The organism is Streptomyces sp. NPDC043952 (assembly GCF_056435325.1).
This window is the reverse complement of record NZ_JBWKES010000009.1, coordinates 191,138-246,575: the sequence shown is the minus strand read 5'-3', so window position 1 is coordinate 246,575 and position 55,438 is coordinate 191,138. Positions and strand designations below refer to the sequence as shown.

The 55,438-nt window shown below is 73.5% G+C and carries 53 protein-coding genes and 1 riboswitch (2 of these 54 cut by a window edge); of the genes, 21 read left to right on the top strand and 32 right to left on the bottom strand.

What is annotated here, in order from left to right:
- The 4 genes from AC069R_RS13990 to AC069R_RS13975 all read right to left on the bottom strand — a co-directional run.
- A protein-coding gene (locus tag AC069R_RS13990) for a hypothetical protein (RefSeq protein ID WP_478767056.1) crosses the window boundary here: on the bottom strand, positions 1–875 show its start. Its footprint begins 3,769 nt before the window's first position; 875 of the gene's 4,644 nt are visible here — the first part of the coding sequence; it begins with the start codon at positions 873–875; the stop codon falls past the left edge of the window.
- A 55-nt stretch (positions 876–930) separates the two neighbouring features.
- The gene (locus tag AC069R_RS13985) at positions 931–1,809 is read right to left on the bottom strand and encodes a hypothetical protein (protein WP_478767055.1); all 879 of its coding nucleotides are present in this window, start codon (positions 1,807–1,809) and stop codon (positions 931–933) included.
- A gap of 64 nt (positions 1,810–1,873) precedes the next feature.
- A complete protein-coding gene (locus tag AC069R_RS13980; protein ID WP_478767054.1) occupies positions 1,874–3,415 on the bottom strand; it encodes a hypothetical protein in 1,542 nt (513 codons plus the stop codon).
- Positions 3,416–3,480: 65 nt separating this feature from the next.
- Positions 3,481–4,182: a GntR family transcriptional regulator gene (locus AC069R_RS13975; protein WP_478767053.1), complete on the bottom strand. Its 702-nt coding sequence runs from the start codon at positions 4,180–4,182 to the stop codon at positions 3,481–3,483.
- 126 nt (positions 4,183–4,308) lie between these two features.
- Between AC069R_RS13975 and AC069R_RS13970 the strand changes: the two genes are divergently transcribed.
- The 5 genes from AC069R_RS13970 (at position 4,309) to AC069R_RS13950 (ending at position 8,771) form a co-directional block, all read left to right on the top strand.
- Positions 4,309–5,613 carry an MFS transporter gene (locus AC069R_RS13970; protein WP_478767052.1) on the top strand — a complete coding sequence of 435 codons (1,305 nt, stop codon included), beginning with the start codon at positions 4,309–4,311 and terminating at the stop codon, positions 5,611–5,613.
- Positions 5,610–6,449 carry a putative hydro-lyase gene (locus AC069R_RS13965; protein WP_478767051.1) on the top strand — a complete coding sequence of 280 codons (840 nt, stop codon included), beginning with the start codon at positions 5,610–5,612 and terminating at the stop codon, positions 6,447–6,449. Before AC069R_RS13970 ends, AC069R_RS13965 begins: the two co-directional genes overlap by 4 nt.
- 65 nt (positions 6,450–6,514) lie before the next feature.
- The gene (locus AC069R_RS13960; RefSeq protein ID WP_478767050.1) at positions 6,515–7,273 is read left to right on the top strand and encodes a LamB/YcsF family protein; all 759 of its coding nucleotides are present in this window, start codon (positions 6,515–6,517) and stop codon (positions 7,271–7,273) included.
- On the top strand, positions 7,270–7,905 hold the full coding sequence (gene pxpB, locus AC069R_RS13955; RefSeq protein ID WP_478767049.1) for a 5-oxoprolinase subunit PxpB: 636 nt from the start codon (positions 7,270–7,272) through the stop codon (positions 7,903–7,905). The genes AC069R_RS13960 and pxpB overlap by 4 nt, the downstream gene beginning before the upstream one ends.
- Complete coding sequence (locus AC069R_RS13950) at positions 7,902–8,771, top strand: 5-oxoprolinase subunit C family protein (RefSeq protein WP_478767048.1); 870 nt, start codon at positions 7,902–7,904, stop codon at positions 8,769–8,771. The genes pxpB and AC069R_RS13950 overlap by 4 nt, the downstream gene beginning before the upstream one ends.
- 131 nt (positions 8,772–8,902) lie before the next feature.
- Here the strand turns inward: AC069R_RS13950 and AC069R_RS13945 are convergent, their stop codons facing one another.
- The 5 genes from AC069R_RS13945 to AC069R_RS13925 form a co-directional block, all read right to left on the bottom strand.
- Positions 8,903–9,832 carry an SGNH/GDSL hydrolase family protein gene (locus tag AC069R_RS13945; protein ID WP_478767047.1) on the bottom strand — a complete coding sequence of 310 codons (930 nt, stop codon included), beginning with the start codon at positions 9,830–9,832 and terminating at the stop codon, positions 8,903–8,905.
- Positions 9,829–11,073: a glycosyltransferase gene (locus AC069R_RS13940; RefSeq protein WP_478767046.1), complete on the bottom strand. Its 1,245-nt coding sequence runs from the start codon at positions 11,071–11,073 to the stop codon at positions 9,829–9,831. Before AC069R_RS13940 ends, AC069R_RS13945 begins: the two co-directional genes overlap by 4 nt.
- A gap of 122 nt (positions 11,074–11,195) precedes the next feature.
- Positions 11,196–12,323: a glycosyltransferase family 4 protein gene (locus AC069R_RS13935; RefSeq protein ID WP_478767045.1), complete on the bottom strand. Its 1,128-nt coding sequence runs from the start codon at positions 12,321–12,323 to the stop codon at positions 11,196–11,198.
- Positions 12,324–12,651: 328 nt separating this feature from the next.
- Positions 12,652–14,070, bottom strand: coding sequence for a HEAT repeat domain-containing protein (locus AC069R_RS13930; RefSeq protein ID WP_478767044.1), 1,419 nt, complete (start codon positions 14,068–14,070; stop codon positions 12,652–12,654).
- 300 nt (positions 14,071–14,370) lie between these two features.
- The gene (locus AC069R_RS13925; protein WP_478767043.1) at positions 14,371–14,763 is read right to left on the bottom strand and encodes an ankyrin repeat domain-containing protein; all 393 of its coding nucleotides are present in this window, start codon (positions 14,761–14,763) and stop codon (positions 14,371–14,373) included.
- 264 nt (positions 14,764–15,027) lie between these two features.
- Here AC069R_RS13925 and AC069R_RS13920 point away from each other — a divergent pair, with 264 nt between their 5' ends.
- Both AC069R_RS13920 and AC069R_RS13915 read left to right on the top strand, forming a co-directional pair.
- Positions 15,028–15,222, top strand: a complete 195-nt coding sequence (locus AC069R_RS13920) for a hypothetical protein (protein WP_285560985.1) — start codon at positions 15,028–15,030, stop codon at positions 15,220–15,222.
- Between the two features lie 49 nt (positions 15,223–15,271).
- Positions 15,272–16,873 carry a hypothetical protein gene (locus tag AC069R_RS13915; RefSeq protein WP_478767042.1) on the top strand — a complete coding sequence of 534 codons (1,602 nt, stop codon included), beginning with the start codon at positions 15,272–15,274 and terminating at the stop codon, positions 16,871–16,873.
- A gap of 541 nt (positions 16,874–17,414) precedes the next feature.
- Here AC069R_RS13915 and AC069R_RS13910 read toward each other — a convergent pair.
- Positions 17,415–18,926 (bottom strand): SCO1417 family PLP biosynthesis transcription factor, encoded by a 1,512-nt coding sequence (locus AC069R_RS13910; protein WP_478767041.1) that lies wholly within the window; start codon positions 18,924–18,926, stop codon positions 17,415–17,417.
- Positions 18,927–19,027: 101 nt separating this feature from the next.
- Here AC069R_RS13910 and yczE point away from each other — a divergent pair, with 101 nt between their 5' ends.
- From yczE to AC069R_RS13890, 4 genes are all read left to right on the top strand, one after another.
- Positions 19,028–19,681, top strand: a complete 654-nt coding sequence (gene yczE / locus AC069R_RS13905) for a membrane protein YczE (protein WP_478767040.1) — start codon at positions 19,028–19,030, stop codon at positions 19,679–19,681.
- Positions 19,678–20,445: a glycerophosphodiester phosphodiesterase family protein gene (locus AC069R_RS13900; protein WP_478767039.1), complete on the top strand. Its 768-nt coding sequence runs from the start codon at positions 19,678–19,680 to the stop codon at positions 20,443–20,445. Before yczE ends, AC069R_RS13900 begins: the two co-directional genes overlap by 4 nt.
- Before the next feature lie 55 nt (positions 20,446–20,500).
- Positions 20,501–21,871, top strand: coding sequence for an MFS transporter (locus AC069R_RS13895; RefSeq protein WP_478767038.1), 1,371 nt, complete (start codon positions 20,501–20,503; stop codon positions 21,869–21,871).
- Between the two features lie 278 nt (positions 21,872–22,149).
- On the top strand, positions 22,150–22,524 hold the full coding sequence (locus tag AC069R_RS13890; protein WP_003977404.1) for an RNA polymerase-binding protein RbpA: 375 nt from the start codon (positions 22,150–22,152) through the stop codon (positions 22,522–22,524).
- Between the two features lie 110 nt (positions 22,525–22,634).
- On the opposite strand, the gene fxsA is transcribed toward AC069R_RS13890, so the two are convergent.
- From fxsA to AC069R_RS13870, 4 genes are all read right to left on the bottom strand, one after another.
- Complete coding sequence (fxsA, locus tag AC069R_RS13885) at positions 22,635–23,195, bottom strand: FxsA family membrane protein (protein WP_478767037.1); 561 nt, start codon at positions 23,193–23,195, stop codon at positions 22,635–22,637.
- Between the two features lie 42 nt (positions 23,196–23,237).
- On the bottom strand, positions 23,238–24,035 hold the full coding sequence (locus AC069R_RS13880) for a polyprenol monophosphomannose synthase (RefSeq protein ID WP_478767036.1): 798 nt from the start codon (positions 24,033–24,035) through the stop codon (positions 23,238–23,240).
- Positions 24,036–24,645: 610 nt separating this feature from the next.
- The gene (locus AC069R_RS13875) at positions 24,646–26,235 is read right to left on the bottom strand and encodes an amidohydrolase (RefSeq protein WP_478767035.1); all 1,590 of its coding nucleotides are present in this window, start codon (positions 26,233–26,235) and stop codon (positions 24,646–24,648) included.
- A gap of 104 nt (positions 26,236–26,339) precedes the next feature.
- Positions 26,340–26,780, bottom strand: coding sequence for an Lrp/AsnC family transcriptional regulator (locus tag AC069R_RS13870; protein ID WP_111586615.1), 441 nt, complete (start codon positions 26,778–26,780; stop codon positions 26,340–26,342).
- Between the two features lie 215 nt (positions 26,781–26,995).
- Here AC069R_RS13870 and AC069R_RS13865 point away from each other — a divergent pair, with 215 nt between their 5' ends.
- Both AC069R_RS13865 and AC069R_RS13860 read left to right on the top strand, forming a co-directional pair.
- Positions 26,996–27,430 carry a hypothetical protein gene (locus tag AC069R_RS13865; protein ID WP_478767034.1) on the top strand — a complete coding sequence of 145 codons (435 nt, stop codon included), beginning with the start codon at positions 26,996–26,998 and terminating at the stop codon, positions 27,428–27,430.
- Positions 27,431–27,530: 100 nt separating this feature from the next.
- A complete protein-coding gene (locus AC069R_RS13860) occupies positions 27,531–27,848 on the top strand; it encodes a hypothetical protein (protein WP_478767033.1) in 318 nt (105 codons plus the stop codon).
- Here AC069R_RS13860 and AC069R_RS13855 read toward each other — a convergent pair.
- Positions 27,811–28,983 (bottom strand): acyl-CoA dehydrogenase family protein, encoded by a 1,173-nt coding sequence (locus AC069R_RS13855; protein ID WP_478767032.1) that lies wholly within the window; start codon positions 28,981–28,983, stop codon positions 27,811–27,813. The genes AC069R_RS13860 and AC069R_RS13855 overlap by 38 nt on opposite strands.
- 654 nt (positions 28,984–29,637) lie before the next feature.
- Between AC069R_RS13855 and AC069R_RS13850 the strand changes: the two genes are divergently transcribed.
- Positions 29,638–29,799 carry a hypothetical protein gene (locus tag AC069R_RS13850; protein WP_397986969.1) on the top strand — a complete coding sequence of 54 codons (162 nt, stop codon included), beginning with the start codon at positions 29,638–29,640 and terminating at the stop codon, positions 29,797–29,799.
- A gap of 8 nt (positions 29,800–29,807) precedes the next feature.
- Here the strand turns inward: AC069R_RS13850 and AC069R_RS13845 are convergent, their stop codons facing one another.
- From AC069R_RS13845 to AC069R_RS13830, 4 genes are all read right to left on the bottom strand, one after another.
- Complete coding sequence (locus AC069R_RS13845) at positions 29,808–29,948, bottom strand: SCO1431 family membrane protein (protein ID WP_478767031.1); 141 nt, start codon at positions 29,946–29,948, stop codon at positions 29,808–29,810.
- Positions 29,949–30,049: 101 nt separating this feature from the next.
- Positions 30,050–31,438: a peptidase C39 family protein gene (locus AC069R_RS13840; protein WP_478767030.1), complete on the bottom strand. Its 1,389-nt coding sequence runs from the start codon at positions 31,436–31,438 to the stop codon at positions 30,050–30,052.
- 252 nt (positions 31,439–31,690) lie between these two features.
- Positions 31,691–33,232: an amino acid permease gene (locus AC069R_RS13835; RefSeq protein WP_478767029.1), complete on the bottom strand. Its 1,542-nt coding sequence runs from the start codon at positions 33,230–33,232 to the stop codon at positions 31,691–31,693.
- A 78-nt stretch (positions 33,233–33,310) separates the two neighbouring features.
- Complete coding sequence (locus AC069R_RS13830; protein ID WP_397986965.1) at positions 33,311–34,267, bottom strand: hypothetical protein; 957 nt, start codon at positions 34,265–34,267, stop codon at positions 33,311–33,313.
- Positions 34,268–34,548: 281 nt separating this feature from the next.
- On the opposite strand from AC069R_RS13830, the gene AC069R_RS13825 reads away from it, so the two are divergent.
- Entirely contained in the window at positions 34,549–35,169 is a 621-nt protein-coding gene (locus AC069R_RS13825; protein WP_478767078.1) for a uridine kinase family protein, read from the top strand.
- A 428-nt stretch (positions 35,170–35,597) separates the two neighbouring features.
- Complete coding sequence (locus AC069R_RS13820) at positions 35,598–37,460, top strand: AAA family ATPase (protein ID WP_478767028.1); 1,863 nt, start codon at positions 35,598–35,600, stop codon at positions 37,458–37,460.
- A gap of 95 nt (positions 37,461–37,555) precedes the next feature.
- Here the strand turns inward: AC069R_RS13820 and AC069R_RS13815 are convergent, their stop codons facing one another.
- The 9 genes from AC069R_RS13815 to AC069R_RS13775 all read right to left on the bottom strand — a co-directional run bounded on the left by AC069R_RS13815 (position 37,556) and on the right by AC069R_RS13775 (position 44,972).
- A complete protein-coding gene (locus AC069R_RS13815) occupies positions 37,556–38,644 on the bottom strand; it encodes a hemolysin family protein (RefSeq protein ID WP_478767027.1) in 1,089 nt (362 codons plus the stop codon).
- Positions 38,641–39,975, bottom strand: a complete 1,335-nt coding sequence (locus AC069R_RS13810) for a hemolysin family protein (RefSeq protein ID WP_478767026.1) — start codon at positions 39,973–39,975, stop codon at positions 38,641–38,643. Before AC069R_RS13810 ends, AC069R_RS13815 begins: the two co-directional genes overlap by 4 nt.
- A gap of 215 nt (positions 39,976–40,190) precedes the next feature.
- Positions 40,191–40,646, bottom strand: coding sequence for a PH domain-containing protein (locus tag AC069R_RS13805; protein WP_478767025.1), 456 nt, complete (start codon positions 40,644–40,646; stop codon positions 40,191–40,193).
- Between the two features lie 10 nt (positions 40,647–40,656).
- Positions 40,657–41,505 carry an ATP phosphoribosyltransferase gene (gene hisG / locus AC069R_RS13800; protein WP_397986960.1) on the bottom strand — a complete coding sequence of 283 codons (849 nt, stop codon included), beginning with the start codon at positions 41,503–41,505 and terminating at the stop codon, positions 40,657–40,659.
- 73 nt (positions 41,506–41,578) lie between these two features.
- A complete protein-coding gene (locus tag AC069R_RS13795) occupies positions 41,579–41,851 on the bottom strand; it encodes a phosphoribosyl-ATP diphosphatase (protein ID WP_007491392.1) in 273 nt (90 codons plus the stop codon).
- A 34-nt stretch (positions 41,852–41,885) separates the two neighbouring features.
- Positions 41,886–42,371 (bottom strand): 6,7-dimethyl-8-ribityllumazine synthase, encoded by a 486-nt coding sequence (ribH, locus tag AC069R_RS13790; RefSeq protein ID WP_478767024.1) that lies wholly within the window; start codon positions 42,369–42,371, stop codon positions 41,886–41,888.
- A gap of 56 nt (positions 42,372–42,427) precedes the next feature.
- The gene (locus tag AC069R_RS13785) at positions 42,428–43,732 is read right to left on the bottom strand and encodes a bifunctional 3,4-dihydroxy-2-butanone-4-phosphate synthase/GTP cyclohydrolase II (protein ID WP_478767023.1); all 1,305 of its coding nucleotides are present in this window, start codon (positions 43,730–43,732) and stop codon (positions 42,428–42,430) included.
- Complete coding sequence (locus tag AC069R_RS13780; RefSeq protein ID WP_478767022.1) at positions 43,729–44,370, bottom strand: nicotinamide mononucleotide transporter family protein; 642 nt, start codon at positions 44,368–44,370, stop codon at positions 43,729–43,731. Before AC069R_RS13780 ends, AC069R_RS13785 begins: the two co-directional genes overlap by 4 nt.
- Positions 44,367–44,972, bottom strand: a complete 606-nt coding sequence (locus AC069R_RS13775; RefSeq protein WP_478767021.1) for a riboflavin synthase — start codon at positions 44,970–44,972, stop codon at positions 44,367–44,369. Before AC069R_RS13775 ends, AC069R_RS13780 begins: the two co-directional genes overlap by 4 nt.
- 160 nt (positions 44,973–45,132) lie before the next feature.
- A riboswitch (FMN riboswitch) is annotated at positions 45,133–45,263 on the bottom strand.
- 340 nt (positions 45,264–45,603) lie between these two features.
- On the opposite strand from AC069R_RS13775, the gene AC069R_RS13770 reads away from it, so the two are divergent.
- Positions 45,604–46,344: an SDR family oxidoreductase gene (locus tag AC069R_RS13770; RefSeq protein ID WP_478767020.1), complete on the top strand. Its 741-nt coding sequence runs from the start codon at positions 45,604–45,606 to the stop codon at positions 46,342–46,344.
- A gap of 248 nt (positions 46,345–46,592) precedes the next feature.
- On the opposite strand, the gene AC069R_RS13765 is transcribed toward AC069R_RS13770, so the two are convergent.
- Positions 46,593–48,233, bottom strand: coding sequence for an ROK family transcriptional regulator (locus AC069R_RS13765; RefSeq protein WP_478767019.1), 1,641 nt, complete (start codon positions 48,231–48,233; stop codon positions 46,593–46,595).
- A 341-nt stretch (positions 48,234–48,574) separates the two neighbouring features.
- On the opposite strand from AC069R_RS13765, the gene AC069R_RS13760 reads away from it, so the two are divergent.
- The gene (locus tag AC069R_RS13760; RefSeq protein ID WP_478767018.1) at positions 48,575–49,777 is read left to right on the top strand and encodes an MFS transporter; all 1,203 of its coding nucleotides are present in this window, start codon (positions 48,575–48,577) and stop codon (positions 49,775–49,777) included.
- On the opposite strand, the gene AC069R_RS13755 is transcribed toward AC069R_RS13760, so the two are convergent.
- A complete protein-coding gene (locus AC069R_RS13755; protein ID WP_478767017.1) occupies positions 49,737–50,195 on the bottom strand; it encodes an acyl-CoA thioesterase in 459 nt (152 codons plus the stop codon). The genes AC069R_RS13760 and AC069R_RS13755 overlap by 41 nt on opposite strands.
- Before the next feature lie 205 nt (positions 50,196–50,400).
- On the opposite strand from AC069R_RS13755, the gene AC069R_RS13750 reads away from it, so the two are divergent.
- The 3 genes from AC069R_RS13750 (at position 50,401) to AC069R_RS13740 (ending at position 53,572) form a co-directional block, all read left to right on the top strand.
- Positions 50,401–51,792 (top strand): uracil-xanthine permease family protein, encoded by a 1,392-nt coding sequence (locus AC069R_RS13750; protein WP_478767016.1) that lies wholly within the window; start codon positions 50,401–50,403, stop codon positions 51,790–51,792.
- Positions 51,793–51,893: 101 nt separating this feature from the next.
- A complete protein-coding gene (locus tag AC069R_RS13745; protein WP_478767015.1) occupies positions 51,894–52,598 on the top strand; it encodes a DUF5995 family protein in 705 nt (234 codons plus the stop codon).
- A gap of 44 nt (positions 52,599–52,642) precedes the next feature.
- The gene (locus tag AC069R_RS13740) at positions 52,643–53,572 is read left to right on the top strand and encodes an LLM class F420-dependent oxidoreductase (protein ID WP_478767014.1); all 930 of its coding nucleotides are present in this window, start codon (positions 52,643–52,645) and stop codon (positions 53,570–53,572) included.
- A gap of 39 nt (positions 53,573–53,611) precedes the next feature.
- Here the strand turns inward: AC069R_RS13740 and AC069R_RS13735 are convergent, their stop codons facing one another.
- Together AC069R_RS13735 and AC069R_RS13730 are read right to left on the bottom strand one after the other, a co-directional pair.
- Entirely contained in the window at positions 53,612–55,309 is a 1,698-nt protein-coding gene (locus tag AC069R_RS13735; RefSeq protein WP_478767013.1) for a flavin monoamine oxidase family protein, read from the bottom strand.
- Positions 55,310–55,368: 59 nt separating this feature from the next.
- Positions 55,369–55,438, bottom strand: the 3' portion of a protein-coding gene (locus AC069R_RS13730) for a carbon-nitrogen hydrolase family protein (protein ID WP_478767012.1). Its footprint extends 719 nt past the window's final position; the window shows 70 of its 789 coding nt (coding positions 720–789); its start codon lies beyond the right edge, outside the window; it ends in the stop codon at positions 55,369–55,371.

The window sequence follows — 55,438 nt, the reverse complement described above, 5'->3', positions numbered from 1 at the left end:
GTGAAGTCGCGTTCGGCGATCAGCTCGGCGCGCCGGCCGAGCTTGTTGCCGAAGCCGCTGACCAGGTCGGCGAGGCCGTCGGTGTCGCGGGTGTCGGTGACCGCGCGCAGCAGCAGGTCGGTGAAGTCGGAGTCCTTCTTGACCGCGAACAGGCCGGCCGCCTCGCCCTCGTCGGCGTTCATCTCCCGCTGGTAGCGGAAGAGTTCGGGGTCGAGGCCGAGTTCGCCGAGGTGTTCGGTCCAGCGTTCGTGGATCTCCTCCCAGTGCACCTCCAGGTGCGGGTACGCCTTGCCGGCCTCCATGAGGGCGTCGCGGAAGCCCTTCATGGTGCGGCGGCGGCCCTGCGCGCCGGACACGCCCTCGGCGGCGGCCCGCACCGCGGTGGACTCGGCCACCGGGAGGTTGTCCAGGCTCAGTCCGGGGCCGGGCCGGAAGGAGTACCAGGCCTCGGCGAACTTGCGCGGGTCGTTGGAGACCTGGCGGCCGCGCCATTCGCTGACCTTGCCGACGACCACGCACTCGCCGGTCTGCACGTGCTGCCACTCCAGGGCGACGTGGCCGCAGTCGTCGGCGAGCAGGAACTTGCGCAGCACGCCGGAGCTGGCGCCGCCGAGGGTGTTGCGGTGGCCGGGGAGCATCACCGAGAAGATCAGCTTGAGCAGCACGGACTTGCCGCCGCCGTTCTCCAGGAACAGCACGCCCGCGGGCGCGGGGCGGCGCGGCGGACCGGACGGCTCCTCCGCGAAGAACTCCGCCTGGGTGGGCGCCGGATCGGGCACGGGCTCGCCGACGCCCCGCAGGTCGAGCACGGTGTCGGCGTAGCGCGCACCGGCGGGCCCGATGGAGTAGAGGCGGACGCGGGACAGCTCGTACATGGCGGACTCTCGTAAGTCTGGTGAAAGGTGCGGTCGTTCGGGGGCGCGGGGTGGGTCAGGAGTGGAAGGGGAGGCCCGCGTCGGCCACCAGGTCCAGGTCGTCGGTGTCCTCGGGAGGCAGCAGGCTGGCGGTGCCGTCGGTCACCGGGACCACGCCCAGCTCGATCAGTTCGGCCATGGCGGCGGTGCCGGCCAGGTCGCGGACCTGGAGCTGGTAGCGGGCGGTGGTGCGGTAGGTGCCGCCGCCCTCGTCGCCGGTGCGCTGGAGGAAGCCGGAGTCGGTGAGGAAGGCGAGGGCCTTGGCGACGATGCCGGTGGTGGAGGAGGCGGGCCGGCGGGCATCCTTGGTGGCGCCGGTGGCGCTGCGTCTGGCCCAGATCCGCCAGGCGGCCTCCAGGCCGGGCGCGTCGGTGGCCGGGTCGGTGTTCTCGCCCTGTTCCTCGGCGCGCTCCTCCAGGCGGCGGCAGGCCTGGCGGACGAACGCGTCGACGCCGTTGACCGTGACCCGGCCGATGTAGCCGTCGTCGGCGAGGTCCTCGGGGCGCGGGAAGGCGAGGGCGGCGACGGCGAGATGGGCCAGGCCGTGCAGGAAGCGGTCGCCGGAGTCGGCGGTGGTGCGGCGCGCGTAGTCGCCCATGCGGACGGCGAACACCGAGTCCTCGGCGGCGGTCACGGCCATGCCGGCGCGCGGGGACACCTCCAGGACGACGAGTCCCAGGCCGGTGGCGACGGCGTCGGCGAGCCGGGCGAACGCCGGGTCCTCGCGGTAGCGGCGCAGCAGTTCGGTGTAGTCCTGGTCGCGGGCGGGCTGGAGCTTGGGCTGGAGCCCGTAGGCGACGAGCCGCGCCGCGTCGGCGGCGTCGGCGGGGGTGACGGCGGCGGTGGCCGGCGGGGCCGGGGCCTCGGTGTCACTCCACTCGACGTGCTCGCTCACGGCTTTGACTCCTTGTCGCTCTCTGTCTTGCTCACGCTGCGTGCGGACGCTCACCGCGGCCCGCTCATGCCGCTCGGTCCGCCGCCATGCCGGCCGCGTCCAGCAGCGCCATGCCGACGACCAGATCGGCGCCGCCGAACTCCGGGTCGTCCAGCTCGGTGCCGTCGTCCACGGCGAACAGCAGCTTCTCCTCGCCCTGCCGGTAGGCGGTGCCGACGGCGGGGCTGGCCGCGTGCACCGCGAGCAGGGCGACCAGGTACGCCAGATCGGGGTCGCCGGTGCGCCGGGCCTCGGCGAGCAGCCCGGAGAGCCTGCGCGGGGCGTCGGCGGGCAGGTCGAGCAGCTCCATGGCGGCGGCCAGCTGCTCCTCGCTGAACCGGCTGTCGTCCGGCGTCGCGATCAGGTCCGGCTCGGGCATCTCCGCGCCCAGGTGCTCGCGCTCCACGGGCGGGGTCAGCAGGATGTCCACGAGGTCGGCGACCCGCACCGAGACGGGGGTGCGGGGGCCGGTGCCGCGGGCGAAGAAGGCGTCGGTGACCCGGCTCGCCCGCTCGACGGGGAGGGTCAGCACCGGGGCGACCAGCTGGCCGTACAGGTCTATCCCCGCGGTGCTCGCGGGCGCGGCGAAGGCCTGCCGGTCCTGTTCGGCGCGGAACAGCGGGCCCGCCTCCAGCAGCCGGGACTGGAGCTGGGTGTGCCGGCGGATGCAGTCCTTGACGATGTCGACCAGCTCGGCGGCGCGCCGCTTGTGCTCGGGTTCCTCGGTCTCGTCGCGGGCCTTGCGGATGTTGGTGAGGATGGCGTTCTCGTGGCGGTACCGGTCGGCCACGTGGTCCAGGGCCTCGGCGATCATGTCGGGTACGGCGTTGAGCCAGTCGACCGCGCGGACGTTGCGCCGGGTGGCCTCCAGGGCGCGGCGCAGGGTCTCGGAGTACTGCACCGTGCGGTAGCGGGCCTGCTCGGCGGCGAGCTGGGCGTCGGCGAGCCGGCCCCGGTTGATCAGCACCTCCAGCTTGACCTCGGCGGCGATCTGGGCGCTGGTGACGTCGGTGTCGAGGGCGCCGACCAGGACGTTGACCGCCTCGTCGGTGGTGCGCAGGTACACCGTGCCGCCGGGGCCCGGAACCTCTTCGATCAGCTTGAAGTCGTAGTCGCGGCGGACATACGTGCCGTCCGCCGTGAAGGTGCCGTAGACGGCGCGGAAGCCGCGGTCCACGCTGCCGACGTTGATCAGGTTCTCCAGGACCCAGCGGGCCACCCGTTCGTGCTCGGCGGTGGGGCGGTGCGGGGCCTGGGCGGCGATGCGGGGGATCAGGCGGGCGACGATCTGCTCGTGGTCGGCGCCGGTGTCGAAGTCCATGTTCAGTGTGACCAGGTCGATGGCGGCGAGGGCCACCTCGGCCATGCCGTAGACCGAGTACTCGCCCGCGAGGCTGCCCTTGCGGGCGTCCAGGTCATGCAGCGGCGCGGTGCACGCGAGCGCGCGCAGCCGGCGGGCGAGGCCCTCGTCGGCCGCGGGTCCCTGCGCGGGACGCTGCGCGGTGCTGAGCTGCGGCTTGGCGGGGTCGGAAGTCACGGTGCACAGAGTAGGTCCTTGGTCTGACATCTACCCAAACGGGAAGCCGCGGGGGTGCGGATCATCGCTTTTCGACTGCCGGTGCGTCGCGTCCCTTACAGGGCGCTGTCCTCGCCCACCCGGCGCCGGTACGCCTCCACCACCCGCTCCAGCGAATCCGCCAGGTAGGTCTCCAGCAACCCCTCCGCCGTGCCCCGCTCCCCCGCCTCCAGCGCGCCCAGGATCTCCCTGTTGCGCGTCAGGTACGGCTCGTGCAGCCGGCGCGGGTCGTCCACCAGGTGGAAGGCCAGGCGGAGTTCGGCGAAGACGCTGCGCATCAGCTCGTCCGTGCGGGCGCTGCGGGCGAGGGCGACCAGTTCCCGGTGGAAGTGGATGTTGGCCGTACCCACCGTTTTCCAGTCATCCTCGGCGGCCGCCGCCTCGCCCGCGGCGACCGCGCCGGACAGCCCGCGCAGGGGGTACGGCGGCTCGCCGAGGCCGCGGACGACGGCGCACTCGACGAGGGCGCGGGTGCGGTAGATGTCCTCGACGTCCTCGACGGTCAGGACCCGTACGAACACGCCCCGGTTGAGCTCGTGGACCAGCAGGCGTTCGTGCGTGAGCAGCCGGAACGCCTCGCGCAGGGTGTTGCGGGAGACGCCGAGCGCGCCGCCGATGCTGTCCTCGGACAGCCGGGTGCCGGGCGGGAAGTACCCGTCCGCGACACGGCTGCGGAGGATGTCCGAAACCCGCTCCGCCGTGCTCGTACGGCCCAGGAGGGCGCGGTCGTCGGCCAGTCCCGCCAGCTGCTCTGCCATGCCCGGAATTCAACCGCAGCCGGCGGAACGAAACAACATGGGTATTGAGGGATCGTTGAACAATCCTCTACGGTGCTCGGCACGGCTCACTCCACCGCACCCTCCGTCCCCTTCTGCGAGGTGCCCATGAGCACGACCCCTCCTCCCTCCGCCACCGCCGCCGCGCCCGAACGCACCGCCCAGGACGGCGCGTTCGGCTGGCTGCGCGACCTCGGCCCGCACGGGCGGCGCGCGTTCGCCGGGGCTTTCGGCGGCTATGCCCTGGATTCCTACGACTACTTCACGCTGCCGCTGAGCATGGTGGCGCTCTCCGCGTACTTCGGCCTGGACAGCGGCCGGACCGGTCTGTTCACCACCGTCACGCTGGTGGTCTCGGCGGTCGGCGGCGCCCTGGCGGGCGTGTTCGCCGACCGGGTGGGCCGGGTCCGGGCGCTGGTGATCACGGTGCTCACCTACGCGGTCTTCACCGTGGCCTGCGGTTTCGCGCCGGACTTCGAGACGCTGCTGGTCTTCCGGGCGCTCCAGGGCCTCGGCTTCGGCGGCGAGTGGGCGGTCGGTGCGATCCTGGTCGCCGAGTACGCCTCCGCCCGCCACCGGGGCCGTACCCTCGGCGCGGTCCAGAGCTCCTGGGCGGTCGGCTGGGCGCTGGCCGCCGTCGTCTACACGCTGGTCTTCTCCCTCGCGGGCGACGACCTGGCCTGGCGGGTGATGTTCTGGACCGGCGCGCTGCCCGCGCTGCTGGTGCTGTGGCTGCGCCGCCGGGTGCACGACGCGCCGGTGGCCCTCGCCGCCCGCGAACAGGACCCGCGCCGGGGCTCGTTCACCGCGATCTTCCGGCCGGGTCGCGCCGGCGCCCCCGGTCTGCTGCGCACCACGCTGCTGGCGAGCCTGCTGTCCACGGGCGTGCAGGGCGGCTATTACACGCTGGCCACCTGGGTGCCGACGTACCTGAAGTCCGACCGGGGTCTGTCGGTCGTCGGCACCGGCGGCTACCTCGCCTTCCTCATCTCCGGCGCGTTCCTCGGCTATCTGACCGGCGGCCACCTCACCGACCGGCTCGGCCGGCGCGCCACCATCTGGCTGTTCGCGCTGCTGTCGGCGGTGTGCGTGCTGGCGTACGCGCACATCCCGCAGGGGGCGAACACGGTGCTCCTGGTCCTCGGTTTCCCGCTCGGGTTCTGCATGTCGGCCATCTTCAGCGGCTTCGGCTCCTACCTCAGCGAGCTGTATCCGACGGCGGTGCGCGGTACCGGACAGGGCTTCACCTACAACACGGGCCGCGCGGTGGGCGCGGTCTTCCCCACGCTGGTCGGCTTCCTGGCCGACGGCTGGGGCGTCGGCGGCGCGCTGGTCTTCGGCGCGGTCGGCTACGGCATCGCGGCACTGGCGCTGCTCGGGCTGCCCGAGACGCGCGGGAAGGAACTGGCATGACAGGGTTGCGGCGCACCGAGGACCGTCCCGTCACCACGCTCGACGAGCGGGCGCCCGGCTGGAGCCCGCGGACCGCGCGGGCCCGGTTCCGCGCGGGGCTGGCCGGCCCCACGGCCGGGGTCGCGGCCGGGCACACCCAGGCCAACCTGATCGCGGTGCCCGCCGACTGGGCCTACGACATGCTGCTGTTCTGCCAGCGCAACCCGAGGCCCTGTCCGGTGCTCGACGTCACCGACGCCGGCTCCACGACGACGGTGCTCGCCGAGGGCGCCGATCTGCGCACCGATCTGCCGCGCTACCGGGTGTGGCGGGACGGCGAGCTGGTCGCGGAGCCGACCGACGCGCGGCCGTACTGGCGCGGGGACCTGGTGGCCTTCCTGCTCGGGTGCAGTTTCACCTTCGAATGGGCGCTGAGCCGGGCGGGCGTGCCGATCCGCCATGTCGAACAGGGCCGCAATGTGCCGATGTACGTCACCGGGCGCCCGTGCCGCCCGGCGGGCCGGCTGAGCGGGCCGATGGTGGTGTCCATGCGCCCGGTGCCGCCCGAGCGGCTCGGGGCGGCGATCCGGGAGAGCAGTCTGCTGCCGGCGGTGCACGGCGGGCCCGTGCACTGCGGGGACCCGGCCGGGCTCGGCATCGCGGACCTCGACCGGCCGGACTTCGGCGACCCGGTGGCCCTCCAGGACGGCGACATCCCGGTGTTCTGGGCGTGCGGGGTGACCCCGCAGGCGGCGGTGATGGCCTCCCGGCCGCCGTTCGCCATCACCCACGCACCGGGCCAGATGTTCCTGACGGACGCCCGCGACGAGCAGTACCGGCTGGTCGGCGTGGACTGACACGCCGTACGGACGCCGGACCGGCAACCCCATGACCCGACGAACCGGGAGAGACAGGAACGACCATGACCGCGATCGATCTGAACGCCGACCTCGGCGAGGGCTTCGGCCGCTGGCGGCTCACCGAGGACGAACAGCTGCTGTCCGTCGTCACCAGCGCCAACGTGGCCTGCGGCTTCCACGCCGGGGACGCGGCCACCATGCGCCGGGTGTGCGAACTGGCCGCCGCCCGCGGGGTGACGATCGGCGCCCAGGTTTCCTACCGGGACCTCGCCGGGTTCGGGCGGCGCGCGATGGACGTCCCCTCCGCCGAGCTGACGGCCGAAGTGGCGTACCAGATCGGCGCCTTGGAGGTGTTCGCGCGTGCCGCCGGGGCGCGGGTGGCGTACGTCAAACCGCACGGCGCGCTCTACAACCGGGTCGTGCACGACGAGGAGCAGGCCGCCGCGGTGATCGACGGGGTGCTGCTCGCCCACCCCGCGCTGCCGGTCCTCGGCCTACCCGGCTCCCGGCTGCTGGAGCTGGCCGGGAAGGCGGGCCTGCCGGCCGTGCCGGAGGCGTTCGCGGACCGGGCGTACACCGACGCGGGCACGCTGGTGCCGCGCGGCAGGGAGGGCGCGGTGGTGAGCGATCCGGAGGCGGTCGTACGGCGCTCGGTCGGGCTCGCACGCTCCGGCGTGGTCACCGCGCACTCCGGCGAGCGGGTGCGGGTGCGCGCCCGCTCGCTGTGCCTGCACGGCGATACGCCCGGCGCGGTGGAGCTGGCCCGGCAGGTGCGGGCGCGGCTTCTCGCGGCCGGTGTGCGGGTGGAGGCCTTCGCATGAGGGTGCTGCCGGCCGGCGCGGAGGCGCTGCTCATCGAGGTGGACTCGGCCGAGGAGGCGCGGGCCCTGCACGCGGCGCTGCTGCGGCGCCGCGCGCAGGGCACGCTGACCGTCCGCGAGCTCGTGCCGGCCGCGCGCACGGTCCTGCTGGACGGCCTGCCCGACCCGGCCCGCTGGGCAGCGGAACTGGCCGCGCTCGAAGGGGAGTCGCCCGAGCCCCCGGCGCGCTCCCTGGTCGAGATCCCGGTGCGCTACGACGGCCCCGACCTCTCCGTCGTCGCCGCGCACTGGCGGGTGTCCGAGCGGGAGGTGGCCCACATCCACGCGAGCACCGAATTCACCGTGGCGTTCTGCGGGTTCGCGCCCGGCTTCGGCTATCTCACCGGGCTCCCGGCCCGCTACGCCGTCCCGCGCCGGGCCACCCCGCGCACGGCGGTCCCGCCCGGCGCGGTCGCGCTCGCGGGGCCGTACACCGGCGTGTACCCGCGCACCTCGCCGGGCGGCTGGCAGCTGATCGGCGCCACGGACGCGGTCCTGTGGGACCACACCCGCGAACCGGCGGCGCTGCTGTCGCCGGGCACGCGGGTGCGGTTCGTGCCGGTGCAGGGCGCCGCGCCGGTGGAGGTGCCATGACCGACCGCGCGCTCGTCGTCGTACGCCCCGGCCTGCTGACCACCGTGCAGGACCTCGGGCGGCCCGGTTACGCGCACCTCGGGGTGCCCCGCTCCGGAGCGCTGGACCCGCCCGCAGCGGCGCTCGTCAACCGGCTGGCCGGGAATCCGCCGGACGCGGCGGTGCTGGAGACGACGCTCGACGGGTGTGCGCTGCGCCCCCGTTCGACGGTGACCGTGGCGGTCGGCGGGGCACCCTGCCCGGTGGCGGTCGGCGGCCGTCCGGCGGCGTGGGGCGCGCCCGTGGTGGTGCCCGCCGGTGAACTCCTGGAGGTGGGCGCGGTGACGGCGGGCGTGCGCGGCTACGTCGCCGTGGGCGGGGGCATCGCCGTCGAGCCGGTGCTCGGCAGCCGCGCCACGGACCTGCTGTCCGGCCTCGGCCCGGCGCCGCTCGCCGAGGGCACGGTGCTGCCGCTGGGCCGCCCGGCCGGGCCGCCCGCGCGGGTGGACGCCGCCCCGCAGCCGGGCCCGCCGGCCGAACTCGTGCTCCGGGTGACGCCGGGCCCGCGCGCGGACTGGTTCACGGCACGCGGCCGGTACGACCTGACCGCGCGCGCCTACCGGGTGTCCCCGGCGAGCAACCGCATCGGCCTGCGCACCGAGGGCCCCGCGCTGGAACGCGTCCGCGCGGGCGAACTGCCCAGCGAGGGCATGGTGCTGGGCGCCGTACAGGTCCCGCCGGACGGCCGCCCGGTGGTCTTCCTGGCCGACCATCCGACCACCGGCGGCTATCCGGTGATCGCCGTCGTCCACCCCGCCGACCTCCCCGCCGCCGCCCAGTCCCCTCCGGGCACCCCGGTCCGGTTCGTCCCCGTACGACGACGCTGACGCACCGGCGGGACGAGGCCGGCGCGGGACGAGGGCGGGACCTTCCCGGAGAGCGGCAGGCCCTGTCAGGCGCGCGGGGGTACCGGTCGCCGAGCCGGACGGCGCCCGCCCCCCGGCTGCCGGGGCCGGGGTCAGCCGATACCGACCCCCAGGTCGAGCGGTCCGGGCGTGGGCAGCGCGGCGCGCGGGGGGAGGCCGGTCGGGGCGGCTGCCCCGGCCGGCGTGGGGGCCGGGCGCCGCTGCGGGAGCGCGGCCAGGGCGGCGGCGACCGCGGCGGACGCGGCCGCGTCGAGCTCGGCGCCGGTGCCACGGGCGCGGTGGCGCAGTTCCTCGGCGGCGAGGGACAGGAGCTGGGGCAGCAGGTCCCGGCAGCGGCGGGCGACCCACGCGGTGCCCGCGGTGGCCAGCCACAGCAGGCTCGCCGCACGGGTGGGTGCCGGGAACTCCGGTTCGGGACAGGGGGGTTGGCCGGTGGCGTGGCCCGCTTCGGCGAGCAGGGCGTGGAAGCGGGCGGCCAGCCGGCGGTGGCCGCGTTCGCCGGGGTGCAGCCGGTCCGCGCTCCACAGGGCCCGGTCGGCGATCCAGCCGCCGTCGCACGCGTGCAGATGGACCGCCCCGTACCGGTCGGACAGGGCGTGCACCACCGCGTTGACCGCCCGCTGGCGGCGGGCCAGCGGAGCGGCCAGCGCGCTCGGCAGGCCGAGCATCGCGCCGGGGTCGGGCAGGCAGGCGGTGAGCAGGGTGGCGCCCTCGCGGGTGCAGGCCGCGTAGACCTGGTCGAGGCGGGCGGCCACCGCGTGGATGTCGAAGGTGTGACGCAGGGTGTCGTTGACGCCGACGACCACCGCCACCAGGTCGGGGCGCAGCGCGAGGGCGGCCGGGGTCTGCCGCTCCAGCACGTCACGGGTCTGCGCGCCGCTCACCGCGAGGTTGGTGAACCGCGTGCCCGCGCCGAGCGAGGGCGCGAGCAGCGCGGCCCAGCCCCGCGGGCCGTCCTCGGTGAAGTCGCCCACGCCCGCGGTCAGCGAGTCCCCGAGGGCGACGAAGCGGACGGCTCTCATGCCACGCCCTCCGGGACGCCCCGCCGGGTGCCGCCCCGGCCGTCCGGGCGGTGCGGACGGTCCGGGCGGTCAGGGCGGTCCGGGCGGTCCGGGACGCGGTCCAGCACCTCCGTGTCGTGGGCGGCGAGGAACGCCTCCACCGCCGCGCCCCAGCCGAAGCACTCGGCCCGCGCGCGTGCCGCCTCCCGGCGCTCGGCCTCGGGCCGGTCCAGGAGCAGTTCGACGGCGTCGGCGAACGCCTCCCCGTGGTCGGCCGCGCTCGCCCCGGCGGACCCGATGACCTCGGGCAGCGCGGAGGAGGCGCTGGCCACCACGGGCGTGCCGCAGGCCATCGCCTCCAGGGCGGCGAGCCCGAAGGTCTCGGCGGGTCCGGGGGCGAGCGCGAGATCGGCACCGGCCTGGAGCACGCCGAGCGCGGCCCGGTCGGAGACGTGCCCGAGGAAGGTCACCGGCAGCCCCCGTTCGCGGGCGCGCTGCTCCAGGCGGCCCCGCAGCGGCCCGTCTCCCGCGACCACCAGCACCGCGCGCCGTCCGCGCCGCAGCAGCGCCTCCAGGGTGTCGAGGGCGGTGCCGGGACGCTTCTCCACGGACAGCCGGGAGCACATCACCAGCAGCGCCTCTCCCTCGCGCGCGTGCCGGGCGCGGGCGCCGGAATCGCGCAGCGCGGGATGCCGGGCCATCAGGTCGACGCCCAGGGGGGCGCGTACGACATTGCGCGCGCCGATGCGGACGAACTCGCGCTCGGCGTATTCGGTGGTGCACACCACGCGCGAATAGACGTGCGCGGTACGGGTGTTGAGGGCGTCCGCGGCCCGCCGGGACAGGTGCTCGGGCAGGCCCCAGGTACGCAGCACGCCGTCGGCGGTCTCGTGGGAGACCATCACGGCGGGCACCCGCGCCCGGCGCGCCCAGCGGCCGGTCCAGCGCAGGGTGGTCCGGTCGGAGACCTCCAGCCGGTCGGGGGCGAGATCCTCCAGGAGGGCGGCGAGGCGGCGCTTGTCGGTCAGCACGCGATAGCCGCCGGTGCCGGGGAGCAGCGGTCCGGGCAGGGTGATCACACGGCCCTGCTCGGTGTCGGTGTCGGTGTGCCGGGCACCGGGCACGATCAGCACCGGCTCGTGGCCCGCCGCCAGGAAGCCCTTGCCCAGCTCGCGCAGGGCGGTGCGCAGACCACCGGAGGCGGGCGCGACGAAGTTGGCGAGCCGGACGATGCGCAGCGGCCGGGCGGTCGCACCAGTCATACCGGTCGCCCCCGTCACACGGTTCGCCCCGGCCACGCCGCTCGCCCCGGTCACACCGCTCGCCCCGGTCACACCGTTGGCACCGGTCGCGCCACTCGCCCCTGTGGTACCGGTCGTGCCGCTCATGCCGCCACCGCCGTCCGGCGCCCGGCGAGCACGTCCTCGTAGTGTCCGATCAGCCGGTCGCCGACGGCGGCCCAGGTGCGCCCCTCGACCAGGGCGCGGGCGGCGGCGCCGAACGCGGCGCGGCGGGCGGGGCCGCCGGCCAGGGAGCGCACGGCGTCCCGGACGGCCTCCGCGTCGCGCGGCGGCACCAGCAGTCCGGTACGGCCGTGGTCGACCAGGTCCAGCGGCCCGCCGACGGCCGGCGCGACGACGGGAACGCCGCTGGCCATGGCCTCCTGCACGGTCTGGCAGAAGGTCTCGAACGGGCCGGTGTGCGCGAACACGTCCAGCGAGGCGAAGATCCGCGCCAGGTCGCCGCCGGTACGGCGGCCCAGGAAGGCGGCGCCGGGCAGCGCCTCGGCCAGGTGGGCGTGGCTGGGCCCGTCGCCGACGACGACGAGCCGGACACCGTCCAACGCGCAGACGCCGGCGAGCAGTTCGACGTGCTTCTCGGGGGCGAGCCGGCCGACGTAGCCGACGATCAGCTCACCGTCCGGGGCGAGTTCCCGGCGCAGCTCCTCGTCCCGGCGGTCTGGCCGAAAACGTACGGTGTCCACGCCCCGCGGCCACAGCCGCACCCGCGGCACGCCGTGCGTCTCCAGATCGCCCAGGGCGGCGCTGGAGGGGGCGAGGGTGCGGTCGGCGGCGCCGTGCACGGAGCGGATCCGGCGCCAGGCGGCGGCCTCCCCGGCGCCCATGTAGGTGCGGGCGTACCCGGCGAGGTCGGTCTGGTAGACGGCCACGGCGGGCAGGCCGAGCCGGGCGGCCGCCGCCATCCCGCGGGCGCCGAGGACGAAGGGACTGGCGAGGTGCACCACATCGGGCCGGTGCGTGACGAGGGCCGCGGCCAGGCGCCGGCTGGGGAGGGCGACGCGGACCTGGGGGTAGCCGGGGAGCGGGAGGGAGGGGATCCGGACGACCGGACAGGGGGCGTCCATGTCCGGTTTGGTGCCGGGAGCAGGGGCGGGGGCGACGACGAGTGGCTGGTGACCGCGGTCTGCGAGGTGCCGGGCGGTCTGGAGCGCGCAGTGGGCCACGCCGTTCACATCGGGGGGAAAGGATTCGGTCACGATGACGACACGCATACGGGTGTTGTCGCCGCGCCGGACGTGGCCGCGTCAACGTCGATCTTTCCGCACGGGGAACGTCCCATGAGCGTTGCGCTCCGCGGCCGGGCGGGCCGGGCGGCGGCCATGGGGCGCTGGTCCGGAGGTCACCCGGTGTTCATCCAGGGCCTTCGGCGTTCATACCGGCACCGGCCGCCATACCGGCACCTGCCGCGCCGGTCGCGCGCGCCGGCGTGCGCCGCGCATGCGGACCCGTCGTGACGTACGGCAGCTCGCGGGAATACGACCGCTCGTGGGAGTACGCCCGCTCGTGGCGTCGTACGCGGACCGCCCCGGCGCCCCCTCGTCAGCCCGCCGTCATGTCCGGTCCGAAGCGGCTGCGGACCGCCGTCTGGACCTCGTCCTCCTCGGCCGGGTCGGCGGCGAGGCGGCGGAGGCGTTCGACGACCCGGTTGTCGCCGGTCTCGGCATGCCGGGCGGCGAGTTCGCGGGTGGTCTCCTCGCAGTCCCAGAGGCATTCGACGGCGAAGCCGGTGGCGAAGGAGGGGTCGGTGGCGGCCAGGGCGCGGGCGGCACGGCCGCGCAGGTGGGAGGAGGCGGTCTCCCGGTAGACGTGGCGCAGCACCGGGGCCGCGCAGGCGATGCCGAGGCGGCCGGCGCCGTCGACCAGGGTCCACAGCGTGGGCGCGTCGGGGCCCTCGCCGCGCACGGCCTCGCGCAGGGCGCCGAGCACGAGCGGGCTGTCCTGGGCCCCACCGCGGCAGGCGAGGACGCGGCCGGCGGCGGCGCCGAGCACGTCGGGGCGCTGCGCCCAGCGGCGCGCGCGGTCCACGGCGGCGATACTGCGCATCCGTTCGAAGGCGTCGACGGCGGCCTCCACGACGACCGCGGTGCCGTCGGCGACCGCGGCCTCAAGGAGGTCGAGCGCGTCGGGATCGTTGCTGTCGGCGAGATAGCGCAGAGCGGTGCAGCGGGCCCCGTCGGTGCCGGCGCGGGCGGCCAGCAGGATCTCCGGCCGGTCCTCGGGCCCGGCCACGGCGACCAGGCAGCGGGCGGCGGGCACATGGCGGGCGGTGCCCCGGTCGAGGCCCTGCTGGGCCCATTCGAAGACGGCGCGCACGCTCCAGCCGGGGCGGGGCCCGGCCGGCCGCATCTGCCGTTGCCAGCGGTCGAAACATCCGGTCTCGTGGGCGGCCCGCACCCGGCCGCCGATGCCGTCGCGCGGATCCTCGGCCCACAGCCGCCAGGGCCGGGGCTCGAAGGCGTCGCGCACGGTGGCGGCCAGCTCGGCCTCACCCTCGGGGTCGGCGGGGAAACGGGCGAGCACCGGGGCGGCAAGGGCGCGCAGTCCCGCGTCGTCGTCGCGCAGGGCCAGTTCGTCCAGCGCCCAGGCCCAGTTGGCGCCCTGGGCGGCGTACCGGCGCAGCAGGACGAGGGCGTCCCGGCGGCCGTAGGAGGCGAGGTGGCCGAGGACCGCGAGGGCCAGGCCGGTGCGGGACTCGTCCGTGTCGAGGTGGTCCTCGGGGTCGAAGAGGTGCGCCTCGACGGCGTCCAGTTCGCCGTTGAGGTCGAGAAAGAGCCGGGCGTAGTAAAGGGAGCGGTTCTCCACCTGCCAGTCGTGGCGGGGATCGCGCAGCACACAGTGATTCAGGGCCGCGAGCGCTTCCGCGCGGGGGGCGGTGAGCGCGTGCAGCGTGCCGTCGCCGCGGCCCCGCTGGAGCAGGCCGAGCAGCGTACCGCTGGGCGCTATGACCGGATCGAACATGGGAAACAGCCTCACATCAAGCGTCGACGCAACCGGGGAACACGCACTACCTGGCCGCGTGACACAACGTCGGAGCGCCCGCCGTCTCTTGCTTGCTGCAACCCATTTCTCTCTGCCTCTCGTCGGTGGCCCATGCGGACCGCATCACGGCCCGCGCGGTGCGGCAACACCTGCCCAGCCATCGCGACCGTGAATCACGTCGTCATGATGACCCGCGGTGTGTGCTGCCGCGACCGTATTTCCGGCGGCCCTGTACCGCCTCCCCCGTTTTCCGTGTCTTAGCTGGTCAGAAGCCCTGCGTCAGCTGGTGCCGAACAGTTCGAGGACGTCGGTCCGGTCGAACATGCGGGCGGTGTCGATGGCCGAGGGCGTGCCCTCGGCGGGGTCGGCGCCGCCCTCCAGGAGAGCCTTGACGACCTCCGTCTCCCCCTTGAAGACCGCGCCCGCGAGGGGGGTCTGACCCCGGTCGTTGACGCGGTTCGCCTCGGCGCCGCGGGCGAGCAGCGCGCGCACCGCGTCGGCGTGCCCGTGGTACGCGGCGAGCATCACCAGGGAGTCCCCGCGGTCGTTGGTGAGGTTGGCCGGAACGCCCGCGTCGACGTACGCCACGAGTGCCTCGGTCTGCCCCTGCCGGGCCAGATCGAAGATCTTGGTCGCCAGCTCCACGACCTCGGGGTCGGGGGCTTCGCTCATCGGCCGGACCGCCTCTCATTACAACCGTTCAGGTGAACCGCAAGGGTACTGGCTCGTGCCTCACATGACCCGTTGTGCCCGACGTAAAGATCGCTACGGGCGGCCTCGGACGCAAGTGCCCTGCTCGTGGGCACCGTACCGGCTCCACCGCTCGGGCGAATAGTCACGATATTCACCCGCTTGCGCTCTTTGTCGTATAGGCACATTCTGTGATCCTGGAAGCACTGATGGTGACTGTCCCCCTCGACACCAGGAGGCACCCCAATGATCCTCTCCATGTCAGGCGTCGTCCTGCTCGGCACCGTCATGTTCCTCTACTTCCGCAAGGACGGCCTCAAGGGCTCGCACGCCTGCGTCTCGACCCTGTTCGGGTTCTACCTGTCGAGCACGGCCATCGCGCCGAGCATCAAGGCGGGCGGGGAGAGCCTGGCCAGCCTCCTGGGCGGCATCAAGTTCTGACGCCGGTCCCGCACGACGCCCCGCCCGTACGCACCACCAGGAGACAGCAGTGGCCCGGCGCCCTCTCCCCCGCATTCTGAGCAAGGACGGCGCGCAGCTCGCCCGTACGCAGCTGGCCAGGAGCCGGGAGCTGGCCCGGACGGCGGCCGACAGCGCCACCGACGTGCTGCATCCGCTGATCGCCCTCTCGCGCGGGCTGCGCCTGCTCGCCGCGGCGGGGCGGCAGAGATGGGCCGCCACCCCCAAGGACCGGCGCGGGCCCCTGCTGTTCCTGGTGGCCTGCGCGGTCCTGGCCGTGGCGCTGGCGCCGTACGGGCCGCTGCTCGCCGTCATCACCGTGATGGCGGCGGCGGCCTGGCTGGGCCGCGACCGCACCCCGCCCGTGCCCGAGGGCCCCGACGAGTCCCAGACCGAGCGGCTCCAGGCGCTGTACGAGGCGCTGGTGCCGTACTTCTCCGTCCCCGAGGACCCCGCGCCGCTGTACGCGCCCGGCGGTGAGTGGGACACGGCCTTCACCGCGCACGAGTTCGACGGCGCGGGGCGCGTCGGGCAGCTGGTGCTGCGCTACCCCGCGTATTTCCCGGACGGCGAGCCCGAGGCCCGCGCCCGGATCGAGCGGGTGCTCAGCGCGAAGGCGGGCCGCGGGCGGGAGTACCGCTTCGGGTGGGACGAGGAGGGCAACCAGCTCACCGTGACCGCCCTGCCGCCGCTGCCCGCCGACATCGTGGCCCAGCGGTTCGTGACCGCGCCCGGCGAGAGCGTGCTCGGCTTCACCGACCCCGGCGAGGTGCAGCGCACCCTCCCCCTCTCCTTCGGGGACTACGGGGACTCGTACGAGGAGGCGCGCGACGTCCCGCCGGTCGTCTGGCGCACCGGCACCCGCTCCACCGAGCCGCATCTGCTGGCGGTCGGCCAGCCCGGCAGCGGCACGTCCACGCTGCTGCGCTCCCTCGCCCTCCAGGCGCTCCAGTACGGCGATGTCCTCATCGTGGACGGCGGGGGCACCGGCGAGTACGCGTGCCTGACCGGCCGGGAGGGGGTGCTGGCCGTGGAGTGCGCGCTGCCGGGGGCGCTGACCAGCCTGGAGTGGGCCGCGCGGGAGACCGAGCGGCGGCTCGTCGCGATCAACCTCGCCCGGCAGGCGGGTGACCCGCCGCCCGGCGACACCCGGCGCCCCCTGTGGCTGCTCCTCGACCGGCCGAGCGTCTTCGCGCACCTCGCCGGGGTGGACGGCCGCGAGGATCCGCAGACCCTGCTCCAGGTGCCGCTGCGGCACGGGCGGGCGGCGAACGTGACCGTCGTCGTCGCCGAGCAGTACGACGGCCTCGACGCGCTGAGCGAGGCGGTACGGCAGCACACGCGGGCCCGCGTCGCCCTCGGGCCCGCGGCGGTGGGGCAGCTGGAGGCGGTGCTGGGGGCCGCGCCGCGCACGACACCGCCGGCGCAGGTGCCGCCGGGACGGGGGTACGCCCGGCTGGGCCACGGCCCGGTGCACCGGCTCCAGGTGCCGCGGACGCCGGACCCGTACGACGACGCGACGAGCGAGGGGGACCGGCGGGCGGTACTGGACCTCCTCCCCCCTCGCCAGGAACCGGCCCGCCGCCCCGACCTGATCGACCTGACCAAACCGGAACCGGTACCGGCCGAGTAGGGACCGACGGGTTCTCCGGCCGCGGCTACGTCGGCTCTCCGGCCGCGGGTAGGTCGGTTCTCCGCCCACGGGTACGCCGGTCCTTCGACCGCGGGTAGGTCGGTTCTCCGGCCGCGAGTACGTCAGTTCTTCGACCGCGGGCACGTCGTGGCCGAGCGCGCAGTTCCCCGCGCCCCCGGGGAACTGCCGTCCCGTCGGCTGCATCGCACCGCCCGCGCGAGCGAAGCCGGGCGGGCGGACGCACACTCGGGGATCACCCGCACCGGAATCGTGGGCGCGGGAACCACGGGCGCGGCTACGGCTCCACAGCGCCCCGCAAGGGGCGCGGGGAACTGCGCGACCAGCCCCCACCGGCCCACAGCCGAAGAGCCACCCTCACCCCCGGAGAAAATCACGGGCGCGGCTACGATTCCACAGCGCCCCGCAAGGGGCGCGGGGAACTGCGCGACCGGCCCCCACCGGCCCACAGCCGAAGAACCACCCTCGCCCCCGGAGGGAAACGCGGTCCGCGGCCAAAGAACCCCCGGTCTCCGCCCCCGCGTCACGCCACGAACGTCCGCGGTGATTCCGCCGCCGCCCCCGTCCCCCCGGTCTCCACCAGCCGCGCCGCCGCGGCCAGTCGTACCGCCGCCTCCTCCGCCACCGCTCCGCCCACGGTGAACGGCAGCCGGACGTACCCCTCGAACGCGCCGTCCACGCCGAAGCGCGGGCCGGAGGGGACGCGGACGCCCGTGCGTTCGCCCATCTCCGCGAGGCGGGAGCCGGAGAGGCCGCCCGCGCGGACCCAGAGGGTCAGGCCGCCCCGCGGGACGGAGAACTCCCAGTCCGGCAGCTCACGGCGGAGCGCGGCGACGAGCGCGTCCCGGTTCTCCCCCGCCTGCGCCCGCCGCAGCGCCACCGCCTGCTCCCAACCCCCGGTGCTGAACAGCCAGTTGACGGCGAGCTGCTCCAGCACCGGCGTCCCCAGATCCGCGTACGCCCGCGCCGCGACCAGACTGCGCACGATGTCCGGCGCCGCCCGCACCCACCCGATCCGCATCCCGGCCCAGAACGCCTTGCTGGCCGAGCCCACCGTGATCACCGTGGAGCCCGCGGGGTCGAACGCGCACACCCGGCGCGGCATCCGCCCCTGCGCCAGCTCGTCCTCCAGCCACAGCTCGCTCATCGTCTCGTCGGCGACGAGCACCGTGCCGGCCGCGCGCGCCGCGTCCACCAGGCGGCGCCGCTGGTCCTCGTCGGCCAGCGCCCCGGTGGGATTGTGGAAGTCGGCGACCACATAGGCGAGTCGCGGCGCCGCCTCCCGCAGGACCTGGCGCCAGCGGTCCATGTCCCAGCCCGCGAGCCCCTCGGCCATCGCGACCGGCACCAGCCGCGCACCCGCCTCCCGCATCAGCTGGAGGATGTTGGCGTAGGAGGGGGACTCCACGGCGATGCGCTCGCCGCGACCCGCGAAGAGATGGCAGATCGCGTCGATGGCGCCCATCGCGCCGGTCGTCACCATGATCTGCTCCGGCATGGTGGGGATCCCGCGCGCGGTGTAGCGCTCGGCGATCATCGCGCGCAGGGCGGGCAGCCCGGCCGGATAGTCGCCGTGCGTGTGCGCGTACGGCGGCAGTTCCTCCAGCGCGCCCTGCACCGCGCGGGTCAGCCAGGGCTCGGGCGCGGGCAGGGAGGCGCAGCCCAGGTCGATCATCGAGCCGAGGGCCTCCGGGGGCAGCGGCTCCAGGCCGCGCGCGGGCACCGGGTTCCCGGCCGGCACCGCGGTCCAACTGCCCGCGCCGCGCCGGGATTCCAGGAAGCCCTCGCCGCGCAGCGCCTCGTAGGCGGCCGCGACGGTGGTGCGGCTCACCGAGAGGGAGAGAGCGAGTTCGCGCTCGGCGGGCAGCCGGGCGGCGACCGGGACGCGCCCCTCAAGGACCAGCAGCCGGATGCCGTCGGCCAGCGCCCGGTAGGCGGGCGGGCGGCGGCTGCCGGGTCCGGCGGGGCGTTCCTGCTGGGAGGTGAGCAGCCGGGCGAGCTGTGCGGCCCCTACCGCCGAGGTCCACTGCGCCATGAGGTCAGTCCACCTTCCCTGGATTGGCCATGGATGGAGCTTCCTTCCACGCCACAGAGTGACATGCGTCAGGCCACTATCACTACCCAGGGGGGTATGTTGTGTCCACTCCCGGACATACAGGACGCCGATTGGTCCAGCTCTACGCCGGGCTCACGCTCTACGGCGTCAGTTCCGCGCTGCTCGTCGCCTCGGGCCTGGGCCTGGAACCGTGGGGGGTGCTGCACCAGGGGCTCGCGCGGCGGACCGGGCTGAGCATCGGCGAGGTGTCGATCGTCGTCGGCGCGGCGGTGCTGCTGCTGTGGATCCCGCTGCGGCTGCGCCCCGGCCTCGGCACCGTCTCCAATGTCTTCCTCATCGGCCTGGCCCTGGACGGGACGCTCGCGCTGCTGCCCCCGGCGCACTCGCTGCCCGCCCGCGTCCCGCTGATGCTCGCCGGGGTCCTGCTCAACGGCGCGGCGACCGGCCTGTACATCGCGGCGCGCTTCGGACCGGGCCCGCGCGACGGGCTGATGACGGGCCTGCACCAGCGCACCGGGCGCTCGATCCGGCTGATGCGCACGGTGATCGAGGTCACGGTGGTGGCCACCGGCTTCGCGCTGGGCGGCACCATCGGCGTGGGCACCGTGCTGTACGCCCTGTCCATCGGCCCGCTGGCCCAGTTCTTCCTGCGGGTGTTCGCCCTGCCGGCGGCACCGGGCGGCAGCACGATCGTTGCCGAAGGGACACCCCGCGGGGCGATACTGCGTCGGTGACCACCGCGATACGCCACCCCTACCTCGATTATCCGGGCCCCCTCGCCTTCGCCCATCGCGGCGGAGCCGCCGACGGGGTGGAGAACACCGTGGCGCAGTTCCGCCGCGCCGTGGAACTGGGCTACCGCTACATCGAGACCGATGTGCACGCCACGGCGGACGGCCGGCTCGTGGCCTTCCACGACTCGACCCTGGACCGGGTGACCGACGGCGCCGGCCGCATCGCCGACCTGCCCTGGTCCGAGGTCCGGCACGCGCGGGTGGGCGGCCGCGAACCGGTGCCGCTGTTCGAGGAGTTGCTGGAGACCTTCCCCGAGGTCCGCTGGAACGTCGACATCAAGGCGGAGCCGGCGCTGCGGCCCCTGCTGGAGCTGCTGGAGCGCGCGCATGCCTGGGACCGGGTCTGCGTGGGCTCGTTCTCCGAGGCGCGGGTGCTGCGCGCCCAGCGGCTGGCCGGGCCGCGCCTGGCCACCTCCTTCGGCACCCGCGGGGTGCTGGGCCTGCGGCTGCGCTCCTGGGGGCTGCCGGCCGCGCTGCGCCGCTCGGCGGTGGCGGCGCAGGTACCGGAGGCCCAGTCGGGCGTCCCGGTGGTGGACCACCGTTTCGTCCGCGCCGCCCACGCGCGCGGGCTGCACGTCCACGTCTGGACGATCAACGAACCGGAGCGCATGCACCGGCTGCTGGACCTGGGTGTGGATGGCATCATGACCGATCACATCGACACGTTGCGCAAGGTCATGGAGGAGCGCGGGGTCTGGGTCTGAGCCGACCGGGCACCGCCCGCCCTTGCCTTCGCAGGGGAGCGGAAGCGAGGGCACGATGGGGATCGACACCGTGCGCGCGGGGGCGGCGGACGAGACCGCCGGCCTCCGGCGCCAGCAAAGAGGCTGGTACTTCTACGACTGGGCGTACTCGGTCTATTCGGCGAGCGTCCTGACCGTTTTCATCGGCCCCTACCTCACCTCGGTCGCCGAGCACGCGGCGGACTCCGGCGGCTATGTGCACCCGCTGGGCATACCGGTGCGGGCGGGGTCGTACTTCGCGTACGCGGTGTCCCTGTCGGTGATCCTGGCCGTGGTGGCGATGCCGCTGGTGGGCAGCGCGGCCGACCGCACGGGCCGCAAGAAGCCGCTGCTCGCGGCGGCGGCGTACACCGGCGCGGCGGCGACCACGGGCATGTTCTTCCTGGACGGCGACCGGTATCTGCTGGGCGGGGTGCTGCTCGTCGTGGCCAATGCCTCGGCGGCCGTCGGCGGGATGCTCTACAACTCCTATCTGCCGCAGATCGCCCCGCCCGAGGAGCGCGACGCGGTCTCCTCCCGCGGCTGGGCGTTCGGCTACGGCGCGGGCGCCATGGTCCTCGTCGCCAACCTGGTGCTGTACTCGGCGCACGACTCCTTCGGCCTGAGCCAGGGTCAGGCGGTGCGCATCTGCCTGGCCTCGGCGGGCCTGTGGTGGGGCGCCTTCACCGTCGTACCGCTGCGGCTGCTGCGCGACCGGCGGGTGCGGGCGGCGGGGGCGCCGGACGCCTCGCGGGAGGATGTGCCGTCGACGGGGCCCCGGCAGCTCGCGGCGACGGTGCGGGACATGCGCCGGCATCCGCTGACGCTGTCCTTCCTGCTGGCGTACCTGATCTACAACGACGGCATCCAGACCGTCATCTCGCAGGCGTCCGTCTACGGCTCCCAGGAACTGGGGCTCGGGCAGTCCACGCTGATCGTGGCGGTGCTGCTGGTGCAGGTGCTGGCCGTGGCGGGGGCGCTGGCGATGGGACGCCTCGCGCGCACGTACGGCGCCCAGCGCACCATCCTCGGCTCGCTGGTGGCCTGGACGGTCACGCTCGCCGCCGGGTACTTCCTGCCCGCGAAGGCGCCGGTGTTCTTCTTCCTGCTGGCCGCCGGCATCGGCATGGTCCTCGGCGGCAGCCAGGCGCTGTCCCGGTCGCTGTTCTCCCATCTGGTGCCGCCGGGCAAGGAGGCCGAGTACTTCTCGGCGTACGAGCTCAGCGACCGCGGGATGAGCTGGCTCGGCCCGATGCTGTTCGGCGTGACGTACCAGCTGACCGGCAGCTACCGCTCGGCGATCATCTCCCTGGTGGCCTTCTTCGTCATCGGGTTCGCGCTGCTCGCGCGGGTTCCGGTGCGGCGTGCGATCGCCGCGGCGGGGAACCCGGTGCCGGAGAAGATCTAGCGCCGATTTAGCGCTCGGCACGAAAGGGCGGTAGTGTACGCGTTTGGCCTGCCAGGCGTACCGTTACTGCGCGTCAAAGATGCCGAAACGCTGGGTGACATCTGCTAGCAGATGTGACAAACCGGGCGCCTGTGGGTAGAACAAGGGGCGGCTACGACGGCGACGCATGACCCGGAACGGGACTCGGAACGGGAATCTTTACCGCCGACCGGACGTTGACCGGATGACGACGACAGCGACACCTGTCCTGTGGGCGACAAGCCCGGGAGGCACGATTCATGAGTGAGCGAGCTCTTCGCGGTACGCGCCTCGTGGTGACCAGCTACGAGACGGACCGCGGCATCGACCTGGCCCCGCGCCAGGCCGTGGAGTACGCATGTGAGAAGGGTCATCGCTTCGAGATGCCCTTCTCGGTCGAGGCGGAGATCCCGCCGGAGTGGGAGTGCAAGGTCTGCGGGGCCCAGGCACTCCTGGTGGACGGCGACGGCCCGGAGGAGAAGAAGGCCAAGCCCGCGCGCACCCATTGGGACATGCTGATGGAGCGGCGCACCCGTGAGGAACTCGAAGAGGTCCTCGAGGAGCGCCTTGCGGTGCTGCGGTCGGGGGCGATGAACATCGCCGTGCACCCCCGAGACAGCCGCAAGTCGGCATAGCGGGCACAGCGCACAGACACGAGGCCGCGGGCGCCGTACGTTCTTCAGGGACGTACGGCGCCCGCGGTCTGTGTTTTCCGTCTGCGTGTTCCAGGAGCGCCGCGGGGGTCTCAGCGGGTCAGCGGCGGGCGCCGCTCGTCCGGGTCCGGGCCCTCGGCGCGCTCCTCGCGGATGACCTCGCCCTGCACCACCTTGCCGTCGGGGCGGTGCATCCGGGCCTGCTGGAAGGCGTCGCCCAGGCTGCCCGGCGCGGCGGCCCGCAGCCGCTTCCCTACGGTGTTCTCCGCGAGCCGGCTCACCGCCTTCTGCACCGGCGGCAGCAGCAGGAGCAGGCCGAGGCCGTCGGAGATCATGCCCGGAATGATCAGCAGCAGGCCGCCGAGCATCGTCAGCCCGTTGCCCCCGCCGCGCTTGGGGGAACCGCCCCGCTGGAGCGCCTCGTTCAGGTTCTGGAAGGCCCGCCGGCCCGCCCGCTTGATCACCACCGAACCGGCGACCACTCCGGCCACGAGCAGCAGGAACACGGTCTCGCCGCCCGCCGCGCCCGCGACCAGGGTCAGCAGCCAGATCTCCAGCACCAGCCACGCGGCGACGCCCAGCGGCAGATACCTGCGCAGCCGGGAACGCCGGGGCCGGGCGGTGTACGGGGAGGTCGGAGCGCCAGTCGTCATACTCCCAGTGTGCCTGGCGCCGGCTCAGCGCCGGATAAGGGGCTAGGAGGTGCGCTTGTCCTTGCCGGTGAGCTTGGCGACGCGGTCCCCCGCACCCCAGGCGGTGACCCGCCACAGCGCCTCGACCAGGATGTCCTTGCTCATCTTGGAGTCGCCCAGCTCGCGCTCCACGAAGGTGATCGGGACCTCGATCACGTGGTAGCCGGCCTTGACCGCGCGGCGGGCGAGGTCGACCTGGAAGCAGTAGCCCTGCGAGGCGACCTCGTCCAGGCCCAGGCCCTTGAGGGTCTCGGCGCGGAAGGCGCGGTAGCCGCCGGTGATGTCGCGCAGCGGCAGATCGAGAGCGAGCCGGGAGTAGAGGCTGCCGCCGCGGGAGATGAACTCGCGGGACTTGGGCCAGTTGACCACCCGGCCGCCGGGCACCCAGCGGGAGCCGAGCACCAGGTCGGCGCTCTTGAGGGCGGTGAGCAGCCGGGGCAGTTCCTCGGGCTGGTGGGAGCCGTCGGCGTCCATCTCGACCAGCACGCCGTAGTCGCGCTCCAGGCCCCAGCGGAAGCCCGCGAGGTAGGCGGCGCCCAGGCCCTCCTTGCCCTTGCGGTGCATGACCTGGACGTGGTCGTCCGCGGCGGCCAGCTCGTCGGCGAGCTTGCCGGTGCCGTCGGGGCTGTTGTCGTCCGCGATCAGCACGTGCGCCTCGGGGACGGCCTTGCGCACCCGGCCGACGATGGTCTTGATGTTCTCCGCCTCGTTGTAGGTCGGGATGATCACCAAGGCCGTGCCGAGCGGACCGAACTGCCTCCCCTGGGCCTTGGCCGCGAGGGTCCCGTCGCCGTCGTTCACTGCTGCCCCTTCTGGTCGTACGCAGGCGTCCACCATAGTGGCCGCCGCCTGGGTAGACGTGACAGCTCGTCCCTATGGTGGTGTCGATTGCACAAGAGTGGGGTAAGAACGCGTGTTTCGGGATGTTCTCGGCCCGTTCGCGCCACGTTCTTTTCCTCTTCCGACTGTTCGGATGGTTCCGAACCCGGATGGGTTGCCTCCACCGTGCTGCGGATGGGGGCCCGGCGCCCTTCGGGCCGACCTGGGACCCGCTGGCTGCGGATCGACCGAGAGCCGTTGTCTACTGAGGCCGGGCCCCATCCGGGGTCACACCTGGCCGACCGGCTGGAACGCTCCCCCGCCGGCGCGGGCGCTGAGCCTGGCTGCCAGTGGCGGCACCCCGGTGCGGGGCGCCGTCCCCTGACCCAGCGGCGCGGCGGAAAGATGCGCGAACGCTTCCCGGTCGGGCGTCCGGTGGTGGACTCGGACGAACCTACCGGCCTTCCGCGCCCGACTGTCAACAGCGCTCTGACCTGCGTGTTCTCGGCGCCGCTCGGGAAGCGGTACGGAGGATGCGCAGGTCGCGCGCCAAGGCGCGGTCACCGGGCGGCCGTCGCGCCGCCCCCGGAGATCACTCGCCCGGCCGTACGAAGACCGTCCGGCCGCCCACCACGGTGCGCAGACAGCGGGGCAGCTCGGCGCCCGGAGTGAGGTCGGGCAGTCCGGGGGTGCCGGAGCGGGGATCGGTCGACCAGCGGGCCACCCGGTCGTCGGGGGCCTGCACGACCAGCTCGCCGGTGCGCCACACGGCGAAGTCGGCGGGGGCGCCGGGCACCAGGACGCCCGCGTCGTCCCGACCGATCGCCCGCCAGCCGCCGCGGGTGTGCGCGGTGAAGGCGGCGCGCACGGAGACGCGGTGCTCGGGGGTGTGGTGGAAGGCGGCGGCGCGGACCGTGCCCCAGGGGTCGAGCGGGGTGACGGGGCTGTCGGAGCCGAAGGCCAGCGGGACGCCGGAGCGCAGCAGGGCGGCATACGGGTTGAGGGTGCGGGCCCGCTCGGCGCCGAGGCGGCGGGCGTACATGCCGTCCTCGCCGCCCCACAGCGCGTCGAAGGCGGGCTGCACGGAGGCGATCAGGCCCAGCTCGGCGAAGCCGGCCACGGTCTCGGGGCTGAGCATCTCGGCGTGCTCGACGCGGTGCCGGGCGGCCCGGACGCGGGCGAGGCCGACCTTCTCGGCGGCGGCGCGCACCCCGTCGACCACGGAGGTCACGGCGGCGTCCCCGATCGCGTGGAAGCCCGCCTGGAGGCCCGCCTCGGTGCAGGCGATCACATGGGCGGCGATGGCGTCGGTGTCGAGGTAGGCGGTGCCGCTGTGGTCGGCGTCGGCGTACGGCGCGTGCAGGCAGGCGGTGTGCGAGCCGAGGGCGCCGTCGGCGAAGAGATCGCCCGCGGCGCCGATCGCGCCCAGCTCACGGGCCTTGTCGACGTCCTGCTCGGCCCAGTAGCCGAGGACGCGGGGGCCGGGCAGGGTGGCGGCGAGCTTGAGCAGGCCGGTGAAGTCGTCCTCGGAGGAGATCTGCGGTCCGCCGCACTCGTGCACCGAGCCGATGCCGAGGGAGGCGGCGTGGGTCAGCGCGGTGCGCTGGGCCTCCTCGCGCTGGGCGGGGGTGATGGCGGCGAAGGCGGCCGCGCGTACGGCGTGGTGGGCGTCCTTGGTCAGGGGGGCGTCGGCACGGGGCAGGTCGCCGCCGACCATGTCCAGCAGGGCGGTGGTGACGACGGCCGAGTGCGCGTCGATGCGGGAGAGGTACAGCGGGCGTCCGCCGGTGGCCTCGTCCAGCTCCGCGCGCGCCGGCGGCCGGCCACCGGGCCAGCGGGCGGCGTCCCAGCCGTGGCCCAGCAGCACGCGGTCCGCCGGACGGGCGGCGGCGAACTCCCGGACCAGGGCGAGGGCGGCGTCCAGGGAGGGGGCGGCGGACAGATCGAGGCCGGTCAGGGCGAGGCCGGTGGCGGTGGTGTGCACATGGGCGTCGGTGAAGGCCGGCGTGACCAGGGCACCGTCGAGATCGATCACCTCGCCCACCCCGTCGGCGAAGGCGTCCGCCGCGCCCTCGGACCCGACCCAGGCGATATGGCCGGCCTCCACGACCATCGCGGTGGCGAAGGGATCGGCGGGGCTATGTACATCGCCGTTGCGCAGGAGGAGGGTGCGGTCGCTCATAGGCGACAGTTTCCCTCGGATGGTGGGGGGTGTTGCATGCGGGGCGGGAACGCGGGGGCGGGCCGGCTGCCGGCGGAGGCGGCGCGGGGAGTCCGGCGGTGTCGTCAGATCTGCGGGGGGCGGGCCTCGTACGGGGTGGAGAGGACGACCGTCGTACGGGTCGAGACTCCGGCCAGGCTGCGCAGCCTGGCCAGGAGTTCCTCCAGCTCGTGCGGGGTGGCCACGCGGACCTTGAGGATGTAGTTCTCGTCGCCGGCGACGCTGTGGCAGGCCTCGATCTCGGGCACGCCGGCGAGACGGTCGGCGATGTCGTCGGGGGCACTGGGGTCGAACGGTTTCACCGAGATGAACGCGGTGAGGGGCAGCCCGACCGCCTCCGGGTCGACCACCGCGGCGTAACCGCGGATGACGCCACGCTGTTCGAGCCGGCGCACCCGCTGGTGCACGGCCGACGTGGACAGGCCCGTGGCCTTGCCCAGGTCTGTGTAGCTCATCCGCCCGTCCTTGACGAGCAGCTGCACGATCTGACGGTCCAGCTCCTCCATGGCGCCAAAACCTACAGGGCGTTCGATCTTCTCGGACAGCCGACGGCCCTCCATGGACGGCAGTATGGTCATCTGCACGCGGCATGTGACGAACGCCACACCGTTCGAACGGGCTCCGTGATGTTCTCGTGATTACCGCCGAGAGCGGACGGGAAGTGCTTGCTGTGGTCGTGGCCGACGAGCCTTTCACGGCCCAGCCTTAGGGGGAGAATCCCATGCAGAGTGTCAAGCGCCCTGGTCGATCCGCGTCCAAGCGGCAGCAGCCGGTCGTCGAGCCCGAGCCGGAGGGCGTCGAACCCGACGCCTTCGAGGAGGAGCTGGACGCCTACGACACCTTGGAGATGTACCGGGTGATCTGCCCGGACTGCGCACAGCCGATCGCGCTGCTGGCGGACGAGGAGATCCTGCCGGAGCACGCGCTGTGCGCCTCGCCGTGGAACCCGTTCGGGCTCACGGTGTGCGCGGGCACCGGCCGTTCGGCCACCGACGCCCGCCCCGCGGACGAGTCCGTCACCCCGCAGGAGCAGGACACCGCGCTGCTGCTGACGCTCCCCCAGGGTCTCGACTGGCGGACGCAGCCCTTCTCGCACGTCGGCGGTCCGGGCTCGCGCCCGATGCGGGTGCCGGAGATGCGCCGCCGGGCCGCCTGAGCCCCGCGCCCCGGACCCGGCGCCTGGCCGGACGTCCCTGGACTGACGCCCGATTCGGGCGGGCGGTGACCTGCCCGCCCGGTGCCGCGTTCTCACGGGTATGACATCCCCGCACTCGGCCACCGGGCGCCGGCTCCGCATCCTCGTCCCGCGCCCCGCGGTGCCGGACCGGTCCGCCGCTGTGCAGGACCCGCCCATCTACCGCGAGCTGCTGCGCGCCTGGGCCGACCGCGGCCGCACCCTGCCGGGCCGCCAGGACCCGGAGTGGGTGCGGCTGGCGGCGCCGACGGTGCGTACGGGCCAGTTCAGCGCGGGCCAGTTCGGTCCGGACCAGTTCGGTCCGGGCCGGTTCGCTTCCGGCCCGTTCGGTCCGGGCCTGCTCAGCGGGCTTCGGGTCCCGCCACGTGACGGGCGATGACCATCCGCTGGATCTGGTTGGTGCCCTCCACGATCTGGAGCACCTTGGCCTCGCGCATATAGCGCTCGGCCGGGAAGTCGGCGGTGTAGCCGTACCCGCCGAGGATCTGGACGGCGTCCGTGGTGACCTTCATGGCGGTGTCGGTGCAGTGCAGCTTGGCCATGGCCGCCTGCTTGGCGAACGGCTTGCCGGCGTCGCGCAGCCGCGCCGCGGCGAGGTACAGGGCGCGGCCCGCCTCGATCTGCGTGGCCATGTCGGCGATCATGAAGCGCAGGCCCTGGAAGTCGGCGATGGGCCGGCCGAACTGCCGTCGCCCGGTGGCGTAGCCGACCGCCTCGTCCAGCGCGGCCTGGGCGACGCCGATGGCGCAGGCGGCGATGCCGAGGCGGCCGGAGTCGAGGGCGGAGAGGGCGATGGTGAAGCCCTGGCCCTCGTCGCCGATGCGGCGGTCGTCGCCGACGCGGACGCCGTCGAAGTGGACCTGGGCGGTGGGTGAGCCCTTCATGCCCATCTTCTTCTCGGGCGCGGCGGCGCTGAGGCCCGGCGCGTCGCCGGGCACGAGGAAGGCGGTGATGCCGCGGGGGCCGTCCTCGCCGGTGCGGGCCATCACGGTGTAGAAGTCGGCGATGCCGCCGTGGGTGATCCAGGCCTTGGTGCCGGTAATCACCCAGTCGTCGCCGTCCCGCACGGCCCTGGTGCGCAGGGACGCGGCGTCGGAACCGGAGGAGGGCTCGGACAGGCAGTAGGCGCCGAGGAGCCCGCCGCCGAGCATCGCGGGCAGGTGCTCGACCCGCTGCTGCTTGGTGCCGTAGGTGGCGAGCGCGTAGGAGGCGAGGGTGTGCACGCTGAGGCCGAGGCCGACGGTGAGACGGGCCGCGGCGAGCTCCTCCAGCACCTGGAGGTAGACCTCGTACGGCTGGTCGCCGCCGCCGTGCTCCGCGTCGTACGGCAGGCCGAGCAGGCCCGATTCCGAGAGCAGGGTGAAGACCTCGCGCGGGAAGCGGCCCGCGTCCTCCTCCTCGGCGGCCCTCGGGGCGATCTCACGCCGGGCTATCTCCCGGACGAGGGTGAGCAGGTCCCTCGCCTCGTCCGTCGGCAGTTGACGCTCCACCGGCTGCGGGTCGCGGTCGGACATGGCGTCGGTCTCCTCCCTGGTGGGGAACCGGCGGCACGGCCCACGGGTCAGGGCGGCTCCGCCTGATCGTTCCGTTACGGCCACGGTGCGCACCCCCGGATCACGGAAGCCCGCTGACCAGCGGCTGCGCTGAGTATGCCCGAACATCGGACTCCCGTCACCAGTTAACGACCGCTCACTCCAACATTCCAGCCGGGGGCTTGCCGGGGGGTGTCATGGAGGGGCCTGCGGGACGGTTGGGAACGGTGGGAAGACGGTAGGAGCCGACGCCGGGGACGGCCGGAAAGGGGGCGCGGGGACAGCCGCGAGCGCCCGGCGGACCGGAGGTACGGCGCCTCCCACGCCGGGGCCGGGAGCCGGGGTTCCCCCGCCGGGGCCAGGAGCCGGGGTACCGCCGCCGCGGCCGGGAGCCGGGGCGGCCGGGAGCCGGGGCGGCCGGGAGCCGGGGCGGCCGGGAGCCGGGGCGGCCGGGAATCGGGGCGGCCGGGAATCGGGGCGGAGGCCGGGAGTCGGGGCCCGGCCCGCATCCGGCACACGCCCCGCGCGGCCGGAAACCGTTCCCCCGCCGTTGACCTACTGGTCTAGTCCTCCTACGGTCCTTGACCGACGCGTCAGCGCGTGCGGGTGATTCGCTCACGGATGCGAGGAGGCACGATGCGGCATTCTCAGCGGTTTCGGGTGCGGACGCTGGTCTCGGCGGTGTGTGCGGCCGTGATCGGTGCCGGGTTGCTGGTCGGGGCGGGGGCCGTCAGCGGCGGCGGGGACGGGAGCGTCCAGCACAGCAGTGCGCCGGGGTTGATCAAGTCCCTGGAGTAGGGCCCGGTTCAGAGCAGGCCGAGCTGAGTGACCAGCATCGCGGTGACCACCACGAGCACCCAGCCCACCACGTGTTCGAGGATCTTGGGCCCGTCGTCGCGGGGGCCGCCCGTGCGGACGCGGGCGGCGGTGGCGGGGTGTGCGGTCATGCTGGTACTCACAGAGGTCGGACGTGCGAAGGGGTCTCCCCCACCGTCCGTCCACCTTGCCACCCGCGACGGCCCGCGCGGCGATGAGCTTGCTCACATGGTCAGCGCACACCCACCGCGGCCAGGGCCTTGAGCTGGTGGGCGCTCGGATGCGCCGGGAAGTAGAGGTAGCAGACCCCGCCGCTGCCGGAGGCGACCGCGCCGGAGGCGTTGTAGCGCTTCGTCCGCAGCCAGATGTTCTCGAACTCCCGGCGCCGGTACACCCGTCGTACCGCGTCGTCGTCGGGCGAGGCCGGGTCGTTGGCGATCACATCGCCGTCCGCGGTGAAGCCGATCACGGTCATGAGGTGCCCGGAAGTGCCGTAGCCCGCCCCGGTCAGCTCGGTGCTCAGGAACGACTGGGACGTTATGGCCGGGATGCCGGCCGCGATCAGCGTCTCCAGGTCCGTCAGCGAGGCGAGCCGGGTGACGACGCCCTGGAGGCCGTCGAAGGTCGCCGCGTAGGCCGCGTTGAACGGCCAGTTGCCGCAGCCCTGGTACTGGTAGTCGTACGTGAAACGGGCGGCCGCGTCGACCTGCGGGTCGGCGTAGGACGGGTCGATCCAGGACAGTTGCCCGGCCGTGAGCCGGCCGCCCCAGTACTCCACGATCATCTGCGAGGAGGTCGGGCTGCACCACGCCTCGCCGCCGTTGTCGTACTGCGGGTACTGGCCCTTGTGGATCTCCTGCGAGTAGCGCGGCACCACCAGTTCCTGCGCGAGGCCGGGCGTGGAGGCCGGGACGGTGAAGCGGTCGGGGATGTCGGAGCCCATCGCGCCGAGCCGCCACACGGTCGGGGTGAGCCGGGTGCCCGGCTTGCGGTAGAGGGTCAGGCGCAGCCGGTACGAGACGAGGCGCAGCCCGGTGGAGGCGTCGTCGATGGCGAAGGTGTCGGTCCAGACACTGCTCTTGCCGTCGCTCTGGCCGTCCACCGAGGTCCGCTTGATGTCCTGGTCCCCGGCCGCCCAGCGGCCCATCACGTACCAGGGCGTGTCGCCGCCGTCCGAGTACGTGCCGCTCAACTCGACCTGGATCCAGGTGCCGTCGGGGGTGTGCGCGTTCCAGGAGGCGACGACCTCGGTGGCCGGGACGGTGAGCCGGTGGCGCGGGGCGGTCCAGGTGGCGTACTCCCAGGTCGCGGTGGTGCCGGTGTGCGGGTCGGTGTAGTCGGTGGAGCCCGCGGGGGCGCCGATGACCACGCCGGGGCGGTCGCCGGAGACCGGGCGGGCGCCATGGGCGGTGCCGGTGCGCCACTCGCTGTACGTGGTCCAGGCGTGGTAGTCGATGGGGCGGGCCTCCGCCAGGCCGGTCTCCTTGGTGGCGAGGGGTGCCCGCACGGTGGCGGTGCCCCGCCGGGCGGCGGCCGCGGCGGGCGTGGCGGCGGTGGCCACCGCGGCGGCGACCGCGACGGTCAGGACGCTTCTGCGGGACGGCTGTTGGGCTCTGCTCATGGGCGCGACTACCCCCAGGTGTCCGGAGTCGTGGCTGGATCATGTGCACGTCGTGCGCCAACTATGGGGCAGCCGCGGGGTCCCTGCCAGCACTTGGGGCGATGCCGCGCCATGAACATTGGTCTGATCCGGTGACGGCGCGCGCAGGACGGACGACGGCGCTCGCACAGGACGGACAAAGGCCCCGGCCCCGGTACCGCGGTGGCGGTGCCGGGGCCGGGGCCTGATCGCGCGTGGTTCAGACCGCGTGGTTCAGACGAGGTCCATGGCCGCGATCTCGTCGGGGCGGCCGTAGCTGATCGGGCCCTGGAAGCGGCGGCGGGCGGTGGCGAACCACCAGACGGTGGCCACCAGCAGCACGACGAGGAGGGCGATCGGCGCGTAGTTGAAGGAGTCCACGGTGATCGGGGACGCCTGCGGCAGCATGAACAGGATGCTGCTGAGCACGATCCAGATCACGGCGAGCCAGCCGACCGGCTTGCTCCAGCGGCCCAGGTTCCACGGGCCGGACTCGAAGGCGTCACCGAGCCGCAGCCGCAGGAAGATCGGGACGGCGTAGGCGAGGAACAGGCCGACCACGTTGACGCTGACGATCGCGGTGAAGGCCGTGTGCGACCACCAGCCGGGCACGATGAGGGCGAGCGAGCAGGCCACCGCGAGCCAGACCGCCTTGACGGGGGTACGGGTGCGCGGCGAGACCGAGTGCCACAGGCGGGAGCCGGGCATGGCGCCGTCGCGGGAGAAGGCGAAGATCTGCCGGGTGTTGCTGGTGAGGTTGGCGAGACCGCAGAAAAGCATCGCGCCGATGACGATGAGGAGCATGACCTTGGCGGTGGTCAGGCCGAGGCCGTCGATCAGGATCTGCACGGGCGGCGCGCCGCTGGCGGCCTCCTTGGCGTAGTCCTTAATGCTGTAGACCAGTGCGAGCATCAGGATGAGCCCGGTGATCGCCGAATACCCGATGGCGCGGGTGATCCCCTTGGGCGCGTTGACCGTGGCTTGCACCGTTTCCTCGGACATGTGGAAGCTGCCGTCGAAGCCGGTGAACGTCCAGCTGGTGACCAGCAGTCCGAGCATGCCGCCGTAAAGCCCGCTCGTGAAGCCGGTGTTGTTCTCGAAATGCGTGACGAAGGACGCCGACTGATGGTGATCCGGTATCACTATGAGTGCGCCCACGATCACCACGAGTCCGATCAGCAGCCACCACACGGAAATGCGGTTGAGGACGGCGACAAGCTGGACCGTGTAGGTGTTGGCGAGCCCCTGGAGCACGATGATCAGGGCCGTGATCAGCACCGTCTGATGGACGGTCGGCTGGTAGGAGGACCACTGGAGCTGCACGAATGCCTGGATGAAGGTGGCCGCCGCATAGCCGGTGGCGGCGGTGCCGCCGATCTGTCCGACGAAATTCAACCAGCCCGTGTACCAGGACCAGGCGCCCTTGTGGCGCTTGGCGAGTTTACCGGCGGAGAAATAGAGGGCACCGCTCGTCGGATACGCGGAGGCGACCTCGCCCATGGCCGCGCCGATGAGCAGCACCATGAGCGAGACACCGATCCAGCCGAACACGAGAATGCGCGGACCGCCCGCGTTCATACCGAATCCGAAGGACGAGAAGATACCCGACAGGATATTGATGATGGTGAAGGAGATCGCGAAATTGTCGAACGCCTGGAAACGGCGGGTGAGTTTCCGCGGATAACCCATCGCGTGCAGGGTCGCGTCGTCGTCGAGCACGACCGCGTCTTCTCGGCCGCGGGACTTGGCCCGGGGAGCAGACATCCGTTCTGACACAGATCGGCCTTTCTCTCGTGCCTCTCGAACGCTCGGGGGACGCTCGACGAGGGGGGACGGTTGACGAGCAAAGGGGGGTCACGCGGGTCCGGGGACGGGCAGCCCGCAGGCCCGGCGTGCGCGGGAGAGCTGTTCGGCGGGGTCGCCGAAGGCGCTCCAGGGCATGCGCGAGGCGTACGGACCCATCGCCGCGAAGACCGCGCGGGCCTCGAACTCGCGCTGGCCCATGACCAGCGCGTGCGCGAGGTAGGCCAGGTCGAGCACCGGCGTGAAGCGGTAATCGGGCACCGTTGGAAGCCAGTTGTGGTAGATCGCGAGCGCGGTGGCGCGCCACTGGGGCTGCTCCCAGACGCGATCGGCGAGCAGTTGGGTCGGGTTGTAGCTCTCCACCAGGGCGACCAGCGGCAGCAGGCGCAGCGCCGAGTCGGCGGGCGCGCGCTGGCTGAGGAAGGCGGCCACGTCCCAGGCGGCGTTGACCGAGCCGCCGTGCCGGGCGAAGAAGGCGGAGAGGAAGCGGTGGTGGGCCTCCCGGTGCCAGGGGTCCAGGGTGAGGATGTGCGCGAACAGCCGCCAGGGGCCGGGCGGTGAGGTGAGCAGGCCCTGCGGGGCGGGGTCGCGCAGCCGGTGCAGCCGGGCCATGGCGAGCTTGGCCACCCACGGGGTGGGGTCCCGCGGGGCCAGCGCGGCGGCCCGTTCGCAGGCGGTCAGCGCTATGCGCTCCAGGGCCTCGGCGCGGTCGTCGTGCCCGTCGGCGGCGCGCAGGGCGCGCTGGACGGCGACACGGGCCCACATGAGGGCCGCCTCGGGCGAGGGCTCCTCGGCCAGCCAGCGTTCGACCAGGTCGGTGCCGGCCGCCTCGGAGGCGAGGACCAGCGAGCGGTGGGCGCGCAGGGCGAAGTCGTCGCGCGTCTCGGCCAGCGCCTCGTACGCGTGCCGATATCGCCCGGCGCGGACATCGACGCAAACGCCGGCCAGGACTCGGTCGTCGGCCGCCGGGTGCCACACATACTGCCCTTCGAATAACTCCGCGGCCATGTCCCCTGCCTTGTTCCCGCACCGTGTCCCCCGGCCACCGCTTCCCGCGGTAGCACAGGAGGCACCTTACTCAGCGCGGAGGAGACCCGGAACGCCGAATTCGACATATCGGTCAGGGATTCGAGAATGTTTATCGAAGGTGAGCGAAGGGGCCCCGGCCGGCGGTAGTTCAAGGAGTAACTTTCTTTCGTGCGGGGCCCTCGGCGGCCCGCCCGCTATGCACCGCTACTAGACTCTTTCCGGAAAACCCCCCACACCGCATCACACCTTCGGGAATCGTCATTCAGCATCTCGCCGCCCGGCTGCGCGCCCTGCCGCCCTCCCTCGGACCGGTCCGGCTGGTCGCCGTCGACGGGCACGCCGGCTCCGGGAAGTCCACCTTCGCCGGGCGGCTGGCCGCCGCGCTGGGCGGGGCACCGGTGCTCCACCTCGACGACATCGCCAGCCATGAGCGGCTGTTCGCCTGGACCGACCGGCTGCGGGCGCAGGTGATCGAGCCGCTGTCCCGCGGCGAGGCCGCCGCCTACCTCCCCTACGACTGGAACACCCGCGCGTTCGGCCCGGCGCGCCCGCTGCCGCCCGCGCCGGTGGTCCTGCTGGAGGGCGTGGGCGCGGGCCGGCGTGCGCTGCGACCGTTTCTGGCCGAACTGCTGTGGATGGAACTGCCCCGCGAGGAGGCGTGGGCGCGCGGCCGGCGGCGGGACGGGGCGGCGCAGCGGGAGTTCTGGGACGGCTGGGTCGAGGCCGAGCGCGCGCACTTCGCCGGGGACCCCACGCGCCCCCACGCCGGGCTGCTGGTGCGCCAGAGGGAAGAGGGGTACGAGGTGCTGCCGGGGCCAGCGCGACCCCGGGGATCGGGCCAAGGAGTGACCCTGAGTGATGGCTCCACCCGCATGTGGTGAAACGGTGAAGACTCTTGTCGGCCAACTTCCCGAAGTGTCCCAACTTCGCTTGACCGGGGGGCCGTACAGGTCTTACGTTCTCAATGTGCGGCGATACGAAGCCGCCCGCAGACGCGAAGCCCCCGGTTGTTCCCCCGTGATCGGGGGCTTCGTTCTACCCGCGCACCCCTTTCCGGGTCGTTTGCGCCCCCTTGCGATCACCCTCGGTCACTGAAGTGACCGGATTCCGTCCGCTCCCACCTCGCCGAACGGCCCGTGCCGCACCCTTCGGCACGCGGTACCCGCGCGGGTACGATGCCCTTGGTGCGAGCTTCGGCAACAGCCTCGCGCACCTGCAACTCCGGTCCGCGGCACGGCGGTTCGGCCGCGGCGGCCGCCGGGCGACCGTCCGGCGGTGAACCACGGGGGCACGGTCTGTGGGGGACGTGATGGACTTCGGCACGCAGGGCCCGGAGGCCCCGGCCGACCTCGCCTGGCTGCGCGGGGTCGACGCCTACACCATGGGCGCCTATCCGCAGGCGGAAGAGGAGTTCCGGGCCGCGGTACGGATGGATCCGGGCATGGCGGACGGCTGGCTCGGGCTGCACGCGCTCCGGGTCGACACCACCACCGCGCTGCTGCGGATGTTCCGGCACCGCGAGCGCTTCGGCGAACAGCGCGCCCGGCACCGCCGTACGATCAACTCCTGGTACTGGCTCGGCTGGTGGGTGCAGCCGGTGCTGGAGAGCCCGCGCGATCTGCTGCTCGCGCACGCCTCGCACTGGCTGGACGGCCGGCACGTGCCCGAGCTGGACCGGGCGCTGGCCGGGCTGCCCCCCATCGACACCGATCCCCAGGTCCGCTTCCTGCACGCCTGCCGCTCCTACCTGGTCAAGGACTGGGAGCAGCTGGTACGGCACACCGACCCGCTGCTGGACGATCCCCTGCTCGGCATAGAGGCGGGGCTGTTCGGCGGCATGGCGCGGGTGCGCCTGGAGATGTACGGGCAGGCCGAGCCGCTGCTGTCGGCGGCGCTGATGCGGTGCCGCAGCGAGCAGCCGCAGCGCAAGGAGCTGCGCTACTGGCTGGCGCGGGCGCACGAGGGCACCGGCCGCTCCGCCGCCGCGCTCCCCCTCTACCGGGCCGTGCACCGGGTCGACCCCGCCTTCATGGACACGTCGGCCCGGCTCGCGGCGATCGCCGAGGGGGACGGCTACGACGACGCGGCCGGCCTCGCCGCGATCACGCTGACCGGCGCCGGGCAGGACACGGTGGACGGGCCGGACGGCTTCGATCCGTTCTTCGGCACCGAGGGGCGCGATCTGCGGCTGCCGGAGCCGGAGCCGCCGGCCGGGCCGCTGCCGGGCGTCGCCGAGCCGGGGGTCCGCGACCGGGGCGGGGCACCCGGCTCGCCCCTGCCCACCGGGCCGACCGATCCCGCGCTGCTCGAACAGGCGCTCGCCGAGCTGGAGCGGATGGTCGGGCTCGAACCGGTCAAGCGCCAGGTGAAGGCGCTGTCCGCGCAGTTGAACATGGCGCGGTTGCGGGCCGGGCAGGGGCTGCCCGTGCAGCCGCCGAAGCGGCACTTCGTCTTCTCCGGGCCCTCCGGGACCGGCAAGACGACGGTGGCGCGCATCCTCGGGCGGGTGTTCTACGCCCTCGGGCTGCTCGGCGGGGACCATCTCGTCGAGGCGCAGCGGGCCGATCTGGTCGGCGAGTACCTCGGGCAGACCGCGGTGAAGGCGAATGAGCTGATCGACTCCGCGATCGGCGGGGTGCTGTTCGTGGACGAGGCGTACTCGCTCTCCAACTCCGGGTACGGCAAGGGGGACGCGTACGGGGACGAGGCGCTCCAGGTGCTGCTGAAGCGGGCCGAGGACAACCGGGACCACCTCGTGGTGATCCTCGCGGGGTATCCCGAGGGGATGGACCGGCTGCTCGCGGCGAACCCCGGTCTGTCGTCCCGCTTCACCAGCCGGGTCGACTTCCCCTCGTACCGGCCCGGTGAACTCACCGAGATCGGGAAGGTGCTGGCCGCGGAGAACGGGGACCAGTGGGACGAGGAGGCGCTGGAGGAGCTGCGGTCGATCGCCGGGCACGTGGTCGACCAGGGGTGGATCGACGAGCTGGGCAACGGGCGGTTCCTGCGCACGCTGTACGAGAAGAGCTGCGCGTACCGGGATCTGCGGCTGTCGGCGTACGCGGGGTCGCTGTCCCGCGAGGATCTGGCGACGCTGCGGCTGGCCGATCTGATGCAGGCGTACGGGGAGGTCCTGTCGGGCCGGGGACCGCAGGACCCGTCCCCCGCGTAGGCGCCCCGGAGGGCGCGGGGAGCCGCACGAGCGACCCGCCACCGGGCCGCGGCCGCACGGCTCCCCGCACCGCTCTGACGCGGCGAGCGCCCGTCCTACGTGGCGAGCGCCTGTTCCGACTCGCCGCTCACCCTCGGCTCCGTCAGCCGCATGTCGGCGATCTCCCGGTGCGCCGGGTCCCGCACCTCGCCCACCAGCATCTCCAGGACGTCCTCCAGCGCCACCAGCCCCAGCACCTTCCCGGAGGCGTCCGCCACCTGGGCCAGGTGCGTCGCGGCGCGGCGCATGACCGTGAGGGCGTCGTCCAGCGGCAGCTCGGCCCGCAGGGTCGTCATCGGCCGCCAGATGTTCTGCGGCACCGCCCGCTCGGAGTCCTCCAGGTCGAGTACGTCCTTGACGTGTACGTACCCCATGAAGGCGCCCTGCTCGGTGGCCGCGACCGGGAAGCGGGAGTACCCCGTGCGCGCGGTGAGCCGCACGATCTCCCCCGGAGTGACCGCGGGCGTCACCGTGACCAGGGACTCACGGCGCAGCAGGACGTCGGTGACCGGGCGGGAGCCCAGTTCCAGGGCGTCCTCCAGGCGTTCCCTCTCCTCCGGGTCGAGCAGACCCGCCTGCCCGGAGTCCTCCAGGAGCCGGTTGAGCTGCTCGCTGGTGACGACGGCCGCCACCTCGTCCCTGGGCTCGACGCGGAACAGCCGCAGCACGGCCTGGGCGACGGCCCCGAGGGACACGGTGATCGGCTTGCACACGCGGGCGAACCAGACCAGGCCCGGACTGAGCCACAGCGCCGCCTTCTCGGGCGCCGCCATGGCGAGGTTCTTCGGCACCATCTCGCCGATGACCAGGTGGAAGAAGACCACCGCGGCCAGCGCGATGACATAGCCGAGCGGATGGATCACGCCGTCCGGGAGGTGCAGCGCCGCGAACGCCGGCTCCAGCAGCTGCGCCACGGTCGGTTCGGCGACCGCGCCGAGCGTCAGGGAGCACACGGTGATCCCGAACTGGGCGGCGGCCATCATCTGCGGCAGCCGCTCCAGGCCGTACAGCACCTGCCGGGCGCGGGCGGTGCCGAGCGGTTCGATCTGGCTGCGGCGCACGGAGACGAGCGCGAACTCGGCGCCCACGAAGAAGCCGTTGGCCAGCACCAGCAGCGCGGCGAGGACCAGTTGGAGCACGCTCATCGCGCGGCCTCCGCGAGGTTCGCCGCCGGGGCCGTACGGACCAGGCGGACCCGTTCGGCGCGGTAGTGGCCGACCTGGCGGACCGCGAGCCGCCAGCCGGGCAGTTCGGCCCGGTCGCCGGGGGCCGGGATCCGGCCGAGCAGGTCGGCGACGAGTCCGGCGACCGTCTCGTACGGCCCCTCGGGCACCTCCAGGCCTATGCGCTGGAGGATGTCGACCCGGCAGCTGCCGGCCACGTCCCAGGCGGGCCTGCCGTCCTCGGGCGGGGCGGCGGCCAGCTCGGGCGCGTCCTTGGCGTCGTGCTCGTCGCGGACCTCGCCGACCAGTTCCTCGACGATGTCCTCCAGGGTGACCACGCCGGCCGTGCCGCCGTACTCGTCCACCACGACCGCGATGGGCTGTTCGCTGCGCAGCCGGGCCAGCAGGGGCTGGACGGGCAGGGTCTCGGGGACCAGCAGCGCGGGGCGGGCGATGCGGCCGACCGGGGTGCGCAGCCGGTCGTGTGCCGGGACGGCGAGGGCGTCCTTGAGGTGGGCCATGCCGACGATCTCGTCGATCTTCTCCCGGTAGACGGGGAAGCGGGACAGGCCGGTGGCGCGGGTGAGGTTGACCACGTCCTCGGCGGTGGCCGAGTCCTGGAGCGCGCTGACCTTCACGCGCGGGGTCATGACGTGCTGGGCGGTCAGCTCGCCCAGCGACAGGGTGCGGACGAACAGGTCGGCGGTGTCCTGTTCCAGGGCGCCGGCCAGGGCCGAGTGCCGGGCGAGGGAGACCAGTTCGCCGGGGGTGCGGGCGGAGGCCAGTTCGTCGGCGGGTTCGACGCCGAGGGCGCGGACCAGCCGGTTGGCGACCGTGTTGAGCGCGGCGATCACCGGCCGGAACAGCCGGGAGAAGTGGTGCTGGGGGCCGGCGACGAAGCGCGCGACCTGGAGCGGTCGGGAGACCGCCCAGTTCTTGGGCACCAGTTCGCCGATCACCATCTGGATCGCGGAGGCCAGCAGCATGCCGACGAGCACGGCGGCACCCGAGGCGACACCGGAGGGCAGGCCGAGCGCGGCAAACGGGGCGCCCAGCAGCCGGCCCAGGGCGGGTTCGGCGAGCATGCCGACGACCAGGGAGGTGATGGTGATGCCGAGCTGGGTGCCGGAGAGCTGGAAGGAGAGCTCCTTCAGCGACTCCACGACCGTACGGGCGCGCCTGTCGCCGTCGGCGGCGGCCTTCTCGGCCTCGGGGCGCTCGACCGTCACCAGGCCGAACTCGGCCGCCACGAAGAATCCGTTGGCCAGGATCAGCAGGAACGCGGCTGCGAGGAGCAGCAGGGGGGTGGTCACGATGCCGCCGCCTTCCCGGTATGTCGGGTGGGGGCGGCGCAGGTACTACAGGACGATCCGTCCATCGCCGGGGGGATTCACTCCTCGGGTCGCAGGAACCCCTGGCGCCGGGGCGGCACACAGGGGCGGAGGCGCGATCGGCGCGGCCTCCGCCACCCAGATTAATCAAGACGGGGCCGGGCGGGCAGGGTGGGCGACCCGCAGTCGGCCCTGAGTCAGCCCTGATCTTCCCCCAGGCGGGCGGCCGAGTGGGCCTCGGCGAGCGCCCGCAGCGCCCTGGCGTCGGCGATCGCGCGCCGCTTGGCCATGCCCGGCTGGATGCCGAGCGCGGGCAGGCTGGTGCCGTCGCTGAGGTTGAGGAACACCCAGGGATCCCCCGGACGGAGGTTCACCTGAAGGATCTCCGCCCAGTCCAGGCGCCGCTTGCTGACGATGTTCACCACGGTGACGCCGCTCTCGTCGGCGACGACCTTGATCCGGGCCAGCTGGGCGAGCACCCAGAAGATCAGCGCCCCGGTGACCACGAAGCTCATCCGCTCCCCCGGACCGAGGCCGTCGAGGAACAGGGCGACCCCGGAGATGGTGAGGAAGATCGCCACGGCGGCGGTGAGCAGGATCACGCGGGTGTGGCCCGGCCGGAAGGTGACCGGCAGGGTGGGCAGGTCGGACATCACGTACCCCTCAGAGGCGGCAGGCGTGGATGGCCGTGGTGAGGATGGCGCGGGCGCCGATGGCGTAGAGGTCGTCCATGATGCGCTGCGCGTCCTTGGCGGGGACCATGGCGCGGACCGCGACCCAGCCCTCGTTGTGCAGCGGGGAGACGGTCGGGGACTCAAGGCCTGGGGTGAGGGCGACGGCCTTCTCCAGCTGCTCGACCCGGCAGTCGTAGTCCATCATCACGTACGTCCGGGCGACCAGGACGCCCTGGAGGCGGCGCAGGAACTGCTGCACCTTGGGCTCCCCGGCGTCCGCGCCGGTGCGGCGGATCACGATCGCCTCGGACTTCATGATCGGCTCGCCGAAGACCTCCAGGCCCGCGTTGCGCAGGCTGGTGCCGGTCTCCACGACGTCGGCGATGACCTCGGCGACGCCCAGCTCGATCGCGGTCTCCACGGCGCCGTCCAGGTGCACGACGGAGGCGTCGACGCCGCTGTCGGCGAGGTGCCGGGCGACGATGCCCTCGTACGAGGTGGCGACCGTACGGCCCTTCAGGTCCTCGACGCCGTTCGCGGTGCCCGGCTTCCCGGCGAAGCGGAAGGTCGAGCGAGCGAAGCCCAGCGGGAGGATCTCCTCGGCGTCCGCACCGGAGTCGACCAGCAGGTCGCGGCCGGTGATGCCGATGTCGAGGCGCCCGGAGGAGACGTAGATCGCGATGTCGCGGGGCCGGAGGTAGAAGAACTCGACCTCGTTGCCCGGGTCGACGATGCGCAGTTCCTTGGACTCGCGGCGCTGCCGGTAGCCGGCCTCATGCAGCATGTCCGCCGCAGGGCCGGACAGGGAACCCTTGTTGGGGACGGCGATGCGCAGCATGAGGACGGCTTCCTTTGCGGTGACGGGGGTTGGTGCGGTGTGCCGCGGCAGGGCGCGGCGGTACGGCGGTCGGTCAGAGGTGGGCGTAGACGTCGTCCAGGGAGATCCCGCGGGCGACCATCATCACCTGGACGTGGTACAGCAGCTGGGAGATCTCCTCGGCTGCCGCCTCCTTGCCCTCGTACTCGGCGGCCATCCAGACCTCGGCGGCCTCTTCGACGACCTTCTTGCCGATGGCATGGACCCCCTTGCCGACCAGTTCGGCGGTGCGGGAGGTGGCGGGATCGCCGTGGGCGGCCTTGTGCTGGAGCTCGGTGAAAAGCTCCTCGAACGTCTTCTTGGACATGGTGGTCCTTACCCTACGCGCTCCGGCCGGCGCCTCAGTGCCAGGGTTCGGATACCGAACGCAGCGTCGCGGCCGTGGCGACCGCCGCGATCACCGCCTCGTGGCCCTTGTCCTCGCTGGAGCCCTCGATGCCGGCCCGGTCCAGGGCCTGCTCCTCGGTGTCGCAGGTGAGCACGCCGAAGCCGACCGGGACGCCGGTCTCCACGGAGACCCGGGTGAGGCCCTGGGTGACGCCCTGGCACACGTAGTCGAAGTGGGGGGTGCCGCCGCGGATGACGACGCCGAGGGCGACCACCGCGTCGTAGCCGCGCGCGGCCAGCACCTTGGCGGCGACCGGGAGCTCGAAGCTGCCCGGCACCCGGATCAGGGTCGGCTCGTCGATCCCCAGGTCGCCGAGGGCGCGCAGGGCGCCGTTCACCAGACCGTCCATCACCTTCTCGTGCCACTGCGCCGCGATGACGGCGACCCTGAGGTCGCCCGCGTTGCGTACGGACAGTTCCGGTGCACCCTTGCCGCTCACGTCTCTCCTAAGTACCTTCTGACTCGACTGGCGTTGCTTGCTTGCTGGTTCTCGCGCTACTGGTTCGGGCAGGTGGCCGGGGTGTCCAGCCAGGGCAGGTCGTGGCCCATGCGGTCCCGCTTGGTGCGCAGGTAGCGCAGGTTGTGCTCGCCCGCCCGGACCGGCATCGGCTCGCGCGCGGCGACCTGGACCCCGTGCCGCTCCAGCGCGTCGGCCTTGTCGGGGTTGTTGGTCATCAGGCGGACGCTGTGCACGCCGAGGTCGGCGAGGATCTGGGCGCCGGCCCCGTAGTCGCGGGCGTCGGCGGGCAGGCCCAGCTCCAGGTTGGCGTCGAGCGTGTCGCGGCCCTGCTCCTGCAGCTCGTAGGCGCGCAGCTTGGACAGCAGGCCGATGCCGCGGCCCTCGTGTCCGCGCAGGTAGACCACGACACCACGGCCCTCCTCCTGGATGCGGGCCAGCGAGTCGTCCAGCTGGGGGCCGCAGTCGCAGCGCAGCGAGCCGAAGACGTCGCCGGTGAGGCACTCGGAGTGCACCCGGACCAGGACGTCCTCGCCGGTGCCGAGGTCGCCGTGGACGAGGGCGACGTGTTCGACGCCGTCGACGGTGGAGCGGTAGCCGTGCGCGGTGAAGGTGCCGTGCCGGGTGGGCAGCAGGGTCTCGGCCTCGCGGCGGACGGTGGGCTCGGTGCCGCGGCGGTAGGAGATCAGGTCCTCGATGGAGATGATCGTCAGGCCGTGCTTGCGGGCGAACGGGATCAGCTCGGGCAGCCGCAGCATCCGGCCGTCCTCGCCGGCGATCTCCACGATGGCGCCGGCCGGGCGCAGCCCCGCGAGCCGGGCGAGGTCGACGGCGGCCTCGGTGTGGCCGTTGCGCTCCAGGACGCCGCCGGGCCGGGCGCGCAGCGGGAAGACATGGCCGGGGCGCACGAAGTCGGCGGGCCCGGCGGTGCCGCTCGCGAGCAGCTGGAGCGTGGTGGCGCGGTCGGCGGCGGAGATGCCGGTGGTCACGCCGTGCACGCCGGAGGCGTCCACGGAGACGGTGAAGGCGGTCTTCATCGACTCGGTGTTGTCCTCGACCATCTGCGGCAGCCGCAGCCGGTCCAGTTCCGCGGCCTCCATCGGGGCGCAGACCAGGCCCCGGCACTCGCTCATCATGAAGGCGACGATCTCGGGGGTCACCTTCTCGGCGGCGATGACGAGGTCGCCCTCGTTCTCCCGGTCCTCGTCGTCGACGACGATCACGGGGCGTCCTGCGGCGATGTCGGCGACGGCCTGCTCGACGGGGTCGAGGGTGAACTCCTCGATGCCGTCACCGTCGTAGGAGTAGGCGTAGGGGTCGTAGAGCGGGGTGGCCGGGGTCATGCCGGTGCTCCTTCCAGAACGGGCCGCGGGCTCTTGCGGGAGCGCAGCCACCAGTCGCGCATGCCCCACAGGACGAGTGCGCCGTAGATGACGTAGACGAAGCCGGAGAAGGCGTAGCCGTTGGCGAAGTTGAGGGGGACGCCGACGAGGTCGACCAGCAGCCAGGCGAACCAGAACTCGACCATGCCCTTGGCCTGGGCGTACATCGCGACGACGGTGCCGACGAAGATGTAGGCGTCCGGCCAGGGGTCCCAGGACAGCTGGGGGAACGCGGTGAACAGCAGGGCCACGGCGACGGTGCCGATCGCGGCGGCGCCGATCAGGGCGGCGCGCTCGCGCCAGGTGGCGAAGCGGGGGGCGATGTGGCCGTCGCCGGCCTGGCCCCGGCCGCGGTTCCACTGCCAGAAGCCGTAGAGGGCGACCACCATGACGACGGCCTGCTTGCCGGCGCTGCCGGTGAGGTGGCCGTAGAAGGCGGCGAAGAGGACGAGGCCGGAGACGAACTGCACCGGCCAGCTCCACAGGGAGCGGCGCCAGCCGAGGAGGAGGCCGATCAGGCCGAGGATGTTGCCGGTCATGTCGGACCACAGGATGTGCTGTCCGAAGAGGGTGAACGCCTCGGTGTTGAGCGAGTTCACCGGCCGGCCCCCTGTCCGGCCGCGAGCAGCCGCTCGACGTACTTGGCGATCACGTCCACCTCCAGGTTGACCGGGTCGCCGGGCTGCTTCACGCCGAGCGTGGTCAGGGCGAGGGTGGTGGGGATGAGGCTGACGGTGAAGTGGTCGGGGCCCGCGTCCACGACGGTGAGGCTGATGCCGTCGACCGTGATGGAGCCCTTCTCGACCACGTAGCGGGCGAGGTGGGCGGGCAGGGAGATCTTCACGATCTCCCAGTGCTCGGAGGGCTCGCGCTCCAGGATCTCGCCGGTGCCGTCGACATGGCCCTGCACAATGTGGCCGCCGAGGCGGGCGCCGACGGCGGTGGGGCGTTCGAGGTTGACGCGGGAGCCGGTGGTGAGCGCGCCCAGGCTGGAGCGGTTCAGGGTCTCGGCCATGACGTCGGCGGTGAACTCGTCGCCCTCGTGGTCGACGACGGTGAGACAGACCCCGTTCACGGCGATGGAGTCGCCATGCCGGGCGCCGTCGGTGACGACGGGGCCGCGGAGCCGGAAACGGGAGGCATCGCCGAGGTTCTCGACGGTGGTGACCTCACCCAGCTCTTCGACGATTCCGGTGAACACTTCCCGGGTCCTCCTGCCTCATGGGGCACGGACTCCGGGGCCTGTCGATGACGACAGAGTCTACGGATGAGCACACGAGTCGGGACGTCGCCGAAGAGGCCCGTCCGGATACGGACGAGACCGGATACGGCGGCGCGCACACGGAACGCATGCCCGCCCGCCGCGCACTGCCTCCCATCCGGACTTTAACCGTCGGTCCAGGAATTTCACCTGGTCAACCGGTCGCTGGAGGCGACCGGGTCGCGGACTGTAACCGCCGGTTCGGACTTTCACCGACCCCGGAGTGCGCTGCTTCTGGTACACGGCCAGTGTGCCACGCCGGGCGGCCGCGCCGACAGGGGGTCCGTGTGGGCTCGCTCACAGTGCGTGTCCCCGCGCCCGCACCCCACGACGGCCGGAATCAACTCCCCCTACCACCGCGCACGTTGACCCCTCCACCCCCATTGACCTTATTGGTCTAGTCCTTTTAGGGTGCCGATCGGGCCCGGCGGCGGTGACGACGGCCCTTGCCCGCCGCCGGGTCGCCAACGGTCCGGACCGGGGCGATGTCACAGGTCCGGGCGGCCGGCCGGTCCTCTCCGGTGAGGGCGCCCCAGCGGGGGGGCGTCCCGTCCGGAGGGACGGAAACAGCATGGCCACGATTCTGGTCACCGGCGGCACCGGCACGCTCGGCCGGCGGGTCGCCGACCGGCTGCGGGCGGACGGGCAGGAGGTGCGGGTGCTCAGCCGGCGCGCCCGGCCGTACGGCGTGGACCTGCGCACGGGCGGCCCCGATCTGGACGCGGCGCTCGCCGGGGTGGCGACGGTGGTGCACTGCGCGAGCAGCCCGCGGGGCGGGGACGAGGAGGCGGCCGAACACCTGACGGCGGCGGCGCGGCGGGCCGGGGTGGGGCATCTGGTGTACGTCTCCATCGTCGGGGTGGACCGGGTGCCGTTCGGCTACTACCGGACCAAGTACGCGGTGGAGCGGCGGATCGAACGCTCCGGGCTCGGCTTCACGATCCTGCGCGCGACCCAGTTCCACGACCTGCTGGTCTCGGTCTTCGGGGCCCTCGCCAGGTCGCCGGTGCTGCCGCTGCCGGCGCGCGTGTACGACCAGCCGGTGGAGGTGGCCGAAGTCGCCGACCGGCTGGCCGAGTTGGCCCGCGCCACGCCGGCGGGCCGGGTCCCCGACATGGGCGGCCCCGAGGTGCGCCCGCTCGCCTCCCTGGCCCACGCCTACCTGCGCGCCACGGGCCGCCGCCGCGCGGTGACCACCCTCCCCCTGTGCGGCGCGACGTACCGCGCCTTCCGCCGGGGCGAGCATCTGACCCCACGGCAGGCGGTGGGCAAGGGCACGTTCGAGGAGTATCTGGAGCGGCGGTTCGGGTAGGGGGCCCGGTTCGGGAGGCGGGAGCGCGGCTCGGGGAGGCGGGAGCGCGGCTCGGCGGGGGCCGGTTCGAGTAGGCGGGGGCGCGGTTCGGGGAGGCGGGAGCGTGGTTCGGGGGCGGGGGCCCGGTTCGGGGAGGCGGGAGCACCGTTCGGGTAGGCGGGGTCCGGCGGCTACGACGCGGGCGGGAACAGCGGTGGCTACGACGCGGGCGGGGGCCCAGTGGCTACGACGGGCGGGAGCCCCGGTGGTTACGACGGGACGGGCGATCGGAGCGGGGCGGACCACAGCTCGTCCTGAGCCCGGTCGCGGGCCGTCAGCAGGGCGCCCCGCAGGACGGCGGAGCCGCCGAGGCCACTGGCGCGCACCTCGGTGGGCAGCGGCGACATCCGGCGCAGCCGCTCCGCCACCAGCCCGGCGAGTACGTCGCCCCCGGCCCGGCCGACCTCGCCCCCGAGGACCACACAGCCGGGATCCAGCACGGCGACGACGGAGGCGGCACCGATGGCGAGACGGCCGGCGAGGGCGGAGAGGAAGCGGCCTTCGGCACCGGCTCCCGACACCTCCGACTCGAACCCCGGCCCCGCCATCCCCGGCACGGACCCCGGCCCCGGCACCTCCGGCCCCAACCCCCGCCCCGGCACCTCCGGCCCGGCTTCCCGCCCCACCTCCTCCGACTCAATCCCCCGACCCGCCGCCTCCGGCCCGCACCCCCGGTCCGGTGCCTCCGCCCGGACCTTCTGACCCGGCCCCTCCCGCTCAGACACCCGCCCCCGCACATCCGGCCCCAACTCCCAACCCGGCACGTCCGGCCCGGCCCCCCGACCCGGCACCTCCGACTCAATCCCCCGACCCGCCGCCTCCGGCCCGCACCCCCGACCCGGCTCCTCCGCCTCGAACACCCGCCCCCGCACATCCGGCCCCAACCCCCGCCCCGGCACCTCCGGCCCGGCCCCCCGACCCGGCGCCTCCGGTCCACCAGACCCCGCCCGCAGCCGCTCCACCGCCGCGCGCACCACGTCCGCCGCTCCCGGACCGTCCGCCACCGGGGGGACCGGCAGGCCGTGTTCCGTCGCCAGGGATACGACCGCCGCCGCGCCCGCCAGGGCGTGGAAGCCGCCCGCGCAGTCCGTGGCCGAGGGCAGGGCGCCCGTGCCCGGCACCGGGAGGAAGCCGATCTCGCCGGTGCCGCCGGAGGCGCCGCGGCGCAGGGTGCCGTCGAGGACGACCGCCGCGCCGGTGCCATGGCCGAGCCAGAGGAGGACGAAGGTGTCGCGGTCGCGGGCGGCGCCCTCGCGCTGTTCGGCGAGGGCGGCGAGGTTGGTCTCGTTCTCCACGGTGACGCGGGCACCGGGCAGCCGTTCCTGGAGGGCGGCGGCCAGGCTGCGGTGCCAGGCGGGCAGGCCCGCGCAATCGCGCAGATCACCGGTGGCCGGGTCGATGAGGCCCGGCGCGCCGATGCCGACCGTGTGCGGCCCGTCCACGCCGGCCCGCCCGAGGGCGCCCGCCACCGCCGCCACCACCCGCTGCACCGCGGGCCCGGTCCCGGTGTCCCCCTCGATCGGCACGGACGCCTCGGCGAGCACCCGCCCCACCAGGTCGGCGACGAGCACGGCGACCCCCTCGGTGCGCACGTCGAGCGCCGCCAGGTGGGCGCGGTCGGCGGCGATGCCGTAGAGCCGGGCGTTGGGTCCCCGGCGGGCCGCCCCGGACTCCCCCACGACGGTGATCAGCCCGGCGGCGCCGAGCCGCTCGACGAGGTCGGCGACCGTCGGCCGGGACAGCCCGGTCAGCTGCTTCAACTGCCCTGCCGTCAGCGGGCCTTGGTCCTGGAGGAGCCCCAGGGCCAGGCGGTCGTTGATGGCCCGTGCGGTACTCGGTGATGCGGGCATGGCGGGGATCCTTCCACATCGAACGCCCAGCCCCCCGCGGTCGGCGGGGCGGCGACCGGCAGTCGGCAGACCGGCCCCCGACGGGACGGCCCCCGGCAGCCACGGACCGGCCCCGCGGCCGGCGGACCAGCCCCCGCAGCCGGCGGACCGGCCCCCGAACGTCGGCGAACCAGCCGCCGCGGCCGACGGGAGGACCATCACCTCCGGCGGGCAAGCCACCACGGTCGGTCGGCAAGTCACCGCCCACGGCCGACAGGCCATCGCGGCTCGTTTCGGCGCTATCTATCAGGCAGGGTCCCTGATAGTTTACGGCGCACCAACGGGCGGGGAGGAGCGCGGGCATGGGGGACCTGAGCGAGGTGCGGCGCGCGCGGAGCGCCGTCGCGGCCGTGTTCGCCGTCCACGGCGCCGTGACCGGCTCCTTCGCGACCCGCGTGCCCTGGGTCCAGGACCACGCCTCGCTCGGCGCGGGCCGGCTGGGCTTCGCGCTCGCCTTCACCGCGCTCGGCGCCTCCTGCGCGATGCCGCTCGCGGGCCGGATCAGCCACCGCTTCGGCAGCCGCAACGCGCTGCGCGGGCTGATCGCGCTGTGGACCCTCTCCCTCGTGCTGCCCGCCCTCGCGCCGAACCTGCCGGCCCTGTGCCTGGCGATGTTCACCTACGGCGCCTGCGCGGGCATGGCGGACGTGGCGATGAACGCGCTCGGCGTCGAGGTCGAGCGGCGGCTCGGCAAGTCGGTGCTGTCCGGGCTGCACGGGATGTGGAGCGCGGGCGCCCTGGCCGGCTCCGCCGCCGGTACGCTCGCCGCGCATCTCGGCGCCGACGCACGCACCCACTTCCTGCTGGCCTCGGCCGTCCTGACCGTCCTCGGCGTGCTCTCTTGCACCCGGGTGCTGGACATACAGCCCGCCGAGGACGAGGAGCCGCCGCCCCGGTTCGCGCTGCCGCCCCGCTCCGCGCTGCTGATCGGCATGGTCGGCTTCTGCGCGGTGTTCGCGGAGGGCGCGAGCCTCGACTGGTCGGCGGTGTTCCTGCGGGACCGGCTGGACAGCTCGGCCGGCCTCGCGGCGGCGTCGACCACCGCCTTCATGCTGACGATGGCCGTGGCCCGGATCGCCGGGGACGCGGTGGTGAACCGGTTCGGGGCGGTGCGCACGGTCCGGGCCGGCGGTGTCCTGGCCGTCCTCGGCGGTCTGCTGGTCGTGCTCGCCGGGCAGCCGCTCGTGGCGATGGGCGGCTTCGCCCTGATGGGGCTCGGCATCGCGGTCGTCGTACCGCTGTGCTTCGCCGCCGCCGGGCACGCCGGGCCCAACCCCAGTCAGGCCATCGCGGGCGTGGCGACCATCACCTACACCTCGGGGCTGATCGCGCCGAGCCTGATCGGCGGGGTGGCGCAGGCGACCAGCCTGGTGGTCTCGTTCGGCGTGGTGACGGCGCTCGCGTGCGGACTCGCGGGGTGCGCGGGCGTGCTGCGCTCCGCCGAGCGCGGGGCCGGGCGGGAGGTCAGTCCGCGGGCCGCAGCAGTTCCCGGGCCGCGGACCTGAAGCCGTCGCTCCAGGGGGCCGGGCGCAGGGTGGTCGCGTCGAGGCGCACCAGCACCCGCGCGCCTTGTGCGTAGGTCGTGGAGCCGTCGGCCGAGCAGAAGCGGAAGCCGTAGGTCAGCCCGGTGGTGCCGAGCCGGTCCAGCCAGAGGTGGACGGCGTAGCGGCCGGGGCTCGTGACGGGCGCCTCGTAGCCGATGCGCAGTTCGCGCACCGCGTTGCAGGCGTCCCCGGCCGCCGCCCAGTCGCCGTCGAAGCGGATGCCGTGCTCGTGCCACAGCTCGGTCCAGGCGCGCTCGACCAGCAGCGGATAGCGGGCGTTGTGCAGCAGGCCGAGCGCGTCGAGGTCGTCGAAGTGGACGGTGACGGGAATCAGCCGGCCGTGGGCGAGGGCGGGTACGGAGGGGGCTTCGGCGGTCACGGCGGGGCTCCTGGGCAGGGGCCGGGGGCGGTCCCCGGCAGGTACGGCCCTCCATACTAAGCGACCGCTCAGCACGCCCTCCGGGACACCCCCGCGCGGGCGGTGTGCGCGGTCCGCGCCGACGACCAGCGACAATGGTGCGGATACCCCCTGTCCCCCGGCCCCCTCGGCTGCCCGGACGCAACACAGAAAGCGAAACCCCACCATGGACCTCGGCGTGCGCTGGAAACTGCACGGTGACGGGAAGACCCCCGCGCCCGGAGCAGTGGTACGGCCCGACGAACGGCTGACCTGGCCCCGGACGGTGGGCCTCGGCGCCCAGCACGTGGTCGCGATGTTCGGCGCCTCCTTCGTGGCGCCGGTACTGATGGGCCTGGACCCCAACCTGTCGATCATGATGTCCGGCGTCGCCACGGTCATCTTCCTGCTCGCCACCCGCGGCCGGGTGCCCAGCTACCTCGGCTGCTCGCTGTCCTTCGTGGGCGTGGCCGCGGTCATCCGGGCGCAGGGCGGTACGAGCGCCACGGTGACCGGCGCCACCCTGTGCGTCGGTGTCGTGCTGTTCCTGGTGGGCCTCGCGGTGCAGCGGTTCGGGGCGCGGATCATCCACGCGGCCATGCCGCCCATCGTGACCGGCGCGGTCGTGATGCTGATCGGCTTCAACCTGGCCCCGGTGACCGCCTCCACCTACTGGCCGCAGGACCAGTGGACGGCGCTGCTCGTGATGCTGTTCACCGGGCTCGCGGTGGTGTGTCTGCGCGGCTTCTGGTCCCGGATCGCGATCTTCCTCGGGCTGGTCTTCGGCTACGGCATCTCCTGGGTCTTCGACCGGATCTTCGGCAAGATCCACTCCGTGGGCGGCGACGGCAAGCTGACCGACCACTGGCGCCTGGACCTCTCGGGCGTGGCCAAGGCCGACTGGATCGGTCTGCCGCACTTCCACGGCCCGTCCTTCCAGTGGTCGGCGATCCTGGTCGCGCTGCCGGTCGTCATCGCGCTGGTCGCGGAGAATGCGGGCCATGTCAAGGCGGTCGGCGAGATGACCGGCGACCCGCTGGACGACAAGCTGGGCACGGCGATCTCGGCCGACGGCGTCGCCTCCATGCTGTCCACCGCGGTGGGCGGCCCGCCGAACACCACCTACTCCGAGAACATCGGCGTGATGGCCGCGACCCGCGTCTACTCCACCGCCGCGTACTGGGCGGCGGCCGGCTTCGCCCTGCTGTTCGGCCTGTGCCCGAAGTTCGGCGCGATCGTGGCCGCCATTCCGGGCGGGGTCCTCGGCGGGATCACGGTCATCCTCTACGGCATGATCGGCCTGCTCGGCGCGCAGATCTGGCTGAACGCCAAGGTGGACCTGCGCAATCCGCTGAACCTGGTGCCGGCCGCCGCGGGCATCATCATCGGCGTGGGCAACGTCAGCATGAAGTTCACCAGCAACTTCTCGCTCAGCGGTATCGCGCTGGGCACCCTGGTCGTCATCACCGGCTACCACGCGCTGCGCGCCTTCGCCCCGGCCCACCTCAAGAAGCAGCAGCCGCTGCTGGACGAGGGCACCTCCAGCTACGACCCGGACTCCCCGCCCGCGCAGCCGTAAGTCCCCTTTTCCCACCGGATCGTGAGGACCCGTTCCCCCGTTCCGGCGACGCACCGGGCCGGTCGGCGCTCCGGCCGGTTCCGGGCTGCGACCCTTCCCCCATGTCGCAGTCGTCCTCCGTCATCGGCCCCGCCGGCGCCACCGGTCCCGTCGACGCCGTGGTCTCCCGGATGCGGGCCCTGGCCGCCGTCCTGCCCGCGCGGGACGGCGTGGCCGTGTTCAACCGCGTGTACCTCACCGTCACCGAGGAGATCGACCGCCGCCTGGGCGCCGGGCAGTTCCCCGATCCGCGGGCGGCCGTGGCGCTGGACGTGCGCTTCGCCGAGCGGTACCTCTCCGCGGTCGACGCCGCCGAGGCGGACCTGAGACCGCCCGCCTGCTGGCGGCCGCTGTTCCAGCTGCGCCGCCATCCCCAGGTACGCCCGCTCCAGTTCGCGCTGGCCGGGGTCAACGCCCATATCGGGCACGACCTCGCGCTCGCCGTGGTGGACGCCTGCCGCACCGTCGGCTGCGAACCCGCCGATCTGGCCGACGAGTTCGACCAGGTCGGCGAGATCCTCACGGCCCTGGAGGAACGGGTCCGCGAGGATCTGATGCCGGGCCCCGACCTGCTCCAGCTCGCCGATCCGCTCACCCATCTGCTGAGCGCCTGGAGCCTGGAGCGCGCCCGCGACGCGGCCTGGGCGGCGGCGCGGGCCCTGTGGGCGCTGCGGCACAGCCCGGACATCGCCGAGGAGTTCGCCGTACGGCTGGACGCGGCGGTGGGGTTCGCGGGCAGGATGCTGCTGACGCCGCTCACGCACTGAGAGATCCCGGCACGGAAAGATCCCGGCTACGAAGGAGCTACGCCATGGCGACCCGGCTCGGACTCGGTCTTCCCCAGATGCGGCAGTTCTCGATCGGCAGGGACGTCCCGGCGGTGGCCCGCGCCGCCGAGCGGATCGGCTACGACAGTCTGTGGGTCTTCGAGCGGGCCCTGTTCCCGGAGCCCGCCACCCAGGGCTTGTACGGCATCGACGGCTCGCCCTGGCCCGACCAGTACCGGTCGGTGGCGGAGCCGCTGGTCACCCTCATCCTCGCCGCGGCGGCCACCGAGCGCGCGGAGCTGGGCACCAGCGTGCTGGTGGCGCCGCTGCATCTGCCGTTCCAGCTGGCCAGGGCGCTGGCCTCGCTCGACGCGGCGAGCGGCGGCCGGGTGCTGGCGGGCCTGGGCACCGGCTGGTCGCTGGACGAGTACGCGGCCTCCGGCGTCCGGCCCTTCGCGGAGCGCGGGGCGGTGCTGGAGGAGGTCATCGACGTGTGCCGCGCGGTGTGGGGCCCGGACCCGGTCGTCCACGACGGCCCCCTGGCGAAGATCGCGCCGGCCGTGGTCGGGCCCAAGCCGGCCCGCCCGATCCCGATCCTGCTGGCCGCGGGCAACCCGCGCTCCTGGCGGCGCCTGGTCGACAAGGCCGACGGCTGGCTGCCGGTGGCCATGGGCGGCGTTCGGGTGGCCGAGCAGTGGCGGCGGCTGCGCGAACTGGCCGAGGCGCGGGGCCGTACGGAGCCGATCCGCACGGTGCTGCGGGTGAACGCCGAGCCGTGCCGCAAGCCGTACGAGGGCGCCGACCGCCGCCCCTTCCAGGGCAGCACCGACCAGATCGTGCGGGACCTGGTGGAGTACGCGGAGATCGGCCTGGCGGAGATCCTGCTCGACCTCCAGGGCACCGCACGGGACGCGGCGGAGCTGACGGACATCGCCGCCGAGGTGTTCGAGAAGGCGCGGGCGGCCGGAGTCTGACCGGCCGCCCGCGCCCCGCCGCCCCGTGCCCGTGTCCGGTCAGTCCTCCGGCAGCTCCACCGGGGCGATCTCGTCGTAGACGTCGCCCGGACCGGGGTTGGTCGGGTCGGTCTCGCCGCCGAAGTGGCGCATGACGCCCCAGACCGCGTTCAGCGCGGTCTGGACGGCGCCCTCGGCCCAGCCGGCCGTCCAGGAGATGTCGTCGCCGGCGAGGAAGATGCCCCGCTTGTCGGCGGGCAGCCGGTCCTGCATGAAGTGCGTGAACAGGCGCCGCTGGTAGCGGTAGTGGCCGGGCAGGTTGGCCTTGAACGCGCCCATGAAGTAGGGCTCGTTCTCCCAGGAGACGGTCACCGGGTTGCCGATGATGTGCTTGCGGATGTCGACGTTCGGGTAGATCTCGCCGAGCGAGTTCAGCATGACCTCCATCCGCTCGTTCGCGGACAGCGGCAGCCACTTCAGGCTGTCGTCGCACCAGGTGTACGACAGGCAGATCACGGCGGGCTTGTCCGGGCCGTTGTCGAGCAGGTAGGTCCCGCGCGTCATCCGGTCGGTGAGGGTCATCGACATGACGTCCCGGCCGGTCCGCTCGTCCTTGTCCAGCCAGAACGGCCGGTCCACGGGGACGAACAGCTTGCTGGACTCCATGTAGTGGGTGCGCTCGATCGCGGTCCAGTGGTCGATCGGGAACAGCGAGTCGTCGCAGGCGATCTTGGACAGCAGCATCCAGGACTGGGCGGTGAAGATCGCCGCCTTGTAGGTGCGGATGTCGCCGCGCGCGTCCGTCACGGTGATCTGGTTGCCCGCGGTGCGGTGCAGCCGGGTCACGGCCGGGCGCGGCTCGCCGTTCGCGTGCAGGGAGCTGAGCGAGGTGCCGTAAGGCCAGTGGACGATCTTCTCCGGCTCGCGCTCCCACAGGCGCAGCGGCAGCTGCTGGGAGCCGCCGACGATGCCGCGGTGGTGGTCGTCGGCCTCGGTGTAGACGACGCGCAGGATCTCCAGGATGGAGTTCGGGAAGTCGGTGTCCCAGCCGCCGGTGCCGAAGCCGACCTGGCCGAAGATCTCGCGGTGCCGGAAGGACTTGAAGGCCTCGGAGTCGCACAGGAAGCCGTAGAAGGTCTGGTTGTCGAGCTTCTCGACCAGCTTCGCCCAGATCTCGCGGATGCGCGGCACGTCCCGCTCGCGCATGGCGCGGTTCATGTCGGAGAAGTCGGCGCCCTCTTCGAGGCACCTGTTCCAGGCGTCGGCGACGTCCCGGTACACCTGGGGCAGGTCGTCGACGGTGACCGCGTAGTGCGACTCGCCCTTGAGGTCCACGACGGTCGACGGGGTCGCCTCGGCCAGCGGGTTGGGGAACGGCCGGGTGGTGAGGCCGACCAGGTCGATGTAGTGCTGGAGGGCGGTGGAGGAGGGCGGGAAGCGCATCGCGCCCAGCTCGCAGTTCAGTTCCTCGTCGCAGCCCTCGAAGCCGACGGTGCGCAGCCGGCCGCCGAGCTGGTCGGCCTCGTAGACGACGGGCTTGAGGCCCATCTTCATCAGCTCGTAGGCGGCGACGAGACCGGAGAGACCGCCGCCGATGACGGCGACCTCGGTGCCGTGCTCGGTCGCCGGGATCTGGCCGAGGCCCGCCGGGTGGGCGAGGTAGTCGTCGTAGGCGTAGGGGAAGTCCGGGCCGAACATGGTGATCGGCGGCTGCTGCCCGTCGGTGTGCTCGACGGCGGTGGGCACCGTGGACGTCATGGGGTACGGACTCCTTGCACGGAAGAACTGAGGGTGAAGTCAGGCGAGTTGACGGTGCGTCAGGTCAGCGAGCCGTAGAGGCCCGGACGACGGTCCGCCAGGTAGGGGTTGGCCGCGCGGGAGGCGGCC

Excerpts from the sequence above, each read along its gene's own strand:
- AC069R_RS13980 (WP_478767054.1), bottom strand. The coding sequence starts at position 3,415 with ATGTCAGACCAAGGACCTACTCTGTGCACCGTGACTTCCGACCCCGCC.
- AC069R_RS13975 (WP_478767053.1), bottom strand. The coding sequence starts at position 4,182 with ATGGCAGAGCAGCTGGCGGGACTGGCCGACGACCGCGCCCTCCTGGGC.
- AC069R_RS13970 (WP_478767052.1), top strand. The coding sequence starts at position 4,309 with ATGAGCACGACCCCTCCTCCCTCCGCCACCGCCGCCGCGCCCGAACGC.
- AC069R_RS13965 (WP_478767051.1), top strand. The coding sequence starts at position 5,610 with ATGACAGGGTTGCGGCGCACCGAGGACCGTCCCGTCACCACGCTCGAC.
- AC069R_RS13960 (WP_478767050.1), top strand. The coding sequence starts at position 6,515 with ATGACCGCGATCGATCTGAACGCCGACCTCGGCGAGGGCTTCGGCCGC.
- pxpB (WP_478767049.1), top strand. The coding sequence starts at position 7,270 with ATGAGGGTGCTGCCGGCCGGCGCGGAGGCGCTGCTCATCGAGGTGGAC.
- AC069R_RS13950 (WP_478767048.1), top strand. The coding sequence starts at position 7,902 with ATGACCGACCGCGCGCTCGTCGTCGTACGCCCCGGCCTGCTGACCACC.
- AC069R_RS13945 (WP_478767047.1), bottom strand. The coding sequence starts at position 9,832 with ATGAGAGCCGTCCGCTTCGTCGCCCTCGGGGACTCGCTGACCGCGGGC.
- AC069R_RS13940 (WP_478767046.1), bottom strand. The coding sequence starts at position 11,073 with ATGACTGGTGCGACCGCCCGGCCGCTGCGCATCGTCCGGCTCGCCAAC.
- AC069R_RS13935 (WP_478767045.1), bottom strand. The coding sequence starts at position 12,323 with ATGCGTGTCGTCATCGTGACCGAATCCTTTCCCCCCGATGTGAACGGC.
- AC069R_RS13930 (WP_478767044.1), bottom strand. The coding sequence starts at position 14,070 with ATGTTCGATCCGGTCATAGCGCCCAGCGGTACGCTGCTCGGCCTGCTC.
- AC069R_RS13925 (WP_478767043.1), bottom strand. The coding sequence starts at position 14,763 with ATGAGCGAAGCCCCCGACCCCGAGGTCGTGGAGCTGGCGACCAAGATC.
- AC069R_RS13920 (WP_285560985.1), top strand. The coding sequence starts at position 15,028 with ATGATCCTCTCCATGTCAGGCGTCGTCCTGCTCGGCACCGTCATGTTC.
- AC069R_RS13910 (WP_478767041.1), bottom strand. The coding sequence starts at position 18,926 with ATGGCGCAGTGGACCTCGGCGGTAGGGGCCGCACAGCTCGCCCGGCTG.
- AC069R_RS13895 (WP_478767038.1), top strand. The coding sequence starts at position 20,501 with ATGGGGATCGACACCGTGCGCGCGGGGGCGGCGGACGAGACCGCCGGC.
- AC069R_RS13890 (WP_003977404.1), top strand. The coding sequence starts at position 22,150 with ATGAGTGAGCGAGCTCTTCGCGGTACGCGCCTCGTGGTGACCAGCTAC.
- fxsA (WP_478767037.1), bottom strand. The coding sequence starts at position 23,195 with ATGACGACTGGCGCTCCGACCTCCCCGTACACCGCCCGGCCCCGGCGT.
- AC069R_RS13875 (WP_478767035.1), bottom strand. The coding sequence starts at position 26,235 with ATGAGCGACCGCACCCTCCTCCTGCGCAACGGCGATGTACATAGCCCC.
- AC069R_RS13870 (WP_111586615.1), bottom strand. The coding sequence starts at position 26,780 with ATGGAGGAGCTGGACCGTCAGATCGTGCAGCTGCTCGTCAAGGACGGG.
- AC069R_RS13865 (WP_478767034.1), top strand. The coding sequence starts at position 26,996 with ATGCAGAGTGTCAAGCGCCCTGGTCGATCCGCGTCCAAGCGGCAGCAG.
- AC069R_RS13860 (WP_478767033.1), top strand. The coding sequence starts at position 27,531 with ATGACATCCCCGCACTCGGCCACCGGGCGCCGGCTCCGCATCCTCGTC.
- AC069R_RS13855 (WP_478767032.1), bottom strand. The coding sequence starts at position 28,983 with ATGTCCGACCGCGACCCGCAGCCGGTGGAGCGTCAACTGCCGACGGAC.
- AC069R_RS13850 (WP_397986969.1), top strand. The coding sequence starts at position 29,638 with ATGCGGCATTCTCAGCGGTTTCGGGTGCGGACGCTGGTCTCGGCGGTG.
- AC069R_RS13845 (WP_478767031.1), bottom strand. The coding sequence starts at position 29,948 with ATGACCGCACACCCCGCCACCGCCGCCCGCGTCCGCACGGGCGGCCCC.
- AC069R_RS13840 (WP_478767030.1), bottom strand. The coding sequence starts at position 31,438 with ATGAGCAGAGCCCAACAGCCGTCCCGCAGAAGCGTCCTGACCGTCGCG.
- AC069R_RS13830 (WP_397986965.1), bottom strand. The coding sequence starts at position 34,267 with ATGGCCGCGGAGTTATTCGAAGGGCAGTATGTGTGGCACCCGGCGGCC.
- AC069R_RS13820 (WP_478767028.1), top strand. The coding sequence starts at position 35,598 with ATGGACTTCGGCACGCAGGGCCCGGAGGCCCCGGCCGACCTCGCCTGG.
- AC069R_RS13815 (WP_478767027.1), bottom strand. The coding sequence starts at position 38,644 with ATGAGCGTGCTCCAACTGGTCCTCGCCGCGCTGCTGGTGCTGGCCAAC.
- AC069R_RS13805 (WP_478767025.1), bottom strand. The coding sequence starts at position 40,646 with ATGTCCGACCTGCCCACCCTGCCGGTCACCTTCCGGCCGGGCCACACC.
- hisG (WP_397986960.1), bottom strand. The coding sequence starts at position 41,505 with ATGCTGCGCATCGCCGTCCCCAACAAGGGTTCCCTGTCCGGCCCTGCG.
- AC069R_RS13795 (WP_007491392.1), bottom strand. The coding sequence starts at position 41,851 with ATGTCCAAGAAGACGTTCGAGGAGCTTTTCACCGAGCTCCAGCACAAG.
- AC069R_RS13785 (WP_478767023.1), bottom strand. The coding sequence starts at position 43,732 with ATGACCCCGGCCACCCCGCTCTACGACCCCTACGCCTACTCCTACGAC.
- AC069R_RS13770 (WP_478767020.1), top strand. The coding sequence starts at position 45,604 with ATGGCCACGATTCTGGTCACCGGCGGCACCGGCACGCTCGGCCGGCGG.
- AC069R_RS13765 (WP_478767019.1), bottom strand. The coding sequence starts at position 48,233 with ATGCCCGCATCACCGAGTACCGCACGGGCCATCAACGACCGCCTGGCC.
- AC069R_RS13760 (WP_478767018.1), top strand. The coding sequence starts at position 48,575 with ATGGGGGACCTGAGCGAGGTGCGGCGCGCGCGGAGCGCCGTCGCGGCC.
- AC069R_RS13750 (WP_478767016.1), top strand. The coding sequence starts at position 50,401 with ATGGACCTCGGCGTGCGCTGGAAACTGCACGGTGACGGGAAGACCCCC.
- AC069R_RS13745 (WP_478767015.1), top strand. The coding sequence starts at position 51,894 with ATGTCGCAGTCGTCCTCCGTCATCGGCCCCGCCGGCGCCACCGGTCCC.
- AC069R_RS13740 (WP_478767014.1), top strand. The coding sequence starts at position 52,643 with ATGGCGACCCGGCTCGGACTCGGTCTTCCCCAGATGCGGCAGTTCTCG.
- AC069R_RS13735 (WP_478767013.1), bottom strand. The coding sequence starts at position 55,309 with ATGACGTCCACGGTGCCCACCGCCGTCGAGCACACCGACGGGCAGCAG.